The following is a 56,352-nucleotide window of genomic DNA, read 5'->3' on the forward strand; positions in this document are numbered from 1 at the left end:
GGCCGCAGCAACGACTCAGGTGCAAGGTCGTAACCGGATAGCGTTAGGGCTCTTGATTACGCGGGTGCTGTTCCCGGACCTCGGCCGGGTCGGCGGCGGTTGCGCCGCGGTCGGCCTTGTGGGTTCCACGCCGTGGCTCAGAGGCAGCTGGTTGCATGCGCTCAGGACGTCGTACTTGACGCGGATCTGTTCGAGCACATGCCATTGGGGTGGACGGTTTCGCCGCGCTGGACGCGTGCACGTTGTCCCCGCGCCGCGGCAGGTGTGGCAGCCGGGCCAACGCTGACACATCCCTCGGCCCGCGGAAGATCGACGGGCCCCGCCGGTTGGCGGGGCCCGTCTGCGTTCGCGGGGGAGTAGTTAGAACAGTGTCGGAAGGTCGCGGTCTTCGACTTTTCCGACGGCCTCGGCGTAGGCGATGGGGTCCCATCCGTTGCAGATTGCGGCGCGGACGGCGAGTGATCGCTGGGCGCGGGTGCGTCCGTCTCCGGTGGTGCGATTGGCGCCGGCGCGACCGCAGGCCACGGCGTAGCGCAGGTTCGCCGTCTGGGTTGACGGGATGAGATGCCCGTCGTCGACCCGGACGCACAGTGGTTCGTTGCACCGGTGCTCGCCGACGGTGTAGGAATCGTCGTCGCCGTAGGCCAGGAGGAGTGCGAAGCGGTGAGCGCTCATCGTGCGGGAGACGCCGTCGCGTCGCCAGGTGATGACTGGCAGCCGGTAGGTATTCGGCGACTGCGCAACTCTGGCGATGGCAGCTGGAGTGAGAGCGCTCTGTAGGAGCTTGGTGTGTCCCCTCGGGGCCTTGTTCTGGCCAACATCTATCACGGCGAACGGGCACAGTTGCCTACCATACGTATGGTAAGTTCACTTTCGTGACAACCAAATCTGAGATTCTCGACGCCGCGCTTGATGTTCTGCGCCGCGGCGACACGCTCACCATTGATGCCGTCGCGCGTGAGGCGAGGCTGACGAAGCCTGGAGGCGTGCACCATTTCGCAACGAAGGAGGTGCTCACGCTTGCGGTCCTCGATCACCTCCTCGACCACTGGGAACGAGAGCTGCGTGAGAGGGCTGGGGAGGATGCCGAGCCTGGTGAGCGGCTTCGCGCGTATGTTGAGCACACTCTCTTGGGCGAGATGGACGCTGCGGACCTGGCGCTGCTGGCCGATGCGAAGCTGCGCGGCAAGCTCTCTGCGCGGTGGACCGAGCGCATGAGCGTCTGGTTCGGCGATTCTCGTGATCCGCGGTTAGTTGTCGCGCGTCTGGTCGCCGATGGGGCTTGGATCGACCGCTGTCTTGGGTTGTTCGCGCTCGAGGAGTCCGAGCGTGCCGCCACGGCGGCCTTGGTCGTCTCGCTGATCGACCAGGGGGCGGAATCGTGACGAAGTGGTTTTTCCTCGGCGCCGCGATCGTGCTTGAGGTGGCCGGGTCGCTCTCGCTGAAGGCTGCGTTGGTTGCTCCCGCCTTCTACCTGCTTGTGGTTGTTGGTTACGTCGGTGCGTTTCTTGCTCTGTTCATGTCTCTGCGCGGCGGGATGGGGCTAGGAGTGGGCTACGGCATCTGGGGCGCGAGCGGTGTAGCACTCACGGCCGTCATGTCGCTCGTCGTGTTCGGCGAGCCGATCACCCCGCTCATGGTGCTGGGCATTGTGTTCATCATGGGTGGCGTACTGCTCGTTGAACTCGGATCCCAGGCGGCTCAGAAGAAGTCGGATGAGGTCATGGAGGTCGCACGATGACCGCTCTCGCTCTCATCGGCCTCGTCTGCGCGATCATTGGCGAAGTCATCGGCACCGTCTCTCTGCGCATGGCGAGCGCCGGCAAGAAGGTCTGGTGGATTGGTGTCGGCGCGGGCTACGTCTTCGCATTCGTCATGCTCTCCGTTGCACTGGCCCAGGGGCTCCCACTTGGAGTGGCTTACGGAATCTGGGCTGCCGCCGGAGTCGCCATCACCGCTATACTCAGCCGGATCTTCTTCAAGGAGCCCCTGACTAGGGTGATGGGCCTTGGCATCGTCCTCATCGTCGTTGGTGTCCTGCTCATCGAGCTGGGAGCAGCGCACTGATGTCCCCGATGCGGGACAAGACACTGTGGCTGGAGCGAATCGTCGGCACCTGACCGCGACGTGCGACGCCGATCAGTATCGCGCACCAACTGTCGATCGAATTTTAGTGCGGCACTGGTTCTCTCGGTTCAGCTCTCTGCCGGGGCCGCACGTTTCTCTAGGGTCGCCTGCTCACCACAGTGCCCACGGCTGTCCGGCGACGATCGCTTCGTCGAGGCGAGTCTCGATCTCACCTGGCGATGCATTGTCGCTGAGCGCGTCACGGATGGCGTCGGCGATGGCGCGGGAGAGGCCGGCGGTTCCGCGGATGTCGGCCAGGGGGCTGTTTGGGCCGTGTCGTCGTGCGAGGTATTCGGTGCGGTTGTCGGTGGCGGTGCCCAGGCGTAGGTGGTGGGGGTTGGTGCAGCCGGCGTAGTCGCAGCGGTGGCACAGGATGGGGTCGGTCAGTGCGCTCCAGCCGAGGCGGTCGATGATGCCGTGTTCGAGTTGGTAGGCGTAGAGGTGTGCGGGGACGGTGCCGCGGCGGGAGAGTCCGGGCAGGCTGGCGGCGCGGAAGGAGCCGTGTCCGGTGGAGGAGATGGCGCCGATCCAGGGCCAGCACTGATCGGTGCCGCGGCGGTAGCGCTTGATCTCGAACCTCTGCCGGGTGGTGGGGTCGGTGAGCCAGATTCGCCACAGCTTGGCTGGGGTGCGCACCGGTCGCGGGTCGCCGAGCAGGGAGAGCTGCTGGGTGTCGGTTCCTTCGGGTCGTGGGAACAGGGCGGCGGTCATGGTGGCCTCGAGGGGTGTCGGGGAGCTGTTACCGGGTGGGGTGAGGATAGGTGTCGCCTCCGACATCAGTTGCAGTTGTCGAGCCGCGCGGCGAGGTAGACGCTCTGGTCGCGGGCCGCTAGAGCTGTCCAGCGCAGGGCGGCGGTGATAGACAGGCCGAGCGGGTCGGCCAGGACAGAGGCGGGCAGGTCCGCGGCCAGGGCCAGCAGCGCGCCGCCGCGGGCGGCGCGGGCGTCGAGGCCCAGGTCATGGTTGAGAAGCCGGGCCAGGCGGCTGGGGTCGAGATGGGCTGCGTTGCGGCCGGGGAAGAGCCAGATCGGGGTGCCCGGTGGGCGGGGATCGTCGATGGGTGCCGGTTGTGCTGCGAGGTCGGTGATGAGGGTGGCCAGGATGGGTGGCAGCAGGACCGGGTGGTCGCGAAGTGTCAGGTAGGTGTCGTCGCCTGCGGTGGTGATGTCCTCGGCGCGTAGTGCGGCGATGCGGGTGAGGTTCTGCCCGAACAGCAGGACCGATGCGCCGGCGACACGCATGCGCAGGTCGAGGGTGGGGTCGGTGAGGCACCGGCGCAAGAGTTGCCACCGGGTGTCTTCGTCGAGGACGTGCCCGGGAAGTCCCTCGGTGCCTAGCCACGGCACGTGGAGGTCTGTGGTGAGCCCGCGCCCAGCGGTCCAGGTCAGGAAGTCGCGGACCCGGCGCCGGGTGGTGGCGCCTTCATCGAGCCAGGAGTCGACGTCGTACTGGGTTGCTTGGGCGAGGTCGGTGCCGCGGTCTTGGAGCCAGTGCAGGAAGTCGGCGGCGCATCGGATGCGGGTTCGCGCGTATTTGCCTGTGGAGGGGCTGTTACCGCGGGCGCGGCGCAGTCGGTGGGTGACGTGCCAGGTGGCGTAGGGCTGGAGTACGACGGCGATCGGTGGGGGTTGGTCGGCCAGCAGTGCGTCGATCCATAGGTTGAGTGCGTCGACGATGTCCTCTCGTGGGGGCAGAACCTCCAGGGCTATTAGTAGCCGCCGAAGATGGTGGGTGCGGGTGTTCTGAGGCTTGCGGTCCAGGCTCGCGTGGGTCAGGGGTTCATCCTCGGCGATGAGGGTGGTGAGCAGGATGAACCAACTGTGCTGGCTCTCGAGCAGGAACGCGGTGCGCCGCTGTGGGTAGACCTTGAGCAGCAGGTCCCGAATGGAGTCGGTTTGGGCGAGTAGGTGTGGATGGGTGCAATGCAGGGCTTGGTCGACTTGGGCGGTGTTGCGGCAGCCGAGGCAGTCGGTGGCGGTGACCAGGAGGTCGATGGTTCCGCAGGAGCGGCAGTGCCAGTTCCTGTGCTCGTCAGAGCACGGGCCGCAGATCGGGTGGCCGTGTGCGTCGAGTCCGGCCTGGGGGCGCTGGTGACCACAGGAGCTGCAGGTGATGGGGTTCTCGCGCAGCTGGTGGCAGCAGGGATCGCATACTGGCCCGAGCGGCAGGGTGATGCGCACTGATCGGGTGAGACCGCATACCGTGCAGCACTCTTTGGTGGCGGGCCTCGCCTGCCGATGGGGTCGTTGTTTGGATCGGCATGACGAGCAGATCGGTCGCCCGTTGGGCACTCCCCTGTCGCAGGGTTTCGTTTGGCCGCAGACGGTGCATTCGGCGATCGGTGGGGTGTAGCAGCGGTAGCAGATCCACTTGCCTGGGAGGTCGGGGTCGCGGCGGGCGTGAGGCGTAGATCGCGTGCAGTGGTGGCAGGTGTGTGAGCGGCTGCGCTGGTAACAGCGGGGGCAGAGCGGTCCGGTGTCGGTGATGGCGTGGGCCGGTTGATCGGGGCGTCCGCAGTCGCTGCAGGTGTACAGCTTTTTGGGCCCGCAGGCCTGGCAGAGGGGTTTCCCGTCGATGCGGTAGGCCACCGGGCGGGGCCGTTGGCAGCGTGAGCATCGTGGTCGACGATCAGGATCCGCGCGAATACAGCGTGCGCAGAGCACGCCGTCCTCTTCGCGGGCGGCGGGAACCGCGAGGGTTCCGCATCGCCGACAGGTGGTGCGGCGGGAGGCGTTGTAGCAGGAGGCGCACCATGGACCTCCGCTCGGTGCGCGATAGCGCAGGCGACGTTCTTTGCCGCAGCCGGAGCACTGTGGCGGGGTGATCACTTCGGCCGGAAGCGCCGCGACCTGGTCGAGTAGCCGGTGCAGTCCTGGCGGTGCGTCATCTGGGCGGGTGCGCACTGTTGCGAGATTCCGGCGTACGTAATAGAGCACGTGCTGCAGCTCGTCCGGTAACAGTTCCGCGGCGGTGATTGCAGTGCGATGTGCCGCCTTGCTGTGGTCGGAGTAGAGGAGGGCGAGCACCGCCGCCAGGCCGGTCGTGGGGTCAGTCATGTGCCTGTGGGTCGGCGGATCGTGGTGCGTCGTACTGGTGGGGCATGGCCGGCTTCGGCGGTGCCGGTGGGTTTGGTGACCGAGACGTTGGCGGTGGTGATTTCGATGAGGTCGGAGGGGTCGACGTCGAGGATGTCGCACAGTGCGGCGAACACGTCCAAGCTGAGGCGTTGCGGGGTGGTGGTGACCAGGCGGTAAACCTGTTCGCGGGACAGGTGGACGCCGCGTTCGGCCAGGAGCGGTACGAGGTCGCTGGTGGCGAAGTGTCCGCGTTCGGCCATCAGGGTGCGCAGGTGCCAGGTGTAGCTCATCTTCTTGTTCACGGGCTCTCCCATAGGTCGGGGTGGCGGCTCAAGGATCGGCGCAGCAAGCGGTTGCGGTACTCGTCGGACACGCCGGTGTAGATGGCGGTGGTCGCGGCATAGGAGTGCCCGACCTGAGTGGAGACGAACCGTTCGGGGTAGTCGAACTCCACCAAGTGGGTGACATACGAGTGGCGCAGGCAGTGCAGGTCCAGCACCGGGTCCAGACCGGCCGCGTCGCGGGCGGTGGTGAACGCGTCGTTGATGCGGCGCATCGAGATGCGGTCCGAGCGTTCGGTGACCCACAACGCCGGATGAGCACGGCATCCCAGCAGTGGCCGGATTTCGTTTCGCCAATGCTCAAGAACCGGCACGATCCAGTCCATCTCCGGGATGGTCAGCACGGTGCGGCGTTTAGCCGCCCCTCCCCTGCTGGCTTTGCCGAACCTGACGAACAGAGCGCCACAGTTGCGGTAGCTCGGGGTGGTGGGGTTGTACCGCAGGTCGGTTATATCCAGGCCCCACGCTTCCTGGCGACGGAGTCCGAATGCGTAGATCGTCTTCAGAAGCGCGGCGTCGCGTTGCGCGGTCAGCGCGCCCTTGCGTCCGGTTCCCGGGATCGCTTCGGCGCGTCCGTCGGCGGCATCGAACAGTGCCTGCACTTCGTCGTAGGTCAGTGGTCGGCGGCCGGGGGCGCCTTCGTAGTCGGTGGTGTGGACGATGGTGTTCCACTCGTGCAGGATCTGCTGCGGCACCGCGTCGAAGAGTTGCTGGCACGTCGAGGCCCAGCCGTAGCGAGGATCGGTGATGTAGGTCAGAAACATTCGGATGGTGATCTCGTACATCCGCGCGGTAGACATCGCGATCGGATGCTCTGCTTGCCGGCGGTCGGAGATGAATGCTTCGACGTCTGCGCATGTCCACGACCACGGGTAGTCGTTGCTGAAAATGGCGAAGCGTCGAATCAAACCAAGGCGCACGTCGATCGTCTTGGCTTTGAGGAAGCGGGCACGTTGTTGCATCGCCCAGCCGTCGAGCATCGCCTCGAACACGGCGGGTTTGGCGTCGAGGAACGTCACGCCGTCCGGTAGGGCCTGGCGTGCGGAACCGGGGAGTTCACCCCTCACAACCATGTTGCACACGATGCAACATCGAGTCGTTTAATGCAATGGCTAATGTGGAGGTCTAGCGACGCGAGTGCGATTGGGAAGCGCGTTCCAGTGGGCGTCCAGCGGGTTCACAATGAGGTCGAATAGTCGACCAGATGCAACTTCGCTCGGTTGCGGCCGTACCCGTCGCCGCCGCTGATCGCACCGACCCACAGCCAGCACCCGGGCGAGCGGATCACCCGCGACCAGAACCGGTCGATTGTGTGGGCACTCGGCGCGATCGCATTGCTGTACGCGCGGCGCTCGGTGACGACACCTTCGTGCCGGGGCTCAAGCTCGAGCCCCGGCAGCGGGATGTCGTCGAAGAGGGTCACGCCACGTGAGCCTCATCGGAGCGGTGACCGTCGTGCTCGGAGTCCGACGCTGACACCTCCCCGCCCAGCGGCTCGTCGTGCCCGGTGTCGCTGTCGTCGTCGTCCTGGTCGTCGTCGGTGAGCGCATCCAGGGCGGCCTTGATGTCGCGGGTGGTGATGCCGAGGAGTTCGGCGATCTCCGCGCGGGGCTCGCCTTCGGCGATGAGGGCTTGGATCGCCTGACCGGCGTCGCGGCGGGCGCTCTCGATGGCGTCGGCGGCGGCGAAGTAGCGCGTGGCCGCGGCTTCCATGCGTTCGTCGCGTTCGCGCCGGGCCTTCTGCTTCTCGGCGAGTGCCTGTCGGGCGCGATTGCGGGCACTTGTGCGGTCGGACGTCCTGGCCATCTGCGTTGGTCCCCTCACTCTTTCGATCGGTGTCTTCGACTCTATCGCCCGTGAGTTGGCCTGACTAGCGCTGCGCTGCTTGCGTGCACTAGTCCTCACCCGCTTGGAGGTTTGGCCCACGCTCGCTGTGCTCGCTTAGTGCCAAACCAGAACCTACACACCTCTTGCTGAAATTCAGACACGCCCGTGACCGGGCGCGATGCGGCGTCTAAGGTGGGCGTCGTGATGACGCTCCACGTGCTGCACGCCGGGGACGGCTACAGCTACCTGACTCGTCAGGTAGCTGTAGCCGACCGGCTGCGCGAACGCGGCCAGGAGCTCACCGACTACTACACCGCCAACGGCACCCCGCCGGGCCGCTGGCACGGCGCGGGCCTGGAGGCGTTGTCAGAGATCAGCCCGGTGTCCGGCACGGTCTCCGAGGCGCAGATGAAGGCCCTGTTTGGCGAGGGCCGGCACCCGAATACCGACGCCATGCTCGAGGCCGGTGCCGATCTGAAAGACACGGCGCTGGGCCGGAAGTTCCCCGAGTTCCGCAATGAGATCCCCCTCGTGGAGGACTACAACGCCACACTCCGGGAGATGGCAGGCGAGGGCCACACGATCGACAAGGACGTCACGGCGGACCTGTGGCGCACGCTGGCCGATAAGCACTACCGCGACAAGTTCGGTCACCAGCCGGCCACCGAGCGCGAGCTGCTGTCGTGGGCCGCTGCGCAGCGCAGCAACGTCCGTCAGCCGGTCGCCGGTATGGACTTGGTGTTCACTCCGCAGAAGTCGGTCAGCGCACTATGGGCGCTCGCCGACACCGATACTCGGCAGGCGATCGAGCGGATTCACCGCGAGTGCGTGAACGACTCCCTGGCGTGGATTGAACGCGAGGCAGCGTTCACTCGTCGGGGCGATCGCAGTGAGCAGCAGATCGACACCCACGGGCTCATCGTGGCGCAGTTCGACCACTACGACACCCGTGCCGGCGACCCGAATCTGCACACGCATTGCGCGGTGTCGAACAAGGTGCTGGGCGCCGACGGACGGTGGTCAGCGCTCGATGGAGCCTCGCTGCATAAGCACGCGGTGGCGGCCTCGTCGCGGTACAACGCCGCCATCGTGGACCGTCTTCGCCGCGAGCTGGGCGTGCAGTTCGAGGCCCGTTACCCGAGCCGCAACAAGCAGCCGGTGTGGGAGATCGCGGGCGTCGACCAGGCGCTGTGCCGGGCGTTCTCCTCGAGGCGTCAGATGATCGAGGCCCGCCGGGACGAGCTGCTCGCCGAGTACCGCGACAAGCACGGCCGCGCCCCGACACAGGCAGTTCAGTTCGCACTGTTGCAGCAAGCCACCCTCGACACCCGCGAGGGCAAGCAGGAAGCCCGATCGCTGGCCGAGCTTCAGTCGACGTGGCGCCGGCTGGCGGCCCGTCACCTCGGGTCCGAGCAGGCCGTCGATCAGATGATTGCCGCCGCGCTGAACCCCGGCGCACAGGCGGAGAACACCGGCGCCGAAGTCCGTGAGCTCGAGGCCGTCGACGCCGAGGCCGCCCGCGCTATCGAGGCCGTCTCCGATACCCGCGTCACGTGGACCCATGCCCATGTCCGGGCCGCGGTCGAGGCCCAACTGACCGACGTCGAGTTCGACTCCCCCGCCGCCCGGGCGGCCACCGTCGATGAGGTAGTGACTCACGCGATGCGCCGGGACTCGCTCGCCCTGGCCACCCCCGAGATCATCGAGACGCCGACAGAACTGCGCCGGGAATCGGACGGTCTCAGTGTGCTGGACCGTCACGGCGAACTGCTCCACACCTCGGAGGCGATGCTCGCCGCGGAGCGCGATGTCGTCGATGCCGCGCGCACCCCGGTGCCGCTGTTCACCACCGGTGAGCATCTGAACGAGACGATCACCGCGCTCGAGTCGGACAGTGGTCGGACCCTGAACCCCGGGCAGCGGGCCCTGGCCGAGCACTTCTGTCTGTCGGGCCAACTCGTCGCCGCCGGAGTAGGCCCGGCCGGCACCGGCAAGACCACTTCGATGCAGGCCGTGGCGAAGGCGTGGCAAGCCACGGGCCGTCAGGTCATCGCCCTGGCACCGTCGGCGGTGGCTGCCGAAACTCTCGGCGAGGAGATCGGTGTTAAGGCGTACACCGTGGCCTCGCTGACCTATCGGTGGCGCGGAAAGCTGTCCTATATGGGCATCGGGGCCCGCACTGCTGAGGACCTTCCGGTCACCATCAGACCGGGTGCGATGTTGCTGCTCGATGAGGCGGCGATGGCCTCCACCAAGGACGTTGCAGCGCTGGTGGAGATCGCCCGCGACCGGGGTGCCGTGGTGCGGATGATTGGGGATCCCGCGCAGCTCGACGCCGTCGAATCCGGCGGGCTCATGCGGCTGGTCGCCTCCGAGACCAACGCCCCCGAGCTGACCGATGTGGTGCGCTTCGGCGACGACACCGCCCAAGCCGCTGCCTCGATCGCCATCCGCTCAGGCGAGGCGTCCGCACTGGACTTTCACGCGAGCAAGGGCTGGATCCACGGCGGCGGGCGAGACGAGATGATCCCGGCCGTGGTGGACGATCACTTCGCCGATGTCGAGGCCGGCCGCGATGGCATCGTGCTGGCCTCCACCACCGAAATAGTGCGGGAGCTCAACACCCAGATCCAGAATCGTCACCGTGACAGTGGGGCCGCTAAGACCCGGCGCATCGTCGATCTGGCCGACGAACTCGCCGCCGGCCGCGGCGACATCGTTGTGACTCGGTCCAACAATGGCTCGCTGCGCACCAAGGGCGGCACCCGCCCCGGTTCGCGGGTGCAAAACGGTGATCGGTGGCGGGTGGAGAAGGTCGGCAAAGACGGTTCGCTGACCGTGCGTCACCTGCGCCACCGCGGCCGGGTCACGCTCGACGCGCAGTACGTCGCCGAGTGCACCGAGCTGGGTTACGCGAGCACGATTCACCGCGCCCAGGGCATCACCGTCGACGTGGCCCGCACGGTCGTCGACGAGGCGACGAACCGTCGCGGCCTGTACGTCGCCCTGACCCGCGGCCGTCACGAGAACCACGCCTACGCGGTGACCGAGGCGCCGCTGGATCTGGACACCGAGGCCCCGCACCTGGACCCCGAGGTCGACGACCGACTCACTACTTCCCGCGGGGTGCTCGAGGCGGCGCTGGACCGCGACGAGGGCCACACCACCGCCACCGAGCAACTGCGCGAGGCCCTGGCCGCCGCCGACGACCCCGACCGGATGGCCGACCGCTACAACGCCGCCCGCAGCCACCTCATCGGCGACTACTCGCAGCACCTACTCGACGGTCTGCCCGCCGCGCTGACCACGCAGTTGCGCGATGACCCTCAACTCGTCGCCCTGTGGCGCACCACCTGCCAGCGCCACCTCGACGCCGGCCACGATCTCACCGAAGCCATCACCGCCGTTCGTGACCGTCTGCTCGACACGATCGACGCCGAACCAGACCTGCCCGACTACCTACCCGAGAACACCCGCCGAGCCATTGAGCGCGATCCGCAGGCTATGGCGCTGATCCACCAGGCGATGAACGACTACATCGCCGACGGGATCGACCGCACCGACGCACTCGAAGCCGCCGTGGACGACCTCATGGACGGCAGCCTCCACCGCGCCGCCGCCCCCGAAGCCCATTCGCCGACTGAGCCGAGTCCGGAAGACGACCCCCAGCCCGCCCCGGCCGCCGAGAAGCCGAAGGACGCCGCCCTGCCCGCTAACGGCCGCGACCTCATCGCCGCCATCGACGACTACTTCGCCGACCCGGCCGACAAGGAGAACGCCGAGGCCACGGCCAACGCGCAGCCCGCGGCCGACAAGGAGAACGCCGAGGCCACGGCCAACGCGCAGCCCGCGGCCGAGCAAGGCGCCGAGCCTGAACAGGCGGAGGAATCGCCTGCTCCACTCGGCCCGCTCCCGCCGCGCCACCCCGGCATGAACACCGAGCTTGCCGACTATGCCGCCGCCGTCCTGGTCGAGCACGATCGACTCCTCCACGGGTCCGCGGAGGAGCCCGCCGACCCGGACGCGGCGGACCCGTTCACCGCCTCCCCCGCGCACGACGCGGAACAGGCTCGCCGGGGTCTATTCGCTGGCGACCCGTTTGCGGCCCGTGGCTTTGATGTCGCGGACCCGTTCAGTTCGCGTCCGGGCGATGTTGAGGCGGACCGGGACGAGCCCGCTCGGCACGAAACCCCTGCGCCCGGCCATGAGCCGGCGCAGGGGCCCGAGCTGTGATGTCGCCCTACAGGATGGGCGAGAGATCGCATTGCACCTCGCGATCCGCGGGGATCTCCTCGCCCGACCGCGCTATAGCTCGACGTCCGACTCCACCTCGGGGGAAGTCGAGGCGAGTTCGGGGGCGATGCTGGTCTCCGCGGCGGCGGTCGCCGTTGCGTTGGCGAGACTGGCGGCCAGGTCGGCCCCGGTAGTCATGTCCAGCTCGCCACCGATGGCCGGATCGGTCTCGAGTCCTTCCCATACCTGCGACAGCGCGGTGGTCACCCGCTCCATGACTTCGTCGCCGTCGATCAGCTCAGTCACCGTTGCGGCGGTGACCAGCGTCGAGGTCGCCCACAGCACTGTCATCTCCTGCCGGGGATCAGCTTGTGTGGCCTGCTCCGCGGAAGCGCGCTCTGCCTCGAGGCGGCGTTGCTCCTGGAGCAGGGCGTGGCCGTCGTAGTCGGCAGGCTCCCACCGGGGCCAGATGTCGGCAGCGGCGGTGTCGAAGCCCCGGCGGGCGAACTCGTCAGCGACGATTTGGCGCCGTTCGTCTCGCCACTGGTCGGAGGCGTCGGGGCGATCGGCCCAGGCCGTCTCCCGCAGTAGTCGGGCGATAGGTACGGTGCGCAGCTCGGCAGCGGTCAGGTAGTGGGTGCGCTCCCGAAATCTGCCGTTGCGGCCGGCGACGCGGCTGGCCCGGGCGAGCATCGACATGTGCTGCTGGCGGTTGTAGCTGTTCATCGGGGGTTCTCCATCGGATCGGAGCGCAGTAGCTCGGAGGGCTCATGGTGTGTTCGGCAGGACAGCATCGGTGATTCGGGGCCGAGTAGGACCTTCATGTGGTGATCGCCGACCGTGCGCAGGAAAATCTCGTCGGCTCGCATGGGATCGGTCACCGCCAGGTACTCGTAGCTTCGCCACATCGCCCGGACACGGAACAGCACGCCCTCGTGCGCCCACCACCGGCCGCACCAGGCGTTGGCCTGCGAGCGGTCTTGGACCTGGTAGGCCAGGCGCAGGTAGTCGTCGAAGAAGTCGTAGACCGTCGGATGCCGCGGATTCGATGGAACTCCCAGGTCTTCGACGGCGTACCGTTTGGCGGCCCGCTGCGCCGCTCGGCGCAGGGCGGGCCCCAACCCCGGATGCTCGGCGTAGTCGGCGACGGAGGCGGCGGCCAGGCTCTTCATCTGGGACTGCAACGGTTCGGGCGTTGCGGTCCGCACGAGATCAGTCCACAGGGACACTGGTCTCTCCCTTCTCCAGGCGGTCGAGCAGATCGCGGGTGGTGGGTGAAAAGTCCTGCTTGGCGGCGGGGATCATTCGCGCCAGCATCGGCCGACGGCCCTTGGCGATGACAATCATTTGCCACTTCTGCAAGTTCTGGATCTCGTCGACGGACAGGATCGGTTTGTCCGAGCCCACCTGCTGCGAACTCGAACCGCTCCCGTTGGCGGAGTACGACAACGACCGCTCGACTTCGCGGTAGTTGCCGACCTGGGTGGAGACCATCTGCGCGAACTCCGGTTCGGTCTGTCCTGGCCCGATGACCTTGATCGCCACGAGGGCGTACAGCTTGCGCATCCCAACCGGCCCCCACATCTCCTCGCCCTGGGCGTAGGTCTGGAGAAAGATGTCGAACAGAATGCCGCGGGAGCCGTAGGTGGACAGCGCATCCGGCAGGTTTGGCCACCGCACGACGTTGGCGATCTCATCGAGCACCATCAGCACCGGGATCGGGAGCCGGTCTCTCTCGAACTGGGAGGCCCGCTTCTTCAGCGCCTCGCTGATCAGGATGGCCAGCACCGTCGAGATGGGGCGAGCGACCGGATTGTCCTCCTCGGTGAGCATGTACAGCGTCGCGCGATCGTCGTGGGCCAGGTCGGTGACGTCGAGGCGGCGCCGGTGGCCGTGGGGGCGTGAGCCACTCACGTACCTCGGCCAGCCCCAGGCACGCGATGCAGTTCTTCGCGGCCGAGAACACGCCGTCACGTGTGCGCGGGGTCAGGGAGTACTTGGCGTTCAGATCTTCGTGTTGCGCCTCGTAGTTGCTTTCTCGCAGCAGGGTCAGGGGTTCGCCGGCCCCCGGAGCCGATACCCACTTGTACACGTCGGTGATCGGCTTGTTGCCCAGAGCGGCGGCCAGGAACAGTGCGGTCAGTAGGTCGCGGGCCTGCTGGTAGAAGAATGCGTTTTCGCCGGCATCGCCGGAGACCGCGGAGCGGGAAGTGGTGGCGCCCTCGAAGATCTCGGCCAGGCGTAGCGCCGAACCGTCCCAGTATCGAGCGGCCCGGACGAAGTCGAGCGGGTCGAAGTAGAACCCGCCGTCGGAGCCGGCGCCGGGGGCCAGCCCCTGAGGGTCGAATACCCACACCTCGCCGATGTGCTCGCGCAGGCGAATCGTCTCGTCGATGAGGTCACGCTTGCAGCTCGTGGCCACCACCAGCCCCGGCGCGTTCCAGATCTCCGGAATGGCCTTGCTGGTGGTCTTGCCCTCCCGCGGCGCCCACAGGTTCAGCACGTTGTCTTCGGTGCCCGACATCAGCACTTGCCCGGTGGCCCACTCCCGGCCCAGATAGGCGCCGTACCAGCCGCAATCGGGCAGGTTGTTGCTGATGTGCTCGTGTTTGCGTGCTCGCGGCGAGAGCGTCGCGATGTCGCTGGTTGAGGCCATCTGTCGGGTCGCGTGGGCGATCCGTGACTTGGTGCCGCCGGTACGACGCAACTCCCATCGCCTGCGGGCGACGATGATCGTCACGGCGACTGCCACCACGACCACCCATTCGCCCACGAGGATTGCGGTGGCCGCGCCCGTCCACTCCACCGAGTCCCGGGCGAGGACTTCGATTGCACCGACCGTCGGGAACGGGCTCGGTGGCTCGGCTAGGCCGAGTTTGACCGCTGCCCGGTGAGCCGCCCACACCGAGAGGTTGATGGCGACGAAGCCGGCCAGGACGATCAACAGCACGACGTGCTCAGGACGGAACAGTCCGATACGGGTGTTCCTCGGGTTGTCTCTGCCTGCCATGATGTGTCCCTACCTCGCCTGCTCGAACCGGTACTGGGCCGCTTTCCAGGTGGGGCCGTCGCGGACCATGTCCACCTGCACCGTCATCTCCGGAAGCGGGGTCGTGCTGCCGTCGCGGTGCTGGACCACTTGGCGCAGGATCAGCGTCACCGGTCCCTTGTCGTCGTTCGGGCCCATCGGGCTGCCGACGATCTCGACGGCGCCGACTACGACGTCGGCCGAGGCGGCCCACGCTTCCCACTGCCGCGGCAGGGGCTCGTCGGCGGGTCGTTGGGCTGCGGCCTGCGCCAACGGTCCTGTCAGGACATCCGACGCTGCGTGCAGCGCGTCCCAGGGGCCGGACTGTTCGGCAGGTCGCCAGGTGAAGATCTGCCGGATTGCGGCGGTCGCGGCGCCGTCCGCCGACTCGGTCGGTTCGGGGTGGGGGTGATGGGCGTCTGTGCCCGGTTCGTCGGCGCCGCCGCGCAACATGACCACCAGCAGTGCCGCCAGCGCGCACGCCACCACTACGCCTGCGGCGATCACGACGCCGACGATCAGCGATCGTCGTCGCTCTACCCTCATGGCCACTGCTCCTTCACTCTGCTCCGGCGAACTTCGCCGCTTCCTCGGGCACTATCACCACGTACCTCTGTGTTTCGGCGTACGGCGGTACGCCGCCGTATTGCTGCACAGCGCCGGGGCCCGCGTTGTAGCCGGCGAGCATCAACTCCTGCGGGTCACCCTTGAGTGCTCCCGAGGCGATGCCTTCGCGCTGGCCTTCGGCGATCTCGCACAAGTAGCGGGCGGCGGCCATCGTGGCGTCCGCCGGGTCAGACGGGGAGCCCGAACCGGGTGGACCGGCCACTTGCCCGTTCTCGTCGACCTTCGCGCCCTTGGCCGCCCACGTGCCGGGCATGAACTGCCCGTAGCCCTGAGCGCCGGCGGTCGAGACCGCCGTGGCCTGGAAGCCGGCTGATTCGTGGTACAGCAGGCCGGCCAGCAGCGGAGAGTCGACTTCACGGCACACCTGCCCCCCGAGGCTGATCCATTTTCGCAGCTCGTCGGGGATCTGACCGGCGTTGAGTGAGCGCCCGTGGTCGCCGACGCCGGACGGATCGCAGGCACCGGTCGACGGCCCCACGCCGGGACCGGTGCCCTCCGGAGCGGGCCCGTACCGCTGGCCCGGTCCGGCTGCTCCTCCACCGGTCACGGTCACGTGCACGTGGTCGAAGTGGTTCTGGGTAGGGTCGCCCCGATCCTCCATCTGGCTCGGCTGCCCCTCGGAGGGGATGTGCTGCTGCCGCCAGATCAGGTACTCGATGTTGAGCGCGTCCCGGTTGCGGAAGAGGTAGTCGGTGATCTCGTCACCGAGCCGTTTGCCCTCCCCTGTGTCGTAGCCAGGAATCATGATGTCCACCGCGCGGCCCGACGGGTGGTCCGGGAATGCGTCGACCGGGCGCCACCCCCCGATCGCTTCCACTTCCGGGAACTTCTGGGCCACTGCGCGAGCCACCCGCACGGCGTCGACCTGGAGTTTGTCCTCGCTGGCGATGACCGGGGAGGGCGGAAGCTCACTGCCGGCAGCGCGACGGTCCCGGTGCTCGTCTCTGCTCGGAGCCGGAGAGGGCGCGGACTCGCCCGGGTTGGTGGCCTTGTCGATCCACGGACCGGGATCGACGTCGCGGCCTCCGTAGCGGCCCCCCACCCAGATCTCGAAGTGCAGGTGAGCGCCGGTGGACTGGCCCTCGTTACCCACTCCGGCGATATGCTGGCCGGCCTTGACCTGGTCGCCGGCGCGCACCTTGATGTCACCGGCCTGCATGTGTCCGTACACCGTGGAGAACATGCCGTCTGGTCCCTCGTGGTCGATGACCACCCAGTTGCCGAACCCGGACGCGGGCCCGGACTCGGTCACCACGCCGTCTGCGAAGGCGTAGATGGGCGTGTGCAGATCGGCAGCCATGTCCGTGCCCCGGTGGTCGGGGCGATCGGGCGAGCGGTAGCCCGATGAGATCTGGTGCGTGCCGTCCTTCATCGGTTTGGAGTAGTGGCCGTCGGGCACGCCACCGGCGACGCTGCTTCCCCCGCCGACCGGGCGGCAGGCATCGTCCTCGATGAACGAGGACACGATGATGGTCAGCCCGAAGGCGATCGCGAGCAGGATGACCGTCACCGTCGCCAGGCCCTTGATCTTCACGACTCCTCGAGCTCCCGCAGCCGGGCCGTCAGATGGGCGTTCGCCGCCCGAAGACGGCGGATCTCACCCCAGGTGGGGCGGGGCATGCGCTGCTGATCCTCGGCCCAGCTGAGCACCGTCGAGGTCGCCACACCGAAATCGCGGCCAGCGGTCGCGGCCGCGGCCGTCAGGGTCGACGAGGCGTCGAAGTACCCGACGAAGCGGTCCACGACCTCACGCTTGAACTCGGGGCTGTAACCGCCCACCGGGCTAGGCATGAACCATGCCCCCCACCTGCGCCGACGTGCGTTTCCACTCGTCCTCGAACGCGGCGTTGGTGTCGTGCAGTCGCCACTGCTTCTCCAGCGGAGAGATGTCGGTGCGGAACGGGATGCCCGGTGAGGTGCTCTTACTGGCCTTAATCATGAAGCAGCCACGCCCCGGAGGTACCGGAGCCTCTGCCGCCCGGCCCCGGGCAGGGGCCGCGCCCTTGGACCACGAGGTGATCTCGGCGATTTCCCGCTCTGTGAAGGGCAGCTTGCCGCCCAGCAGCCGCAGCTCGTCGGCTGGCAGTCCGCCGCAGATCACCGCACCGGCCCGGTCGATGAACCCCATCGCGCGATTGCGGTCCGCCTCCGTCGGCAGGGTCTCCAGATCCTTCGAGCCGTGCGTGACCAGGTACACCGCCATGCCCAGGGTTCTCAGCAGCCGCATCAGACCGTCTACGTGCTTGGTCAGTCCCGGCGCAGCGGCCAGCGTGCCCCACAGCTCATCGAGGGTGTAGGCGAACAGCTTGCGCTTGCGCAGGCCGGCATCGGCGAGGATTTTCGACGCCGTCACCGCGCCTGCCGCCGAGGACCAACACGCCATGATGACCGCGGCCTTCACTGTCTCGTCGTTGTCGTCGAGCGCGGAGACGTCGATCACCACCGCCGGGGAGTCGACGTCGATCTTGGTCGTGGTCTGCCCTGAGAAGATCTCCCCCGTCACGCCGTGCTGCATCGCGTACAGGCTCCGCAGGAGGGGCCGGACGGTGGCCTGGTACTCCTCGGGCGTCGACGCCACGGTCACTTCGTGGAGTTGCTCGGACCCGGTCTGGAGCGTCTCGATCAGATCCGTCAGTTCCGGCGGATGCACCCAGCGGCTCTGCCCGCTCGGGCCAGGAGAGGCGTAAAGGTCGTCGAGCGCCACGGCCACAGCTGCGGACTCGTAGTCGGCCATCCGGTCCTGCCGCGCGATCGAGACCAGCGTCTCGATCATGCGTCGCTGGCCCGCGGCGACTTCCTTCTTCGCCCGATGGAGCAACTGCTCCAGCGTGCGCAGTCTCTCGTGGTCAGCCGGGGTCTGCTCGGCGTGGGCGTCAATGGCCTCTTGTAGTACCGGCACCACCGACCCCAGAGCGCCGGCATCGAGAGGGTTGATGAGATCCAGCCCGTGCCCGATCCGGATGACCTGGCCGTCGATGGCCCGTGCCAGCGGCACGTACTCACCCTTGAGGTCGTTCGGCACGATCGGCACGTGCCCCTGGGCCGCGTGCCCGAGCAGAATCTGTCGTACTAGCGAGGACTTCCCCAGGCCGGGTACGGACATCAGGAACGCCGATGGGGTCGACAGCAGATTCTGCTCAAGCCAGCTCAGGCAGTCGAAGCCGAGGTCCTTCCCGTCGAGCAGGTTGCGCCCGATCGGCGGGCCGATCATGGGAGAGGGTGACCCTACCGAGTTGGGGTTCCAGCCAGCGGCATAGTTGGTGGCCATCATGAACTCGTTCGGCGGCGTCACAGATCGCACCAGGCCCGAGCCGAGGCCGGCGGCGAAGGGGGCGCGGAATCCCCGGGCTCCGGCCCGAGGCCACGCGTCCTCGCCGACCACCGGGGCCACGCCCTGTCGGGCCAGTGCCTCGTGCTTGATCCGCCTGACTTCGTCCGGGTTGGCCTTTTGCCACCGTGCCAACGCCCGCCCCCGGCGGGTCCACGGCCACGGGTACTTCTCTTGGCCGTCGAGGATTGCCTGAAAAAGGTGTGCGTAGTCCGTGGTGGGGTCTTCTGGTCCGAGCATGCTCATCGCGGCAACTCCGTATCAATCGTCGCGTGCTGGAACCCCGCCACACCCAGGCCCAGGTTGGCGGCCAGCATCACTCCCTGGCGGCCGGACTCGTGGCGCACTCGAAGACGAGTGCGCGGCCGTAGTGCCTGGAGGAACAGGTGGGCGATCTCGTGCCCGCCGGCCACTGTCACCGTCGACCACACCCGCCCCCCATCAGCGGCTTCGATGGCACTGACCGAGTCCGGGTCGACAAACGGGCGCATCCACCGCGTTCTCCAGATGTGGCCTCCGGCGTCCCACTCGGCCAGCACCTCGGACAGGTCTGCGTTGGCTTCGACGCCGCTGGCCGGGTCCGAGCACGACACCGTGAAGCTGATGCACTCCACGCTCCCCACCTGGACACTGCGCGCGGACTCGTGCCAGGTCAGCTCCGTCAGGTCGGGGATCGTTCGCACGGCCGCGGCCAGCAGGTGCCCGCACCGTCCAGCCACGTCACTTTCTCGAGCGGGCCGCGCCGGCAGGCCGGCTAGTGCGGCAGCGTCATATAGGGCCGGTGCGTCGACCGCGACGATGGAGGCCAGTTCCGTGAGGTCTTTGCGTTCGGCCTTGGTCTGCGCCGAGAACAGTCCACCCAGCAGCGGCGGAGCCGACGTCGTGCTGTCGCACGCGAAGCTGACTCGCAGTCGGTCGAGTCCTGCCACCTGGCGAGTCCACGCGCTGATCCGGTCCGGCTCCACCACCCCAGACCCATCGACCAGGTTCGCTACCGTGAGCTGGTGACGCTTGGAGTCGGTGATGTGTGCCTGTGGGAATCCGCGGGCGTCGACGGTCTCGCTGACACTGAGGTCGCGCAGAGGAAGGCTGGTCCCCCGGATCCACCTGATGACGGTCTTGAGATTCAGGCTCAGCATCGAACTAGTCCTTTTTTCCGAACGGAAGTGCCCCGGCGCCGAGGCAGAAGGAGAACGCAGAGTCCTGCATCCCCCGCATCTCGCGCACCCGAATGTTGAGCTGGTTGGCCAGCGCCTCGATGTCGCTGTCGATCGCCCGGTCGTCTTCGCCCGGAAGCCACGTCGCCGCGACGTACATCGACCGCCGCCCGTACCCCGCGCCCTTGGCCAGCGCTTTGCGTGAGGCTGACGTGCCCTCGAGTCGCAGTTCGGCGTCCACCGACTTGATCGTCTTCCCGTCGTTGACGCCGACCATCGCGTCTCGGTGCTCGGCCTCGACCAAGGAGTGCGCCGTGCCCGGAGGAAACGGGCGGTAGACCAGGCAAACGGTCTTGCGAACGATCCGCGAATGCTGCGCCAGCAAGGGGCGCAGATGCTTGTTCTCGAACGTGGCCGGGGGCGCGGCCACCATCTCCCACGTCCGAGACCACGTGCCGTCGTGGAAATAACCGCGATTAGTCGCTTTAGCCACCGCCGGCCCTGCATCCGACCACGGCAACTGATGAGGGGTGCCCTTGATGTGGAGCTCCTCGAAATCCCCCTCCGCGGCAGGGTTGAACGCCTTGTGTGTCGAGGCCACCATTTCGTCTGCGGTCATCGGCCGCGCCTCGATCCCGGCCCACGGCAACGCACCGCTGTAGAACGCGACAATTTCGTACCGGAGCTGCTCGAGGAAACGGCGATCGCGCACGTGCGACAGTTCGGCTTTGAGCGTGAAGGCCAGCTCGAACTCGTAGTCTTGGCCGCCGGATTGCAGCCTCCTGGCGCGGGCGAATTGGATCTTCCGGGCGACCTCAGGTGCTTCCGGAGAGTCGAGCGTGTCGACTTCCCGCAGCGCCAGCATCCCCGTCGACGGCCTCGTGGTGTGCCGGGCCACCACGGCCAGCAGGTTCCGGTTGTGAGCCCACTGGGCCTCACAGGTGCCCCACTGTGCGGTCGTGGCCTCGTCCTCCTGCGCGCTTCGCAGAACGTCGCCCGACAGCTGCCCGGTCAGCTTCACCGTGACCTGCTTGGCTGAGGGATTGACGATCACCCCGTATCGGTAACCGTTCGCATCGACGTCCTCGAGCAGCTCGGTGCCCGCCAACAGTCCCGGGGCCCGACGTTGCCCGCCGGGTACCCGCGACTCCGGCCCCGACAGATACAGATCCTCCCCGGTGACATAACGCCAGAGCCTCGCCGTTGCCAACCGCCCCGATGTGACGAAGGACCGGCCATCGCGGTGAAAATGCACCAGAGCACCTACCAGCACGGCCAGCAGCGCGCACATCAGCGCGAAGCGCACCTGCTGCGCCAGCATCGACACCACGAACGCGAGAAGGCCGACCAGGCCCACGACCGCCGTGCGCGCCGGGATGCGGCCGATGAAGTTGCGCTCCCGCTTCCGGCCCAGGGTGTATGTCGTCGTCTCGTGTTGCGGCGCAACCGTGTCAGTCATCGCACTCCCCTACCGGTACGGCCCCGGGTTCACCGGAGCTCCTACTGAGTCGTCGAGGATGCCGCCGCCCGCACGAAGCGCCGTGCCGGCCATGCCGCCGGCGTTGCGGGCGATCCGTGCGCCGGTCTGCCCCATCCCGGCTATCTGGTGGCCACCGCCAGCGGAGGGGCCTCCGCTCGCAGCGCCGCCGCCAGCGGCCGTGCCAGCGGCAGCGCCGGACGCGCCACGGGCCGATCCACCGCCCGTTGACGGGCCATTGCCGCCCGAGTCAGATCCACCAGACGGACCTCGGCCGCCCGCGCCCCCACCGCCGCCCCCACCGCCGCCTCCCCCGTCGCTGAGTCCGAGGCCGGAGCCGCCGCCGCCCAGGGCTGCGCCGCCCGCAGCCACCGCTCCGGCACCGCCGGTGCTTGCCGCGGCGATCGTCGTGCCCACGACCGCCCCGGTCGCCCCAAGCACTGCACCCCCCAGCGCACCCGCCGACCCGCCGGCCTGGCCCTTCATCTGAGGCAGAACGATCGCCAGCAGAGCGGGTGCGCAGAGCCCGGCGGCCCCGAAGATGACCAGGGAGACCAGCTTGTTCTCCTCGGACCCGTCGAGGTTCAACGCCGCCCATACCGCCGACATGTAGACGAACGCCGCCGCCACCTTCAGCAGCCCGAACGCGACGAGGACGCCCATCGCGTTCTCCACGGTGAATCGCCCCGCTCGACCGATCGCCCACGCCGCGAAGATCGGCATCAGACCGATCAGGACCGGCAGCAAGATGATCCGCATGACCATTGCCAGGCACATCGCCAGCGAGCCGATCAGGGAAATGAGCACGAACACCAGGACCAGGATCGGGTTCATTTCCTCCCCGATCGTCACCGCTTCGGTGATCTTGGTGAAGTCTTCCGCCGGCGCGATATAGGTGTTGACCAGGACGTCAGCGAAGGCGTCGAGCGCCATAATCGCCGGGATCGCCAACGATGGAACCAACGCGCCGTAGAGCAAGTACCGCCCGTATGCCGAGGCCGCATCCTCCATCGCCTCGCCGGAGCCTTGCCGCCGGGTCGAGGCGACTTTCAGCAGCCCGATCGTCAAGCTCAACGCCAGCCCGGCAACGGCGGCCTGCCACACGATGTTGTTGATTCCGCCCGACGACAGCTCCAGGGCCTCCGGACTGAGCTTGAACTTCGTCCACAGCGTCATCGTGTAGCCGATGACGGCGGGGTTTCCGTCCTTGATCTCGCGGACGATCCCGGCCAGTTTGCCGTCCCACACCTCGTCGGCGACGGCTTGGATCGCATCGCCGGGATGCTGCACCGCGCCCGCCGTGATGCATGCCCCGGACACGGCGGCGCGAGGAAGCGCCGTCACCGCCTCTCTCAGGCCGCCGGCGTGGGCGGAATCGCGCAGCCAGTCGCCGACGGCGGTTCCTCCGATCATGCCGCCGTCGAAGAACTCGCCGTCGAGCTCGCCCGAGCGGCAGTCATTGTTGAAGTCTTGGAACTGGTTCTGCGCGTTGTCCTGTGCGTTGGCGGGAGCGGACACGGCCAAGGCCGCGAAGAGCGCCACGACCAGCGTGATGAGGACTTTTGCTGCCGGTTTCAGGTCCACGGTGACCACGTCCCGTCGATCTCGACGACGGGAGGCATGGCGCGGGACGACAGGATCTCCCACTGCTCTCCGGTCCACTCCATCGACACCCGCACCACCTGGTGATCGTGGGGCCCTACGTCGATCGACTCGATCTCCCCGACCGCCTCGGCGATCGAGGGCATGGCCGCTTCGACCGTGCACACCTGCTCGTCGCAGTGCTGGAATCGGAACCAGCGAGGTGCCTGATAGCCCTGCGCCGCAGTCAGAGCCCGCCCATCGGCCGATGCTCCGCGCGAGCGGATCTCGTCTAGAACCGCCGGGTCTTCGGCGACCGCGTCAGGCATGAACTGCTGGAGGAAATCGGCGTACGCCGCTCCCATCTCCATTCCGAGGCCCGCGAAGTTCGCGGCCACGAGCGCTGCGCCACCGGGCGAGTGGGCGTACCCCGTCATCACTTCCCCGTCGAGGTCGGTCGGCCCGTCCGAGCGCGACACCATGACCGTTGCGCCACTGCTTACCCGCTGGAGCTCGAGCCCGGCGGGAGGCCCGACCATCTCCTGCCCTTCGGGGAAAGCACCGGGCTGGCCGGTCTGCTCCCGCGGCGTGCCGCCCGGGGCGTCGACGAGCGTCACCCGGCGCCCGATCAGGTCAACGTCAATGCTCTCCGCATCCTCGTCGGTAGTGGCGGTGGCGGGCGGTTCCGCCGGCCCCGACGACGGCGGTGGAGCGGACTCTCCTGCACTGTCATCGTCACCGTCGACGACCGCCATGATGAGGGCGGCAATGAGGGCCACGGCGACAACAACAGCGGCGACGATCACCGTTGCTGTGAGCTTGCTCCGTCGCTGTGAGTCCATGCTGAGCTCCTAAGAGTTGGGCCGAAATTCGGTGAAGTCGTCCAGGTTGTCGATCTCGGCGGCGTCCACCGCGGTCTGCTGTGTGGGCAGGACGAGCTTCCAGTCACCCGTCTGCCAGGCGAGCTGCGTGGGCTGGGCAGTGAGCGTCCCGTCGGGCCACTCGACAGCGAGCAGCACTTGAGCTCGATCGTCCGAGTAGTCGGTGAACCGGAAGCCTGCGAACGTCGCGGGATTGCGTACCCGTCCCTCCACGGAGACCAAGGCGCGAGCCTGTATCCACTGGTCCTTGCCCGGCCCGGGCGCCAGGATCGTATTGGCCATCCGCGGCCACTCTGCGTCGCCGGTCGTAGCCAGCAGCGTTTGACCGGTGATCGCAGCGATTACCGCGCATTGCGGGGTCCTGGCGTACCCGTGTTCAACGGGCTCGGTTTTTTCCGGGCACTGCTCAGCGCGGGGAACAGCGATACCGGCCATTGGCGACCAGGTCGCCTCCGGCGCTGACGTCAGGTCGGGGCCGGCAACCTCGTCTGTGTTGTCCGAGCCGCAGGCCGTGGCGGTCACGACCACCAGTGCAGCCGCTGCGAATCTCTTGAGCGTGCCCATCGTGCTCTCCTTCGCTGCGATCAGACGGGGGTGTAGATCAGTGAGACGACCATGCCGATGCTCGAACCAAGGACGAGAACGACGGCAATCACCAGCAGGCGCTCCACGCCCTGTTTGGGCTCTCGGCCCATCTCGCGTGCGTTGCTTATCTCCGCGAATGTCCAGCCGAGAAACACCACGGAGGTCACGACGACAAACGCGAGTCCTATCGAGATCCAGTTGGCAAACAGCCCCTGCATCACCGGGGGCAGCGGTATCGGCGATGTGGGAGGTGGTTGCTGCGCGAGCAGGCGGAGCGTCATAAATGCTTCGCCTATCCGAGCAGCCAGCCGACGATCGGCATGAGGACGCCCAGGCCGACCACGCCGCCGCCCCACCACAGCAGGCGGCCGGACACCTGGTCACCGCGTCCGTCCTGGCGGGCGAAGGCGATCCCGGCGAAGACCATGACCCCGCCAATGACTGCGATGACGATGCCGATGGCCAGCGCGACCCCGGCGACGTCGGTCAGACGGGTAGAGAGGAAGTCAGGCAGCCAGGGCGTGATGTTGTTGATGAACGACGTGTCGCCCTGGGCGAGTACTCGGGTGTTCATAGCTAGTTGCCTTCCAGATAGCTCGAGGTGGGGGACGCACTCGTGGAGGGCGCCGAGGTTGCCGTCGACACCGCGGTCGACGAAGTCGTAGTGGTGTAACCGAGGTCATCCAGCGCCGCGCGGGCTGCCTGGTTGTCGAACTCGACGGTCGCCAAAGCGCTCAGCCCATCGACGGACCGCCGAGGTGCGGGGGCCAGGGGTTCATCACTTCCGGCGGTGACGTCCTGCGCGATGGCCTGGACCCAATCCACCGTCGCCGCTGCCGGACTCCGGCCGTCGGGCAACACCGGCCGATCGGCGTAGGCGTTGTGCTCGTTAGTCGACAGCCACGCCGTCAGACTCACCGCCAGCTCGACCTGCTCGGGGACCGGGACACCAGCGTCCTTGAACACCTGCAACGTCTGCCGTGCCAACCCGGAGGCGGAACCAGGCTCGAGCAAGGACATGGCCGATTCGGACAACTTCGCCACGGCCACAGCGCCCGCCGCCGGGGGCCCACCCGTCAGACCGGCAACAGCGATCTGCGCCAAGTTCTCCGGCGTCACGGTCTTGCGAACAACGGTGATTCCCGCGCCCAACGCCATACCTCCGAGGCCGGCAGCAACGTCGACCACGGTCCGGACCACCTGCTCTGGTGTCGGCAACGGCGGTATTCCCGGGAGTCCTGGCCCCGCCGGCATCGGAGGCGCGGGCGGGAGAACCTGGCCCGCCGGCGAGGGCTCAGCGGTCTCGCTGGTCTCTGACGTCGAGCTTGTCGTGCTCGTCGACGTCGTCTGGCTGCTCGTCGATGCGGCCGTGGTTGCTTCTGCCGTGGCCGCTTGGACTCGCTTGCTCAGCACTGGGGTCTTCGCACCCCCATCGGGGCGCGGGGAGAACCCGACACCGCTGAAACCCAGGTCGACCACTTCTGAGAGGTCTCCGATGCTGACCGCGCGGTCGAGGATCCGCGCGAGCCGCTCCAGCGCCGCCACCGGGTCACCGAGCGAGACCTCCTCGAGGAGCGGAACGATGTCGGTCACCAGCTCCGATTCCGCGGGCAGACCGCACACGTAGTCGCCGGGCAGGCACCACGACACCACGCGATCGGCGATCTGTCCGAAGTCACTGAGGCCGGTCTTGTCGGTTCCCAAGCCGCCCGCATTCGCTGTGGCGAGCTGGTCCAGGCCAACCAATGCTCGCTGCACGTTCTCGCCGTCAGTGCCAGGAACGGGGCCAACGGTGGAGGAGCCCTCGGGGTGTAGTGGCGTGCCGCCCGCTCGAGTCGGATCGGCGAACAGTGCAACGCCGCCGATCTGGCTCGGGTCAATAACGCTCAGCCCTGCGCCGGCCCGGCGAGCGACGTTGCTGATGACCTCGGCGCCTTGAGAGAACCCCGCCAGGAAGACCTTCGTATCGGGGCACTTGGTGGCAATCTTGCCCATCAGGTCCTCGGTCATCTCGACCCCGGTGAGCATGGACTCGCCGTACGGAGTTAGATCCCCGACATTCAGCGGGATGCCCTGCATGCCGGGTGGCTGCGCTCCCCCGACCGTGGCCGGGTACGTCACGTACGTACGTGAGACTCGAGGCACCTGCTGCTGGTGGCTGGTCATCGCCGCCCCGAGGGCCTTACCGGCGGTGCCGGCGAGCGACTGCATACCGTCAGGCAGGTCAAGCAGCTCGGCGAAGCCAGACGACAGGTCTCCGATGTTCGGTCCGTTGACTGCGTTCATCACCGGGCGAGCCAGATCGCGCGAGAGGAAGCCGTGGGTGTCCTGGTTGGGTTCGGCGAACCGCGCGGTCTCCGAGGTGCCCGGTGCCAGCAGCATGTGTACCGCCGGGCACTGCGTGGTGCTCGCCGCGACCGGAGTGGTCCGGGAGGTTGCTGTCTGCGCCGCCGCGGGGCCGGTGCCGACCACCACCAACGCCGGCACCATCAACGACGAGAACAGTCCGACTCGAATGCTCATTGCTTACCTTCCGCCCCATGCCGCGACCTGGGTCCGCGCGGCGTCGATGAGTTCGGTGCCGAGTTCGGCGACGGCCGGTGGAACCGCTTCACGCAGCGACGGCCGCTTCTTGGTCGTGGGCGCCTGGCCGAGGGACCAAACGGCCAGCTCGTCCACGGCCACGGTGGTCATTCCGGGAACAAAGGGGACGGCCCACATATGCAGAGCCCCGTTGCTGATCTGGGTGAGCAGACCAGCAAGGACGTCCCGTCGCTGGCGCACTTGCTGCGGTCGACGGCCAGGCACTCGCGCGACCGTGATTACTCCGAGTAGTTGTGCGCTACCAGCTCCGCCGGTGGCGAACTGCCGCACGAGGGCGTGGACCCTGGTCAGCGCTGTAACTGACTCCTCGGCTACCAGCACCACGAAGGGAGACTGCCGGGCGTGGCCTCCGGGCCATCGCCCCTGAGCGTCACCCGCAGGGCCAATCCAGCGACACAACGTTGTGACCCCGGCGCCGCCATGAGCGCCAAGCAGCCAGAGCCCTGGAGCGCCGCTCGTCGGAATGGGCGTGTCCCACACTTGGGCGCACTCGCCCGCCGAAGGTGGCTGGATTGCGGGGCGTACCGGCCCCAGCCCCGAGGCGACGTCGTTACGAGTCTGAGCCAGGATGGGAGTCACTGTTCCTCCTCGGCAATCTCGACAATCTCGACGCGGTCACCGTCGCGGCTCGTCGTGATCTCCTGCACGAACGTCTGGGGAGCCTGCGAGGGTCGGACCTCGGTGATTTCGACCGTCGCGGTGTCACCGTCCGGTGTGATCGACACGCAGTGCTCGGTGCCCTTGGGAACAGAGTCGATGCCTTCTTGGAGAGCATCGACATTGACCAGCGTGGAGTCGTCCGAGGTCAGGTCCAGGGCCTTCTCCGCGTCACGGGCCGAGTAGTAAGCGTGCTCGAAGGCCAGGATCACCCCAGCTACGGACTTGGTGTCACCGGCTCCAGCACCGGTGATCGTTCCGCCGGACTCCGACTCCTCGCACGCGAACTCCTCCGCAGGTGCGCTTTCAACCTGCGCCGCAGCTCCGCTTTCGGCTTGGATCTGGTCCAGGTCAGCGGCGATGTTGTCTGGTTCGTTCTCGCCACCAGACATCTGTGCCAGTGCCAGAAGGCTCACCCCGGCTATGAGCACTCCCAGCCCGGCGATTAGTGCCACCGCAAGCGTTCGTTCCCGGCGACGACCAGGGCCGGGCGACTGAGCCGAGCCCGCCCATTCGTCCTCGTCGGTGGCCAGGTCCAGCGGCGGCTCAGCCCCGCTCCCTCCGAGCTGGGTCATCCAATCCGGGTCGGAAGGAGTCGTCTTCGACTCCGGCGGCGAGGTCCGTGGGGCCTCGCCACCGGGAGGAGGTGCCACGCCGAGAGCATCCATCCAATCCGCGCCAGCAGCGCTGGAGTCCTGCTCAGCGTCCGAGTCGACGCGCCGCAGGGAGGACTCGTCACCATTGTTTTTTTCCGACACTTGTGGCCCTCCTCAATCGGCGGGAATGCTCTCGGCGCGAAAACAGATCAGTTGAAGTGGACCGGGGGCACACCCGGGATGTTGAGGTCGTTGATCGACCCGGCAACGTGGTCCTTGGCCTGGTTGATCGAGTCGTTGATGCCGTTCTGCACGCCCATCGCCGCGTGCGGGTTGGCGTTGACCGCGGCCCCGCCGGCGCCGAGCGAGGCGGCACCACCGGCGGCGCTTCCGGTACCGGCCAGGCCGGCGATCGCGGTACCAGCGGTGGCAATCGGACCGGCGGCGGTGGCCGCTCCAATGACGGGGGCAGCGATCGGGCCAAGGGTCGCTAGCGCGGCGATGATCGCGCCGGAGATGGCAGAAGCGGCGGTGAGCATGGTTGTTCCTCTTTCTCTACGGGTGGGACCGGCGACCGGGCGGTCGTCAGCCGATGTGAAGCTGCTTCGGAAGGATCGGGGCCTGTGGCACGACGGGCGCGCGACCTCCGAGGTCGATCGTGATCCCCTGCGGTGTGGCTGCCGGGGCAGGAGCGGGAGCGGGAGCGGGAGCGGGAGCGGGAGCGGGAGCGGGAGCCTGTCGAACCGGCGCCTGCTGCACCGGGTACGTCGGGGCTTGCTGAACGGGATACGACGGGGACTGCTGCACCGGCGCAGGCTGATGAGAGCGGACCTGCTGCGTGGGAGCCTGCGTCGCCGGAGCGATTTCGACCTTGGGGGCCGACTCTCGGCGCTCGTCGGGCTCGTTCTCCTTCTTCACCTCACGGGTTGGCTGGACCGCCTTCGCTAGGCCGGCCTGTTTGGCCTGGGCCGGACGCTGCGTAGCCGTCCGGGATGAGGTCGCCTGCGCGGCCTTGACTGACCGCTGGGAAGCACTGGGCTTCTGAGCCACATCCACGCCGGCCTGAGCGGTCGACGGCCGAGCTGCGGGCGCAGTCGCCTCCTCGATTCCTGACTGTGTCGCGGCCGATGCCGCGTACACGCCGCCGAAGGCGATCAACGCTGTACAGGCGCCGATGGCTGCTCCGCGAACGGCCGAACGGAGGTCTCCCTGGGTATGGCTCATCGCATCCTCGGATCACTGAGGGCGGCGCTCGGCACGGGGCAGCGCCCCGTGACCAGGGGGGCGCCGACAGTCGGCAGAGCACACGCGTGTGGTGGGAATTGCGCTTCATCGCACCGGGACAGAATCAACCGGTGCGGAGCCGTACCGACGGTACGAGCGCAGAAGGCACGGTATGCGAACGCTGGGTGCTTGCTCAAGGGCTTCCCTCTCAATTCCGGTGAGCCTCTACTTAGTTGATAGACCAGCTTGTCTAGCGAGTCTGCAACGCTAGGCTATAGCGTTAAGTTATACCGGCGCAAGGGCTGAGGGGGCCGAAATGGACTGCGATGATGATGCGAGTTGCACGCCAGATGCAGGAGGTTGCGTGGCTCGCAGGCCCGGCTATGTCAGCCCTTCCGTGGCTCGCGGAGCGATGCTCCGACACGGCCTCACGGGCCTCCAGGTCGCCGCTCGCGTGGGGGTTAACCCCTCGACCGTGCGCAACTGGCTAGCCGGCCGCACGGCGCCAGCCCCAGCGAAACTTGCCGCGCTAGCCCAAGTCCTCGAGCTGAACGTTCGGGACCTCACGGGCGTACTCCCGGGCCGCGAAACCCTCTCGGACATGCGCGTGCACGCAGCGCTCAATCAGTCCGAGGTCGCCGAGCGCGTTGGCCTCAGCCAAAGCGCCTTCTCCACCATCGAGCAGGGGGGCTCGCCACTGTCCGAAGCGCTGTGCGCCAGCCTGGCCGACCTCTACGGGGAGCCCCAGGAGGCCGTGCGCGACGCATGGCAACGCGCCAACGACACGCTCAAGGGTTCCACCCAATAGCGCGCATCTGTATCGTTAAGTAATACCGGCCCGACACGCCGCCCGGCCTAGGAAATAACACACCTGAAACTACACCCGTGATACCACTATTCCCATGGCTCCTCCTCGTACCACTGAAGGTCGCACTCAACTCAATGCGCTCATCGACGAGAAGTTGTTCGCCGACGTGCAGCGCCTCTGGCGGGAATCCGGCAACCCCAAACGCTGGCAGGTTGTCGAAGAGATCGTCCGACTGGGCGTCGAAGCGTACGAAGCCGTACCCAAAGACCACCGGGGCGGGCAGCAGGAGCTGCTCCAAGCCGGTTAAGAACCGACCACGACTGAATAGGAGGACGCCTCTCACCATGCACTGACGCGGGTATCGACTGACCACCGAGTACCTGCGTGACAACTGCACAGCGGAGCGTTCACAAACAAAAAAGAACGCCACCCGACGGGAATCGGGTGACGTCCTTGAAGTTTGAGATCAGGACAGGCGACCAAACCTGCTTCTGATCTGCGCTCCCTCCCAATGGAAGGAACTGTCGTGCGAGACAGCTCCGAGGGTAGCGCACACCCAAATGCGGTGTCCAGCATGTCAATGCTGGGCGAGTCGCAGGGTGCGCCAATAGACCTCGATAACACGCAAGAACCCAACCTCGGCGACGTGATCCGCCAGCGGATCGAGGATGCCGAGAAAGAAAACACGCTGCGCGGCCAACGCGGCCACTCCTGGGCCCTCGACGGCCGACAGCCAGCCTTGGTGTGGCAAAGCCGCACCAAGTGGCTCACGGCCGCCGCGGCGGAGTTGGCGTGCGCTCCAGGCCGGCAGCTGTGCCGGAAGTGGGGCGTGTCCTCGCGGACCGTACTGCTCGTAGCTCGGGCGTGCGCTCACTTTGCAGACTCCAGCACCGGGCGAGGCGTCACCGCTTCCAACGCCACTATCGGCCGGGTCGCCGCTGAACTAGCGGGTCGCGCTCGTCCGTACTGCCACGATGTTGTCCTGAAAGCTCGGGCCGTCCTGGCGGCGCTGGAACTCGCGGTCGAGGTCGCGCGGGGGCGATACCTCACCGCCGAGGAACGATTTCAGGCAGCCGTGCACCACGACGGAGTCCAGATCCGAGCTGCATCCACATGGGCGCTGACGACTCCCCGCAGGTGGTACACAAAATCGTCTCTACCGCGTAGCGGTTCTACGGGGAGTAAAACTCCCCGTAAGAAGCGTTCCCCCACACACGCGCGCAAGCGCGCGCCGGCGCCCTCCGGGCGCTCACCAAGACTCCAGGGGCGAGAGCGGCCTCGCCAGGCACACATTGTCACCGCCCAGCTCGTCGCCTCAGCAAAGAGCCTCGACAACGGCCGTCACCTCGGGTCACTGGTCGACGTCATCGACGAGCTCGTGGATTGCACTCGCTGGACAGGGCGTGATCTGGTGACGATCCTCAACGAGGATGCGCGGAAGAACCCGCGGGACTGGCCCTCGACGATCAAGAATCCGGCCGGTTTCCTGCGGCATCGCCTCTCACGGCTCCGGAACGTGCTCGCCGGCCCCTCACCCAGCGAGGTGGCCGAGGAGCACCGACAGCAAGCCCTCGAAGAGCAGCGCCGACGGGCCGAGGCCGCCGCCGCAGCCGAGGAACGCGCGGCTACTCCTGAGCAGGTGTCACGCCACATGGACGCCATTCGCTCAATCCTGCGGCGACGGCAGCGCAGGTCGGCGGAGAACGACCGTTTCGGCCTCGCCAGGTAGCGACTGAGGGTGGTGATCGGGGGAAGTTGATCGCCCGAGATTGAGCTCGAAACCATAGGCTGTGTCCGTCATTGACCACGTCAGGAGGCTTCACGTGAGGCTTGATCCGAGATGGATCGTCTTCGATCTCGCAGACAGAGGCGATGGAGATCTGATGGTTCACTCCATCGGTGGAATCCCCTGCCAGCGCACGCTCCGACGGGCCGTCAAGAGCAACCTGCTCGACCTCGACCGTGACGGTCTGAGGCTGCTCACGGACTACGCCCGCACCCGAACATGCTCGACTCCCGGCCTGCACGCTGACTACCACCTGGTCGAACACCCCGAGTGCGGTCCGACCGGAATCGCCGTCTGGCTCCACCCCACCCCGCCGGTTGAGCGCTGCGTGCTCAACTCGTGGGTCATGGACCTGGCCGATCTGACCACCGTCACTGCCGGCGACGACGTCTCCCTCATGGCCGACGGCCGTGTCGCCGGCGAACAGCGGCCGATTCAAGATCTGTGGCGATTCCTGACTCCGGCCGACGCCGCCACCCTTGTCACGCGCTACAAAGCGGCGGTGCTCGACCCGGACAACACGTGGGTCGGATACGAGTGGACTCTCAACCTGCCGGACGCTGCCCCGCTGCACATGTTCAGCGGAGGCCGGCTCCGCGTCGAGGGTGAGCAGCGACGGATCATCGGCACCAGCGTCGTCCTCGCCGAGCGCACGCAGGAACCTCCGGACCTCCTCGGGCCGCTCGTCGAGTTCGCCTCCATCACGCTTGCACTGGTCAACCGCCTGGCGCGAAGCGCCGTCACCAGTGTCGGTGCAGACGCGCCGCTGAGCTACGAGGCACTGTGCCGCCTCGTCACCGAGTATGACCTGTATGAAACCGGCGTCTTCCCCGTCGAGTTAGATGGCATCGAGTTCGATGCCAGGGTGGTCCCGATCGCAGACATGGAAGGCGGGGCGGCCACTGTAATGCTGCGTAGAAGAGGAACTGCATGAGCGAAGCACGCGATCGCGGCGCCAGCGGAGGTATCTACAACCCCGTCACTCTCAGGCTCTACGACGCGGGCGTCCTCGGGCTGACCAATCGACTGATCTGGCGATGCCCGACAGCGACGATGGTCGAGCACTACCGCAGCCACGCCGGCCGTAGCCACCTCGATGTCGGCCCCGGGACCGGCTACTTCCTCGAGCGCATCGACTCCCCCTCGCTCACCCTGCTCGACCTCAACGCCTCCTGCCTCGCCGCCGCGTCCGACAGAGTTGGCCACGGCAGATCCGTCGCCTCCCTCCAGCAGTCCTTTTTCGACCCGCTCCCCCGTGAGCACAGCTTCGACTCAATCGGTCTGAACTTCCTGCTTCACTGCATCCCCAGTCAAGAGAAGTGGGACCGCCTCTCCCAGCTCCGCGGCCACCTCCGGCCTGGCGGGACCATTTTCGGCTCCACCCTCATCCCCGATCCCGAGACCGCGACGCTCGCAGCTCGAGCGTTGAATAGCACCTACAACAAGCTCGGCGTGTTCGGTAACGCCGACGACACCATGGACGAACTGGAGAACGCGCTCCGCGGCTACACCGAGGTCAGCACCCGGCGGGTCGGCCAAGTCGCGCTGTTCTCTGCACGACGACCCCAGGAGGATCACACATGACCGACGCACGCGTAGCCCTGGTCACCGGCGCCAACCGAGGCATCGGCGCGGCTATCGCCGCCCGACTCGCCCGCGACGGCTTCACGGTCGTCGGCACCCACCGGGGCAGCGGCGTCGGCGAAGGCATCCACGGCGTCGAATGCGACGTCACCGACCCCGAGTCCGTCGATGCCGCGTTCACATACGCCGAGCAGACCTTCGGCCCGGTCTCCGTCGTCGTGGCCAACGCCGGCATCACCAAGGACACGCTGGTGATGCGGATGAAGGAAGAGCAGTTCCTCGACGTCGTCAACACCAACCTGGCCGGCGCGTTCCGCATCGCCAAACGAGCGACCCGCAACATGCTCAAGCAGAAGTACGGCCGCATCATCTTCATCGGATCCGCATCCGGAATGTCCGGCGTCCCCGGCCAGGTCAACTACACCGCCTCCAAGGCCGGCGTGATCGGTATGGCCCGCTCGTTCGCCCGCGAGCTCGGCATCAAGGGCATCACCTCGAACGTCGTGGCCCCCGGATTCACCGAGACCGATATGTCCGACGCCATGGACGACAAAGCCAAGGAACTCGGTACCTCGATGATCCCGCTCGCCCGATTCGCGCGGCCCGAGGAGATCGCCTCCGCCGTCGCGTTCCTGGCCTCCGAGGAAGCCAGCTACATCACCGGAAACGTGCTCAACGTCGACGGCGGAGTGGGTATGGGGCACTGAACTGCCGAGCTGGCACCGGGACCGGAGGTGACCCCTTCCCGCTATCTCCACAGTCTCCAACCCCTCCCCCAGACGCTGACCCGGCCGAGCTCAGCCCACGGCGCAGCGCTCAGGGCCGACTACGCTGGGCTCTCGACCGCAGTCACCCCGAACCAGAAAGGACCCCACCATGGTCATCGACGGCAACGTGATCGAAATCGGCACGCTGAACCAGCTCAAGTCCGGCTCGAACGTGCTCACGATCAAAGTCCTCCACCGGGCCTACAACCCCACCGCCCGCAAATTCACCGGCCAGGTCGTCTACGACGTCGAGCTACGCAAGCAACTCGCCGAGAACGCCCACGCCAGCCTGACAATCGGTGACGACGTCATCATCGACGCCGACGAACACGACCTCGCCGCCACCATCTACACCGACAGCAACGGCCAGGACCACCCCCTGCTCACCGGAGCCAAAGCACGCAACCTCGGCATCAGCATCCGCTCCGAGGCACTCCCTGTTACGCCTTGACCTGCTCAAACGCATCTTGCGCGCATATAGTCATGTGCGTAGCATCTGAAATGCGGAAGACGCCGGAGCTGCTACTCCGGCGCCTCCCTGGAACTGTCACCTAGCTAGGCGTCGGTTCCAAAGCGGATGAGATCCAAGAGAAGTCGACCGACCTGGGCCGTGGCGCTAACCACAGCGACCCAGAAGGTCGGCTTCTCGTCATTTCGACGGGTTCCCATCACATCACCTCCTTCCATCTAGGCAACGGCCCTGCGGATGATGGGCCGCACCCCTGCCGGAAGGAAGCGAACTCAGTATAAAGAGCCGGTGGGACACCAGAGTTAAGTCGGAAGGCAGCCCTGTGACCAGCATGTGGAGCCTCATGTGACTTGCTGGGGATAACCCATTTGCTCGATGGGTGTGGGTGTTCTGGGGCCAGCTCCCGCGTGCAATACCGTCTGGTGACTCCCGGGGCGTAGTCCCCTGGTGCAGGTGGGTGGCCGACCTTGGGTTGTGGGGCGATCTGGTGGTCAGCCCTCTTTCCCTGCCACCCCGAGTCTTCGTGCTCCGCTACCGGCGTCAAGGTCGGCGCCGGCTCCGCCGTCGCCCGGTCGTCCGCGAACAATCTGGCCCGCGCTTCGCTTATTTCGGGCCAGATTGTTCGCTCCCGTCCGGGTTCCCTTCCTTGACTCCGTTCGCTGCGCACGAGATCGGCAGGTGTCAGGGAAAGGGGGGCCCTGCGCGAACGGCTCTGACCGCGTGGTGTCGGGTGCATCGCCGCAGGTGAGAGGCGATTTAACCGACCCATACTAGTTGCATACTAGTATGATGGGTGTATACTGGAAGCAGAGCGGGCCACAAGGCCCCTCACCCCGAACCCGAAAGGAGCGACCGTGACCACGTCGCCCGCCTACGTCATCCCCGGCGCCGAGGGGATCGCCGCCGCCTACGCCGATATGCGCCGCTACAACGTGGCCCCGCTCGTGGCGAGCGACTGGCTCATTGAGCAGGTGAAGGACGCCGCCCGCGACGACATCGCCCAGCAGCTCGAGCGCAACCACGGCGCGCCCGCCGAGGAGTCCCCCAACGTTGCCGATCTGGTCCTACGCCAGATCTACCGCACCATCGGCGTGGCCCTGGCCGTCTACAACAACCAGCGCAGCCGCGTCACCGCCATGGATCACATCGCCACCCCCCAGGGAGCCGCTGCGATCAACCGCGCCGCCGTCGCCCGCAAGGTCCGCACCAACGACGCCCACCGCGCCATCTTCGAGTACACCCCCGACATCGACACCGTCGAAAACGGCAAAGAGACTATCTACTACGTCTCCGGAGTCATCTACGTCGGCCCCCGCGTCCGAGCCCTCACCGCACGCTTCACCGGCACCGCCAACGCCCTCACGGCCCACAGCGTCACCCTCACCCACTTCGACGTGCTGCTGCCCTAGCCCTCAGCCCCCGGAGGGGACGCCCGAGGGGCGTCCCCTCCGGGCATTTCACAGCCCGCCCGCGCCTCCACAGACCACAACAGGACAGCCCCGCGTCACGGCGAAAGCGCCCCGAGCCGTGCCAGGCTGGCCCGCATGGACACAGCCGAACCCCTGCACTCGACCAGCCTGCGCGACCTCCTGCGCCAAACCGTCGACCTCGCCCGCGCGGGCGACCACCGCGCCCGCCGCATCACCATCGGCCCCCGCAGCGGCATCGTCACCCCCCACACCAAGCCCGACGGCACACTCGACGCAGACGACCTCGCAGCCCAAGTCTGGTCACTCGGCCACGACGAGCCATCCGACACCGGAACCTTCACCGGCGGCTTCTACACCAGCCGCGGAGTCAGCCGCCTCGTATACGCGCCCGAACCCTAAAACCGCAGGTAAACACAGATTAACGCATCATGCACGCCCAATGCGTGCATGATGCGTGTATACTGAAAGCAGAGCGGGCCACAAGGCCCCTCACCCCGAACGAGAAAGGACCACCGTGGACACCACGATGAACCTCATCCACGTCAGCCCCTCGGAGCTGACCATCCTGTCGAACATCCGCGACGCCCAGGTCTCCCCCGACCTGGTCGCCAGCATCCGCGATCACGGCCTACTCGAGCCGATCAACGCCTACTACGCCGACAGCGGCACCCTCGTCGTCAAGCACGGACACCGCCGCACCCTCGCCGCCTGCGAGGCCGGCCTCGAATCGGTGCCCGTCGTCGTCACCGCCGCCCCGGCCAACGACCTCGACGGCAAGGCCGACCTGATCGCGGCCCAATGGGACGAGAACCAGCAGCGCCAGAACCTCACCGCCCGCGAGCAGGCCGACACCATCGCCCAGCTCGCCGCCTTCGGCGTCTCCCCCGCCCAGATCAGCAAGCGCCTCCGGGTCGACCGCTCCACCGTCGACGCCGCCACCACCATGACCAACACCGCGGTGCTCGATGAATACGACCTGACCATCACCCAGGCCGCGATCGTGGCCGAGTTCAGCGACAACCCCCGCGCCGTCGAACGCCTCATCCAAGCCGCACGACACGGACAGTTCGACCACCAGGCCGCACGTCTGCGCCAGGACCGCGAAATCGCCGCCGCCGTCGCCCAGGCCCGCCCAGAGTGGGAGTCCAAAGGGGTCCGCATCATGGACTGCTGGCCCGACTACAACGCCCCCGGCGAATGGGTGTCCAGCCTCGTCGACATCGACACAGGCGAGCACGCCGAGGTCGACCACAACGCCCCCGGCGACCACATCGCCGTCCAGCTGCGCGCCGACTACACCACCGTCCTCACAGCCACCGGCGAGCCCGTCGACCCCTACGAGCTCTACGAGGACGACGACCAGGACATCCCCGAAGGCGGCATCACCCGCAGCCAGGTACACGAAGAACTCGTCGTCACGCACCGCCTGTACTGCGACAACCCGGCGGCACGCGGCTGGAAGCGCCTCGGCGCAACCGCACCAGCACCCGAGGCGACCGAGCAGGACAAAGAGGCCGCCCGCGCCGAACGCCGCGACGTCATCGCCGCGAACAAGGCGTGGCTCGCCGCCGAGCAGGTTCGCCGCGACTGGCTCAAGACCTTCTGCGCCCGCAAGACCGCGCCCAAGAACAGTGCCCCCTTCATCGCGGCAACCATCGCCAACAGCCCACACCTGCTGGCATCTGAGCGCCTGCGCTCCGAGCGCGAGCACTACCTCACGGTCAAAGACGTCGCCGAAATGAGCACCGCAAAGGCCACGATGACAAGCCTGGCCCTGTGCCTGATCGCCCACGAGACCAACACGCACAAGGGATCGTGGCGACACATCGACCCCCGCACCACCGCGTACCTGCGCTTCATCGAGGCCCAGGGCTACGCCCTCTCCCCCGTCGAACGCCGAGCCTGCGGCGAGACCGTGCTCACCGACGAGCTCTAACCCCAAGGCCCGCGGTGGTCGGACCGAAGACCGGTACGGCCACCGCGAGGCCGCCCGCAGGGCGTGAACGAAAACCAGAATGATCATTTGCCCGACCGGTGCGGGTGTTCTGGGGCCAGCTCCCGCGTGCAATACCGTCTGGTGACTCCCGGGGCGTAGTCCCCTGGTGCAGGTGGGTGGCCGACCTTGGGTTGTGGGGCGATCTGGTGGTCAGCCCTCTTTCCCTGCCACCCCGAGTCTTCGTGCTCCGCTACCGGCGTCAAGGTCGGCGCCGGCTCCGCCGTCGCCCGGTCGTCCGCGAACAATCTGGCCCGCGCTTCGCTTATTTCGGGCCAGATTGTTCGCTCCCGTCCGGGTTCCCTTCCTTGACTCCGTTCGCTGCGCACGAGATCGGCAGGTGTCAGGGAAAGGGGGGCCCTGCGCGAACGGCTCTGACCGCGTGGTGTCGGGTGCATCGCCGCAGGTGAGAGGCGATTTAACCGACCCATACTAGTTGCATACTAGCATGATGCGTGTATACTGGAAGCAGAGCGGGCCGCAAGGCCCCTCACCCCGAACCCGAAAGGAGCGAAACAATGGCAAAGCCCGGAACCCTCCTCGAGTCCTTCGACCTCGAGGTCCCCGACGAGTACCGCACCATCGCGGCCGAAATCTGGCTGGTGCTCGCCGACGACGGCACCGAAATGCTGTGGCACTACGAGGACGGGCGGCACGCCTTCACTCATCCCGCCCGCCGCTGCGCCAACTGCGGCGAGGTCATCACCGCCAGCGCCTCCGGGGCGCGGTGCTTCGGCTGCGCCGGAGGGCTGAACCTCTAACCTCACCGCCTGCCCGGCCCGCCACAAGCGAGCCGGGCAGGCGGCCCCGCATTGGACTGGGACACGAGCGCATCATACTAGTTGCATACTCGCATCATGCGTGTATACTGGAAGCAGAGCGGGCCACAGAGCCCCTCACCCCGAACCCGAAAGGAGCCAAACAATGGCCCGCAAGACCTACACCCCGCAGCAGCGCGAAGCTGCCCGCGAGGCCCGCGCCGCCAAGGTCGAGCAGATGCACAACGAGCTGACCGCCGCCGTCAACGCCCTCGCCGAGTCCGGCCAGTGGCAGCGCTGGCTCGATTTCCTGGGCAGCTTCCACCAGTACAGCCTCAACAACACGCTGCTGATTCAGGTGCAGTGCCCCCACGCGAGCAAGGTCGCCGGATTCAAGGCATGGCAGGCCAAGGGCCGCCAGGTCCGTAAGGGTGAGACCGCGATCCGCATTTTCGGCAAGCCCTTCCGCATCGTGTCCGAGACCGACGAGGCCACCGGCGAGAAGACCCGCCGCGCCGTTAAGTGCCCGCCGCCCGTGGTGTCGGTGTTCGACATCTCCCAGACCGACCCCATCGAAGGCGTCGAGCAGCCCACCGCCCCCGTGGCCCAGCTCCAGGGCGACGACCCCGCCGACCTGTTCGAGCGCATCGCCGCATGGATGACCGGCCAGGGCTGGACCGTCACCCGCGAGCAGATCCCCGGCGAGGTCAACGGCTTTTGCACCATCGACGGCAGCCGCAGAATCGTCGTGGACGCCGACCTGTCCGACGCCCACGCCGCCAAGACCGCCATCCACGAGGCCGCGCACGCGATCCTGCACACCGACGAGGGCGGCAAGGGCACCACCGAGCCCGACCAGGCCACCTGCGAGCTCGAAGCCGAGTCCGTGGCCTACGTCGTGGCCGGACTGCATGGCCTCGACACCAGCGACTACAGCGTGGGCTACGTCGCCAGCTGGAGCGGCGGCGAGGCGGAGAGGATCAAGGCCACCGCCATCCGGGTCCAGGAAGCCGTTCACCTCATCGCCGAAGCCCTCACCGACGAGACCGAGGAGGACGCCGGCTAGGCCGGCGGGGGCGGTCGGGCGTGGCGCCGCTCCGCTAGGCGCCACGCCCGACCGCCGGCCACCCGCCCCAGTGGCCGGCCACGACACGCCCCTCCCCCGAGCATCACACTTGCGACATGCCCGCACCATGCACGGATATACTCGCACCATGCACGCATAAAGAAGGGATAGTGCCCATGACCACGGTCATCGCGATCGCCAACCACAAGGGCGGCGTCGGCAAGACCACCAGCGCCCTCATGCTCGCCCATGCCGCCGTCGCCGACGGACGCCGCGTCCTGGTCATCGACCACGACGCCCAAGGGGGAGTGGCCCTGCGCATCCTCGGCGACCGCGACCCCGACGGCCACACCCTCGCCGACATCTACGCCCGCACCCCAGGCGTCACCCTCGATCGGGCCACCCACACCACCCGCCGGGACGGACTCGACATCGTCCCGTCCGGACGCGGCGCACTGGCCGCAGCTCTGCAATCACTTGGGGGAGTAGCCCCCGGCAAAGTCCTACACAAAGCCCTAGACGCCGTCCGCAACGACTACGACCTCATCGTCATCGACTGCGACCGCGGCCTGTCACTGGGCACCATCAACGCCCTCTACGCCGCCGACCGGGTCCTGCTCGTCACCGAACCCGAAAACGACTCGTTCAACGGCATCAGCGACACCGGGGAGCTCGTCGACGAAATCAACGAAGACCTCCGCCCCGCCCGGCCGCTGCCCGATCCGGACATCCTCATCAACCTGCGCGACACAACCCGCACCGCCACCCACGGCCGCGTCGCCACCGAGATCCGCGAATGGGCCGACGCCTCCGGCTACCGCGTCCACCCCCACGACATCCCACGCCGCGCCTTCATCGCCGAAGCCGCCGCCAACGGCCAAGGCCTGGACGAGCTCAAAGAAATCGCCGCCGTCACCGTCCGCGACAGCTTCCACGAGCTGCTAACCACCCTGACCGCCGAGAGGAACTGATACCCATGGCCGCCAAGCCGCCCGTTCGCCAGCGCAAGACCACCGACAGCCTCGTCGCCCAGGCCGCGGCAGGGGAGGAGGCCACCCGCCCAGCCGACGCCCCCGAATACCGCAACTGGAACGTGCGCCTGCCCGCCGACCTCGTCGAACGAGTCTGGGGCACATGCCAGGCCCTCGAGGACGCCGAAGACCTCCCCAGCGCCGTCGCATTCACCGTCCGCGCCTTCGAGGAGCTGCTCGACCGCCTCGACACCGAACACAACGACGGCCAGTCCTTCCACGCGGACGCCAGCCCGTTCCGCGCCGGCGGACGCACCACCTACAAGAGGTAAACCCCATGCACATCATCACCATCACCACGACCGCCCCGACCGGCGAGCTACTGGCACAACAGACCCTCACCACCGCCGGCGACCTCACCGAAGCGCTCGACCTGGCCGCCCACCACGCCTCGGCCAGCACCATCGACATCCACGCCCACGATCCGTACCAGCACCACGCCCACCTCATCGCGCTCGGCGACGAACCCCACGCCGTCATCGCGCCCCGCATCACACCCAGCGGACGCACCGACCTCATCGCCACACTCCGAGCAGCAAACAGCCTCGCAAGCTAACCAAAGCCGCGTCGAGAGCGCCGTATAATAAAGTACGTAAGAGCCGAACGGAAGCCTAACGTGACTAGTCTCACGCTTGCGAAGAGGCGATTCGGCCCATAGGTTCTCTGCCATGACACGCCCTCAAGCATTTCAAGTGTTCCCATGGCTCATCACCGACGAGACCCTGTACGTCCGCCTGACCCCACAGAACGGACTGAGGAGAATCCGCAACGGTGAGCCCGAGCTCCAGGTCATCAGGGGCGGATGGGTCGTAAAGCTCGCCCGCGCAAAGAAAGTTCGCCGCCTCATTGTCCTCAACCCTGACGGCACAATCCGGCGCGTCCTGCGCGTCAGCCTCGCGCACCACGCATACGAGTCCAGCAGTCCAGAAAAGCGGCCCCAGCCCAGGGCCTGGTTCGACATCCGCGACGATCACCAGGCCGCCAGCCTGATCGGCACGCGCTCGCCGGTCATCCCGGCTCGGAACCCCGTCAAGTACGGCTAAAAGCCAAGGCAAAGGGATTATTTGCTCGATGGGTGTGGGTGTTCTGGGGCCAGCTCCCGCGTGCAATACCGTCTGGTGACTCCCGGGGCGTAGTCCCCTGGTGCAGGTGGGTGGCCGACCTTGGGTTGTGGGGCGATCTGGTGGTCAGCCCTCTTTCCCTGCCACCCCGAGTCTTCGTGCTCCGCTACCGGCGTCAAGGTCGGCGCCGGCTCCGCCGTCGCCCGGTCGTCCGCGAACAATCTGGCCCGCGCTTCGCTTATTTCGGGCCAGATTGTTCGCTCCCGTCCGGGTTCCCTTCCTTGACTCCGTTCGCTGCGCACGAGATCGGCAGGTGTCAGGGAAAGGGGGGCCCTGCGCGAACGGCTCTGACCGCGTGGTGTCGGGTTCATCGCCGCAGGTGAGAGGCGATTTAACCGACCCATACTAGTTGCATACTAGTATGATGCGTGTATACTGGAAGCAGAGCGGGCCACAAGGCCCCTCACCCCGAACCCGAAAGGAGCCAACATGGACCACCTGGTCTGCACTATCTGCCTCGACGGCCTGGTCAACGACGACTGGACCGCGATCGAGGAGAACCACTCCGCAATCTCCACCGCCGAAGCGCTCGGCATGGTCACCCACACCGGCAGCGAGAACCACGGCGTCTACCGCTGCACCGTCTGCGGCGACGACCACTACGGCCGCGCCGAGATCGTCACCGCCGCCTGACCTCCGCCGCCCCCGCCACCCGGCGGGGGCGGCCCACGGGCGCACGCCCCCTCACCAGCCAGGAGAACGCCATGAACACCAGCCCGAAGAAGACCCGCACCGGCTACTACGAGCCCACCGCAGCCAACGCCACCCACCTGCTCGACAACCGCGAGCTCGTCACCCAGGTGCGGCCGGCACTTCACATCACCCACGAGATCGAACGCCACGACGCCGCCGCCCTACTCAACGGCCACAAGAGATTCCTCTACCCCCAGATCAGCCGAGTCGCCATGCGAACCCACGGCCTCTACCTCGCCCACAACATCCCCCAACACCGGGACGACTACAACGGCGACCTGCTCGTCACCGGAGACCGACTCGCCCCCATCCCCAGCCAGGGCTAGTCCACAACCGCCCATCGCCGAGAGGCAGACGGGAAAACCGCAGGCGAGAACCAAAAAAAGCCCCGGAACTACTTGCATACTCGCATCATACGTGTATGATAGAAGTAAGCAAGAGCCGGAGAGGGAGGAAGAGCAATGGACAATCAGAACTACGAAGTGGAGGACTCCCGCCTCTACAACGGCGACCACATCGCAGGGGTCGCCATGCTGGCAGCGAAGCTCGTCGACGAGCGGCTGCACCCGGGCAGGGAAGAGGACATCTACAGCATCGCCTACATCACCGCGATGACGTTCCGCTACCTCATCAGCGACCCCCGCACCCAGGGCCTCCCCGCCGAGAAGGCCCTCGCCGAGGGTGTCACCGTCGACGACATCATCCGCGAGACCATCGCCTCTACCCCGGGCATGGCCGAGGCGATCATCGCGACCCACTCGACCTCCCCCGTCGTCGATCTCGACGAGTTCGACTACTGACGAGCCGCAGCCCATCGCCGAGAGGCAGACGGGCACCACCCGAAAGGGATCTCCCGATGAGCATCACGGTCTACACCAAGCCGCAGTGCGTGCAGTGCGGCGCCACCATCAAGGCCCTCGATAAGGCCGGCATCAGTTACGAACTCGTCGACATCACCGCCGATGCCGCCGCACGCGACTACGTCATGGCCCTCGGCCACCTCCAGGCCCCCGTCGTCGTCACCGACACCGACCACTGGGCCGGCTTCCGCCCCGACCGCATCAAGAACCTCGCGGCCCACGCCGCCTAAGCCACCCACCAGCAGGGGAGGGGACATCACAATGCAGACCATGACCGAGGACCCGCAGGCCACCGCCGACCCGGTCGACGTCGACGACCTCGCCGCCACCGACGACGCACCCACCGTCCCCGAACTCGACCCCGAAGCAGCACTCCTCTGCGCCCTCCTGCACACCACCGACACCACCGAAGCTCGCCACATCACCGCCCACCTCGAGGCAAGCGACTTCCTCAACCCCCGATACGGCGACCTGTACAGCGTGATCGCCGACCTCATCGCGGCAAGCGAACCCCACCACGCCCCGCGGGTGCTCGCCGCACTCACCAACGCCGGCCGCATGGCCGGCCACCAAGGACGGCTCCTCGCCGACGCCCTCCAGGTCGTCGCACTACTCGGAACCCCCGCCATCGGAGTGCGCACCCTCGCCACCGACGTCCTCGACGCCGCCTACCGCCGCCGATTCGCCCGCACCGCCGCTGAGCTGACCCGTGCCAGCACCGAAGCGTCCACCGACGACCTCTTCGAGATCCTCCTTGACCAAGGCCGCGCCATGCGCCGCGAAACCACGCGCCGCGCCGACCTCACCGACGGACCGACCAGTGGGGGAGAGGGGCAGGAATGACGTTCATTGTCGGGACAGGCCCCACCGAGCTGCACGCCCACATCGACCTCGACCACCGCATCACCGCCACCATCCAGCCTGGGACGCTTCCGGCCGTCACCGTCCTCGACGTCACCTGCAGCGACGGGCACTGGGCCGTCCTGGCCACCCTCAACACCGACACCAAAGGCAAGGAGCCCCGGTGACCCCAGACGAAGCCCGATCGCTCGGCCGCGCCATCCGCGCCGCACGCATGGAGGCCGGACTCACCCAACTCAAACTGGCAGTGGCCATCGGAGTGAAATCCCCCTGGATCAGCGCCTGGGAACGCGGACAATCCCAACCCACCGCCTACAGACAGGCCACGCCGCCCGCCGTCATCAGCCAGGACCAGCTCACCGCGATCGCCGAAGCGCTGGACTGCACCATCGAATCCATCGCCAACCGAGCTGCTCTATCAGCCGCCACCCGAGTCCTCTACGGGCTCGAACCACTCGGCCCCGCCCGCACCCTCGTCGGAGGCCAACGCTTCGACCTCACCGACGCCGAAGCCGACCGCGTCACCGACTTCATCACCGGACTCATCGCCGCAAGGGACCTGCACTAACCGACCCTTGTCGGAGGCGACACCTAGGGTGCGCCACATGGACGAGCTGCTGGGCCCACTGCGCCGAGCAGCCGAGCAAGCAGGCGAAGATCAGTTCCTCGAACTTCTGCGGTGGCACCTCGTCGTGGCCGACCTCCCAGATGTCGACCCCACCAAGCAGGGCGCCTACCGAGACGCCATCGCCGAGCTGGGGGAGGAGCGCACACTCGAGCTACTGCGCGACCTGCGCAGACTCGCCCGCAACCCCCGCCGCTATCGCCACGGCGCCGACGGCAAACCTCGCTACCGCCAGGGGCGAACCGTCAGCGATCACCACCACCGCGAGTAACCGCCTCGATCAGGCCGGCATCGCGGCGGTCCAAGGTACGGACGTTGTTGACCGCCCGCGACACCGGACGGGTTCGAAGAGTCGACGCCACCACCCGCGACTCGACGTCCAGTAGATCCAGCACGTCTCCGACCTGGTCCTTCTCAAGCTTTTCCGGGTCCAGCCAGGTATTCCACGAGGCAGGGGTCACAAAGACCGGCATGCGGTCGTGCACCTCGCCAGCTGCATCCTCACCCGTCCGCGTGATGATCGTGAACGTCGTCCGCCACTGCTCGTCACCGTCCTGGCGGTGGAAGGCCAACAGCCCCGCAGCGAGCAGCAGCTCGTCACCCGGGGCATGCACATAGCTGGGGTACTTGACCTTCTTCCCGGCCTCGAGAGCTTCCTGCCACTCGTAGTACCCGGTCATCGGAACCAGGGCCCGCGCAGAGGCGAACGCCGAACGAAACATGCCATTGGTCGCAGCAGTCTCCAGCCGGGCATTGATCGGCCGCGGACCCTTCTCCTTCGCCCACGACGGACGCAACCCCCACGTAGGCATAAACGCCTCACTCACCCGCTGATCGCCGATCAGACGATCCCGGATTACCGGCGCCCGCGTGCGAGGAGCAACCGAGTAGGCCGGCTCCCACTCGAACCCCGGTTCCGTCCCGTCCAGGCCAAGAACATCGACCAAGGCGGCGCCAGACACCGCTACCGAGTACCGACCACACATGCTGCGACGCTACCAGCGATCGCAAGAGAGACCGCTCTGACCAGCACCTACGTCAGAACACACATTATCGGCACATGTCGGCTCATGCGCTGTCTAGCGGCCACGGATGTATTTAGAGGTACACCGATAGTCCATCAGTGTGAGTGCTGGCCTCTTGGTGTCTCACCGAAGCGGTTCGGCGGCCTGTCAGAACCTCGTTTTGGGAGCAGTGCTTCGAATTCCGGGGTTCCATAGGTTAGTAGCGTGACCTCGTCGGCGCTGTGGTCGCTCACCTCTCGGATGAAAGTGACCAGTTGCGGCGCCGAATCTGTGGGCGGCCGTCGGTAGTCGGCCGCCGACTTGGTGCCGGCCGAGTTGGCGAAGGAGTGCGCAGCCGGCTGTGACGGCGCCGTGAGCTGATATACCCCGGGGGTCCCTTCGACCAGGGCCAGGCGCTGCGCAGTGAGCGGATTCCGGATCAGGACCTGTTCCAGGTCTGCCAATCCGAGGTCACCGCGGAGGACCGGAGGTAGTACAACTTCGTCGGCCGATGTGGGTGCCGCACCAAAGTCGGTGGCTTGCACAGCGCGGCCGGTGAGTTGTTTGACCTCCCCCTTGAGGGCCCCGAGCTGGTCATCGATTGCTTTGTCGCTGGCCTCGCCCAACGCGAGTTGTTCGATCGCCTTCTCAAGACTTCCTAGGACTGGGGCTGAGTCGCCGACGATGTCGGTAAAGTCGCCGTAGTCCTCGGCGATGCCTTCGTAGACGCGTTGTTCGACCGTGTTGGCGTAGAAGTAGTTGGTAACTTGGATCTGCTCGTAGCTGGCGCCGATGCGGTCGACTCGGCCGATGCGCTGTTCGACGCGCATGAGGTTCCAGGGCATGTCGTAGTTGATCAGCCGCCCGGAAGTTTGCAGGTTCAGACCCTCGCTCATCGAGTCGGTGCCAATGAGCACGGTCAGATGCCGTTTTCGGAACTGTTCCTTGATCTGCGCCTTGGTGACTTCGCGCCAGGTTCCGGTATCCGGCTGGTAAATCTGGCCGCCGCGTCCGGAGTAGCAGCCGATCTTCGTGATGCCGGCGGCGATGAGGCGCTCGCGGACGTAGTCCATCGTGTCGGTGTACTGGGTGAAGACCACGACGCTGTCGTAAGTTAGCAGGGACTCGTTCACGTCCGTGACCAGCCGGGTTGCCTTGGTGTCCTCACCGGTGATTTTGTCCAGATCCCCGAGGAACAATCTCAGTTCGTGCAGCTCGTCTTGCAGAAGCGAGGAAGAGGCGTCGAAAGTCTCCGGTTCGAATAACGCATTTTCGATGTCTGATTTGTCGTCCTCTGCGAGCAGGTCGGCCAGGCTCCGGCCTTCTTCGAGGACGATGAGGCGGCGAGTGAGGGACTTCTTGATTGCTTCGAACGACGAAGTGAGCCGGCGGCGGTAGACAGTCATGATGAAGCCGAGAGCCTGGCCGGACTGATCACTTTTGTATGCGTTGTAGTGACGGCGGATGTACTCCTCGATGCGGTCATAGAGTCGGCGTTCGGCAGGCGCTAGGTGAATGAACACATCGGAGACGTGCCGATGCGGGATAGTGACGTCGTCGCCGATGATCCCGGCGTTCTGGTATTCACGCAGTGTCGAACGGGTGTTCCGAAAGACCCGGTCCCGCATCGGGGTGTGCCTGCGCAGCCACTTGTCCATCCACTCGGATATTTCATTCGGCATCTGCGACCGTGCCTCCGCGGACGGCGGGTTCTCTGCCATCGCGGTGACGGCGTACGAATCAACCCACCCGAGATCATCACCGATCTGGGATTCGAGCCGCGCATCACGGTCGGCGTCAGGATCAGCGAAGTAGTCGGTCAGCATCGCGCACAACAGCCTCCAGTTGCGGTGCTTCGGGCTGGCGCGGAGATGCTCGTAGTACTTCAGAAAGTTGTCGACCGAGTCCGCCCACCTGCCGGAGAGACCGAGCAGGGAAATCAGATCCCACGCTTCGTGGGGGTTCATCTGCATTGGAGTAGCGGATGCGAGGTAGAGCGCCTTCCACATCTGCTTTTCGCGCATCTCTATTAAAAGCCCTAAAAGCGAGTTCGGGGTGTCGGTCGGTTTCGCTCCGCGACGGCGGGCGTGGTGGGCCTCGTCAACCAGCACCACATCCCACGGGCCGGCTGCGAGGAGGTCGCGGCGACGGTCGCGGCGCCGCGCGAGGTGACTTGAGGCGAGCACGATAGGAAACGCCGACCACGGATTGGCCCCAGTCGGTACGGGGATAGGCTGGTCGCGGCGGTCGACAAATCCGCCCTTGTCGAACCGAGGTACGTCGAGGTTCATCTTCTCGTGGAGCTCTTCTTGCCACTGCCGTATCACTGAAGCTGGAACCAACAGCAGCGCTGACCGCGCGCGGTGGGATAAGAACAGCTCCCTCAGCACTAGACCGGCCTCGACTGTCTTGCCGAGACCAACTTCGTCGGCGAAAAGGTAACCGCGAGGGTAGGTACTTACGACACGGTCAATGAGATTCGCTTGGTGCGGAAGCGGCTCAACTTGGGCGGTACCAACCCCGGTGTAAGGGGATTGGGTGGGTTGCGTGCCGAGGTCGACGAGCTGGGCCCACGCTTCCTCGTCACCGGGCAGGGTGGCTGGTGGGTCGATAGCCGCGTCTTCGCTGTCGAGATGCTTTTCGTGTTGGTGCTCTCCATCTGGGAGTGGAGGTGCGTCTGGCGCGTGCTCTATTAACTTCTCACGGACCGCCCGCGGAAGCGGAACCACTGCCCACCCCGCATCCGGGTGGGCCGTCCAGTGCTTCTCGAAGTCTTCGGACGCGGCCCGCCCGTTCCACTCCCAGACTTCCGTGTGCCACGAAGGAAACACGTCGAAGGTCTCATGATTCGACACCCACGCACGAACAGACGCATTGTTCGATCCGGTGAACGCCACTTTGTTCCCGTACCTGTCGGTGAAGACGCCGTACTTGGTGTGAAAGTAGCGGCCCGACTCGGCGTGAGTCAGCAATTTGTCGCCTTCACATGGCACCCCCACTCGAATCTCGAGGCGATCGTTCGCGACCATCCACGCCAGAACACTCAGGTGTGAGTCCTCGACGATTCTGGCACCTTCGAGGTCGGGGTCCGCGAGCATCCGAGCAGCCAGCACCTCGTCAAGGGGTGTACCAGCGAGCGCGGCGTCAACGTCGGAGCGGGTCAACTGCGCTCCGACGATCAACCGCATCCGGCCCCCATTGGCTAGGAAGTGGGCGGTCCCCTGGGCGGCGAACTGTAGCTCCGCGGCCGACCAATAGCCTACTGCCCGGTCATAGGACAGTGACCGGCTGAGCATCGGCACGTAGAACGTCGTCAACGGTCGGTCATCCGGCGTATACCGAGGCCGGATTACGATGGCCCGAAACGTATCTTCCACGGGGCTGTCTGGAACGGCCGCGCCTGGACGGATCTGCTCGGGCACATAAAATTCTCCCAGCGGCGACTCCTGCGCAGGCTGCATCAGCGGTTCATTTCTCGAACAGGGTTTCCTGGACCGCAACGTCCGCCAGATCGTCGGCGTCTGGGAGCGCGACTGTCGGGAGATACAGAGTGCACAAGGTGTCTAGCAGTCCGGCTTCTGGTACCATCCACGCCCCCTTCGCTCTCGTCCGTGGGATTGCGTTAACCAAGCCCTGCATGGTGGCGAGGAAACCGGCATCTGTGGTGTAGCCGTGACGGTCGAGGAACCGTTTCGCCTCTGCCATACCGTCGATATCCGCGATGTATAGCGCGGTGTCTACCGCGTCGATCACAAACTCGAACGAGGATGCTTCAGGACGTACACCGGGCAAGGCGCTGTCGGCACCACGGCGCAAGCGCTCCGCCGGGGCGAGCAACGAAACCTTCCCGGAGGACTTGCTGACGAACTTCGCCCGTACCAGCGCGTCGACGTCCAGCCCTCCGACAGCTAGTGCAAGCAGGCGCGCGGTATCGAAAGGGAACTCTCGGGCCCCGAAGATGTCCCAGGCCATCAAAACAAAGTCGGTCATGTCGTCGACGCTGGCGGATGTGCCGACGAGCCGGGCGCGACGCAACTGCACGACCTCCTCGCGAGCGAGATCAAGGGCGTCCTCGGGACGCAGCAGCTGATCGCGGCCGTCCGCATCCGGGACGGACGAGTACACCGGCCAATTCTGCGAGATTACCGACAAAGTGGGGCCGTAGGTCGACAGCAGAAGATCGACACCGTCGATGCCGTCGTGCTGGAAACGTGTGACAGCTATTCGGGCGGCCTCGCGAATCTCGTTCTCGATGTCGTCGAGATACACTCGGGCATTGCCGTCAACCAAGTCGCGTTTGCGGCACACAAGCATGATCGTCGATGCAGCGGAGTTCATATTCGCCTGGTGTAGCGACTGCTCGGGCTCTGTATTGACCGGCCAAGAGGTTTCTATCGTGAACCCGGCCTGCAGCAGACCCATGCCCAGGGTGTCCCATGCCTCGGCACGTTTGTGGGTGAACATCACGGAGAGCACACCGTCGTCCCGGAGCACGCGGCGTGCCTCCGCGAAGATTGCTGTCATTTTCGCTTGGTAGTCCAGATCGGCGAGCGCGCTCTTTCTTCTGCCCATCGTCGCGAACCGCGAGGGATTGGCGACTGCTTCGTTTTCCTTATCGGTTAGGTCGTCGTGGAAGTACTCGGGGACCAGTCGGCCGAGGGTGTGCTTCTCCCACACGTAGAAGTAGTCGGCCAACTCCGCGTACATGACGTTGTCGTAGTAGGGCGGGTCCATGCAGATGTGGGCAACCGATTTGTCCTCGATGCCACCCAGGTCGGCACCGCTGCCCTGGTAGACCGCCACCCGTCGGTCCAGCTCGGCTTCGCCTGCCATGCCGGGAGCACCGGTTTCGTGGATGAGACGGGCAATTCCTCCGTACGCATCCGTCAGCTGGTCGAGACACCACGAAAAAAGGGCTGTCGCACCCTCGAACTCGGCGAACGTCCATTTGAATGCAAAGTTGTGCTTGTCGAAGGTGCTTCGCATGCCTTGTGCATTGATGTTCCAAGTCGAAGACCTTGAGTTCCAATTCAGAGCTTTGCCCTGCATCAAGGCCAGTTCGAACAGAACATCATGTGCCTGGTTCCCAAGATCTTCCTCGACCTCTGGGATCAGCTTGGCGAACTCCTCCGCGAATGTTCCATGCACTAGAGCTTGGCGGGGGGTGAACATGTCCAGCCACGTGTTACGGCCGTACATCCGGTGACCACGCTCATAGTTTGACTCGTCGGGAATGTCCTCCGACGGTAGATTGCCCTGCGATTGCCAAGCGTCCATGAGTTCAAGGACGCGCTTCTCCGAACTTTGAATCGCAGCGAGATCGGCCTCAGAAGGGGCGCGGAAGGTACGTTCTCCAGATGCGGTGCGGATAGCTACCGCGTAGAGGACGGACGACATGCGGCCTGCCTTGGCTTCGGTCTTAATGTAGTCGCCGTCGATCACCAGATCGTCGTATGGCGAGATTCCCTTGCCTCCCTTGATAGTCCCTGCTGATGCCTCGGTTACGTCGACATCGCGGCCACGGACTACCTCGAATCTCGGCGCATCCAGCTCGACACCGTTGACCTCGGTGAGCATCCGAATGGCCGCCTCCTGGCCCTTCTTCTTGCATAGCCATTTGTCGGGCATGAGCGGTACGAGCCGGCCGGTCCGCTGGCAGCCCACTGCGTTCGCCCAGATGTAGGCAATAACACTCTCGCCTGCGTTCAGAGGGAAGTAGGGTTTCAGCGAGCCTTCCACGCGGTTGACTAGAACGCCGCCCCATTTGTTGAGGTCTTCTACGAGATGGGAGCCGCGTTCGGCCGGGATCTTCACCCCTGCACGTAGCGTGGATGCAGCTACGCTATTGAGATCGTTCGCAATTGCGGGGATGCCCAGTCGGACAGCGGTCCATGGGATGCTGCCGCCACCGGCTGTCGGGTCGGCAACGATCGGCATTGCGCCCCATGTATGAATGAGAACCTGATGGAGCAAATCAATATCGGTTCGGGGAATTGCGTTTCGAAATGCCTGTTTGTAGCCGTAGCCGTTGTCTTGAAGCTTTATTCCGGCGGCTTTGGCGGCATCAATCTTCCGCCGACCCAATACCGGGTCTCCCCAGATTCCGACGAGGTGTAGCAGCCAACGCCGGTAGGCGGCTTCGTCGCGGAGCTCGGACGATTCGGGGAACGCGTCAGCGAGTTCTTTCGACCAGGCTGGGAGGAGTCCACCGAGGACGACCGCGGCGGACGCGACTAGTGGCCGACGGGCCCACCAGACGTGCAGGAACGACAGCGGTGGCAGCGCGGACGGGGCGCCACGTTCGCGGCGAGATTCGATCCCTAGTTCAGCGACGGGCAGCCAGTCTTCGATAAGGACCCTGGGTTCGGTCATGGTCATTCTCGTCTTTCAGTCTCGGTCGCCGGCGAGGAGTACGCGGAGCGCCTTGCGTGCGCGGGATGCGTCAACTCCGATGCACTTTGAGTACCAGTAGTAGGTTTCCTCGACACTCATGGCATTCACGCCAGCGACGATCGCGCGGACCCGAGCGTGTTTGACGATGGGTCCAGTGGTGAGCAGGATCAGGGCGAGGCGGACACCCTCGACTTCGTCTATTCGGATCGGTTCCTTGCGGGTGAATGCGAGAACGCTCGGAGGGTGCCCAGAGCCGCGAATTGCAGCGAACACGGCATCAGTGATCCGCCCGATCTGCTGGGGTGTATTGGACGTGACGCGGGTGGTGAGGCCGTTTCCGCCGTCGCCGTAAGTTTCTTCAAGAACAAGGCCGTAAGTGTCGGCACGGCCGGGAACCACAGCGATCCGAAAGGCGCGGACCGCAGGGACCGCCGTCAGGTGGCGACTGCGGGGAGCTCGTTGTGGTCCCGTGTTCATCGGGCTGCCTCTGCAGTCATCTGTGTATGCTGAATCTGCAAGTTCTTGATGACGGTACGTATCTGATCGATCTCGGGGCTCTCCACATCGGCGGGCGGGGCGAACGCGATCTCGAGGGTCAGGTCGCCGGCTATCTTCGTAGCGGCACCGAGCGCCTTCTTCACGTGCCCGTAGGCGCTCTGGAAGTCCATGCGTTCGGCAGTTCCGGAGAACTGCAGCCCCCCGGTGACGTTCTTGTACTCGGCGCGGACGGTGCTCTTGATTGTGATGGCATATTTCGGGAGCATCCCGAGCGCCGCGACGGCGAGATCGAGGTCGCTGGTGCCTTTGTCGCCGTCGGCGGTGACCTTCACCGTCAGCCGACGGACCGTCGTAACGGTGAAGTCGGAGACCTGATCGACGAGGTTCTGGATCGCGGCACCGCCGGCGCCGGTAGCGGTAAAGGTCTTGGTGTTGACGGTGCGGGTTGGCACCTCGACGCCGGCCTGGTCTGCATCCTCACGAGTAAGGATGTGCAAAGAGTCGAGTCCCCTGTCCTTGATCGCGCTCGGTGACAGAGCTCGGGACCCTTCTGCTGGTTCGGTGTCGAGGACGATCAGCGACTTATAGTCACCCGCCTGCACGGCGGTCGCGAGGACGTCGAGAACGTCGCTCTTCGAAGGTTCCCCTCCGCACTCCGACTCCAGGCGGGTGCGGAGTTCCGCGCCGGTCGTCGGTTTGCCGGTGAACACGGCCCGCAAATCTGCCTGGGTGGGCTTGCGGACCAGCAGTCCCCGTTTCTGCGCTTCCGCGGTGGTCATGATCTCGGCGTCGCTGCGGAAGGCGATGTTCATTCCGGCCATGCTGTGCGCGTTAAAAGCCTTGCCGGTGCTGCCGTCGAAGTAGATCCAGCCCTCGTTCTTGACACCGTTGACGAGCGCTTCTCGCAACAGGGCAGCGTTCTGGACGATCGGGAGGCTGTGGTCGATCCAGAAGTGGTCGACAAGGTCGGCGGTCGTAACAGAATTCGACTTTGGCCAGGTCTTAGACCGCAGGTAAGAAGCGGTGAACGAATCGGAGCGGATCTTGCCTTCGTCCTTCAGAAGCGTGATCACCGCGGTAGTGGCGTTTTTCACCTCACCCTGCGCCTGCGGCGGCAATTCCTTATGCCGTAGGTGGTTATTTGTTCGGTCATGGACCGGGTAGAAGACATGCTTGTAGCAGCGATTGACTGCGATCCGCGCCTCAAGAGATGCCTGCTTCTGATAGGCCTCTATCTTCTTGCGGATCTCGGCACTGAACTGGCTGAGCCGAGCGGTGTCCGTCCCGAGACTGTCTGCGGCGACGAGGGCTCGGGCCCGGTCTTTAAGCGTGTTGATCTGGTCGGTGTCTGCGATTGCGAAGACCACGCTATTGCGGTACTTGCGGGGTGAACCAACCGAACCGTATTTATCGAACATCTCCACCACCAGCGCAGGGACGACGTTAGTAGTTTTGGTGTCGACTGAGAGGACCCGGTAGTCGAGAACCGCAACTCGCAACTTCGCCTCGTCGGCGATGTCGACGGCACCAGCTGGGAAGTGGACGGCACTAACGCCCCCATCGTTGGCGAACGCCCGCTGCACGAGGTCGTCGACGACCGCCGCGACCCGGGTGTTGGCGACGTTCCGCTTTTCTGCCTCGATGATTGCGTTGACGTTCGGTTCGACGTTGAACCGCCAGCGAGCGCCGTCGAATCCTAAGTGCCAGAACACCTTCTCCGACTCGGTCAACGCCTTTTCGAACAGCGCCGCATCCTCGCCCGGTCGGAGGGTGCCGATGAGCCAGTCGTTGCGGCCAGCTCCGGCGTTCGCTTTCATCTCCAATGAATGCGTGAAGACTGTTCGGGCGACGCGGGTTGCGACTTGCTGCTTGCCCGGAAACACGTCGGCATCGACGGCGGCGGCATGAGACTTTGGTCCGGCAAAGTCGCCGGCTGCGACCGAAGAGAACTCTCCGCGACCGAGGCCGTCGGTGAGATGGTTGAGGACTGGTGCATCGGAATAGTCGAGGTCGCCGACGTTGATGATCGCGGTCTCGTCGCCGTCGCGGTAAATGCCCGAGACGACCTCGGCCAGCAATTTCAGCGCGCCGCGGGCCCGCTGGAACTGGGGGATGTCGCCGAGTCGCTTGTCGAGGACTCGCACCAACTCCGGATGGAATGGGTACGTCTCCGCAACCTGGTCGCCGTAGGTGACCGGTTGCTCTGGGCCGCCGGCGAGGGTCTCTACAGTGCCGATTGTCTCGTAAAGGTCACGGTACGCGTCGCCTGCGGCTCGGGCCGCGGACTGGTCGACGCTCGCGAACAGTCGGGTCTTGAGAATCTCACCGATTTCGTTGTCCGCAGCGGGTCTGATGACGGCAGCCGGCTGAATGGCGCGGGCAAGGACGTCAGCAGTCTCGGCCACGGCGGCACTGGCGGCGGAGGACACGTCACCGAGCAGTTCGGATATCTCCGTGGTTTCCTCGCCGAACGCATTGGTTGCGGCGGCGAGGGTAATTACAACCGACACCTGATTGGTCGGATCCGAGGCGACCTCGAAAAGATTACCTAGGAACACGGGCAACGCCTTGGCCATACGACGGACGTCGTCGCTACCGGACGAGGTGACCTGACGGATGTACTTGGCGATCTCGTCGATGATCACGACTGTGGGCTGGTTGCCGAACGATGTCTTAATCGTCTCGGTGCCGGGTGCGGTGCGCTGGTGGTCGCTGGCTTCCATCGCTGCAAACGCGGCGTCGCCAATCTGGGCAGCCATTTCACCCCATAGGGTATAGGTGCGGTGACCGGCAGTCGCCACACCGGCAACGGGGTCGAGCGCGTCCCCAACGAGTGCAGCAACTTGGACGGGGCCGTCGGGCAGGACCGCCAGGTCGACGAACTCGGCCAGGTTCGCCGGACGAGCGCCGTTTGCGACGTGGTAAACAGCGGTCAGGCCGTGGGTCTTACCGCCACCGAACGAGGTCGTCGGGCGTAGAACTCCGTTCTCGCCGGCGACACCTTTCGCGCCGCTCACCCGACCGAAAACCTTGGTGAGCAGGGAGCGAAGGCCACTGGTGGCGTAGGTCTGCGCGAAGAAGGCGTCTGGGTCGCCGTAAACCGGGTAGTGCTCCGAGTCTCGGACGACCTTGTCCAGTTGGGCCGCGAAGTGGTTGTCGGCCAGACCCCCAGACAGCACGTCCTCACGGGGTACGCATACCGACCGGAGTGCAGGCAACCCTGAAATGTCGGAAACGATCATATTCTGCATTACC

General features: G+C 66.2%; 59 protein-coding genes and 2 pseudogenes. 29 read left to right on the top strand and 32 right to left on the bottom strand.

Going from position 1 to position 56,352, the window contains the following annotated elements; all coding sequences use genetic code 11:
- Positions 1-360: 360 nt before the first annotated feature.
- Positions 361-675, bottom strand: a complete 315-nt coding sequence (locus tag OVA21_RS00280; RefSeq protein WP_268091520.1) for a hypothetical protein — start codon at positions 673-675, stop codon at positions 361-363.
- A gap of 200 nt (positions 676-875) precedes the next feature.
- Between OVA21_RS00280 and OVA21_RS00285 the strand changes: the two genes are divergently transcribed.
- From OVA21_RS00285 to OVA21_RS00295, 3 genes are read left to right on the top strand one after another with little or no spacing between them, the layout of a single operon-like run.
- Positions 876-1,385, top strand: a complete 510-nt coding sequence (locus OVA21_RS00285; RefSeq protein WP_119192509.1) for a TetR/AcrR family transcriptional regulator — start codon at positions 876-878, stop codon at positions 1,383-1,385.
- Entirely contained in the window at positions 1,382-1,741 is a 360-nt protein-coding gene (locus OVA21_RS00290) for a DMT family transporter (RefSeq protein ID WP_119192508.1), read from the top strand. Before OVA21_RS00285 ends, OVA21_RS00290 begins: the two co-directional genes overlap by 4 nt.
- Positions 1,738-2,067 carry a DMT family transporter gene (locus tag OVA21_RS00295; protein WP_259822152.1) on the top strand — a complete coding sequence of 110 codons (330 nt, stop codon included), beginning with the start codon at positions 1,738-1,740 and terminating at the stop codon, positions 2,065-2,067. The genes OVA21_RS00290 and OVA21_RS00295 overlap by 4 nt, the downstream gene beginning before the upstream one ends.
- Before the next feature lie 171 nt (positions 2,068-2,238).
- Here the strand turns inward: OVA21_RS00295 and OVA21_RS00300 are convergent, their stop codons facing one another.
- The 6 genes from OVA21_RS00300 to OVA21_RS00325 all read right to left on the bottom strand — a co-directional run bounded on the left by OVA21_RS00300 (position 2,239) and on the right by OVA21_RS00325 (position 7,351).
- Complete coding sequence (locus OVA21_RS00300; protein ID WP_119192507.1) at positions 2,239-2,838, bottom strand: hypothetical protein; 600 nt, start codon at positions 2,836-2,838, stop codon at positions 2,239-2,241.
- Between the two features lie 65 nt (positions 2,839-2,903).
- Positions 2,904-4,307 carry a hypothetical protein gene (locus OVA21_RS00305; protein WP_119192506.1) on the bottom strand — a complete coding sequence of 468 codons (1,404 nt, stop codon included), beginning with the start codon at positions 4,305-4,307 and terminating at the stop codon, positions 2,904-2,906.
- Positions 4,308-5,179: 872 nt separating this feature from the next.
- A complete protein-coding gene (locus tag OVA21_RS00310) occupies positions 5,180-5,506 on the bottom strand; it encodes a helix-turn-helix domain-containing protein (protein WP_119192505.1) in 327 nt (108 codons plus the stop codon).
- Positions 5,503-6,618, bottom strand: a complete 1,116-nt coding sequence (locus OVA21_RS00315; RefSeq protein WP_119192537.1) for a tyrosine-type recombinase/integrase — start codon at positions 6,616-6,618, stop codon at positions 5,503-5,505. The genes OVA21_RS00310 and OVA21_RS00315 overlap by 4 nt, the downstream gene beginning before the upstream one ends.
- 104 nt (positions 6,619-6,722) lie before the next feature.
- The gene (locus OVA21_RS00320; RefSeq protein WP_268091521.1) at positions 6,723-6,968 is read right to left on the bottom strand and encodes a hypothetical protein; all 246 of its coding nucleotides are present in this window, start codon (positions 6,966-6,968) and stop codon (positions 6,723-6,725) included.
- Positions 6,965-7,351: a hypothetical protein gene (locus tag OVA21_RS00325; protein ID WP_268091522.1), complete on the bottom strand. Its 387-nt coding sequence runs from the start codon at positions 7,349-7,351 to the stop codon at positions 6,965-6,967. The genes OVA21_RS00320 and OVA21_RS00325 overlap by 4 nt, the downstream gene beginning before the upstream one ends.
- Positions 7,352-7,576: 225 nt before the next feature.
- On the opposite strand from OVA21_RS00325, the gene mobF reads away from it, so the two are divergent.
- On the top strand, positions 7,577-11,605 hold the full coding sequence (gene mobF, locus OVA21_RS00330; protein ID WP_268091558.1) for a MobF family relaxase: 4,029 nt from the start codon (positions 7,577-7,579) through the stop codon (positions 11,603-11,605).
- A gap of 72 nt (positions 11,606-11,677) precedes the next feature.
- Here the strand turns inward: mobF and OVA21_RS00335 are convergent, their stop codons facing one another.
- From OVA21_RS00335 to OVA21_RS00425, 19 genes and pseudogenes are all read right to left on the bottom strand, one after another.
- The gene (locus tag OVA21_RS00335; RefSeq protein ID WP_268091523.1) at positions 11,678-12,331 is read right to left on the bottom strand and encodes a hypothetical protein; all 654 of its coding nucleotides are present in this window, start codon (positions 12,329-12,331) and stop codon (positions 11,678-11,680) included.
- Entirely contained in the window at positions 12,328-12,813 is a 486-nt protein-coding gene (locus OVA21_RS00340; RefSeq protein ID WP_268091524.1) for a DUF4913 domain-containing protein, read from the bottom strand. The genes OVA21_RS00335 and OVA21_RS00340 overlap by 4 nt, the downstream gene beginning before the upstream one ends.
- 4 nt (positions 12,814-12,817) lie before the next feature.
- Entirely contained in the window at positions 12,818-13,438 is a 621-nt protein-coding gene (locus tag OVA21_RS00345; protein ID WP_268091525.1) for a type IV secretory system conjugative DNA transfer family protein, read from the bottom strand.
- A gap of 235 nt (positions 13,439-13,673) precedes the next feature.
- Positions 13,674-14,615: pseudogene (locus OVA21_RS19210) on the bottom strand (type IV secretory system conjugative DNA transfer family protein); the annotation flags it as partial.
- Positions 14,616-14,624: 9 nt separating this feature from the next.
- Positions 14,625-15,179: a hypothetical protein gene (locus OVA21_RS00355; protein ID WP_268091526.1), complete on the bottom strand. Its 555-nt coding sequence runs from the start codon at positions 15,177-15,179 to the stop codon at positions 14,625-14,627.
- Positions 15,180-15,192: 13 nt separating this feature from the next.
- Positions 15,193-16,794: a peptidoglycan DD-metalloendopeptidase family protein gene (locus OVA21_RS00360; protein WP_268091527.1), complete on the bottom strand. Its 1,602-nt coding sequence runs from the start codon at positions 16,792-16,794 to the stop codon at positions 15,193-15,195.
- Complete coding sequence (locus OVA21_RS00365; protein ID WP_268091528.1) at positions 16,791-17,051, bottom strand: hypothetical protein; 261 nt, start codon at positions 17,049-17,051, stop codon at positions 16,791-16,793. The genes OVA21_RS00360 and OVA21_RS00365 overlap by 4 nt, the downstream gene beginning before the upstream one ends.
- Entirely contained in the window at positions 17,044-18,834 is a 1,791-nt protein-coding gene (locus tag OVA21_RS00370) for an ATP-binding protein (RefSeq protein ID WP_259894688.1), read from the bottom strand. The genes OVA21_RS00365 and OVA21_RS00370 overlap by 8 nt, the downstream gene beginning before the upstream one ends.
- A complete protein-coding gene (locus tag OVA21_RS00375; protein WP_268091529.1) occupies positions 18,831-19,727 on the bottom strand; it encodes a hypothetical protein in 897 nt (298 codons plus the stop codon). The genes OVA21_RS00370 and OVA21_RS00375 overlap by 4 nt, the downstream gene beginning before the upstream one ends.
- Positions 19,728-19,731: 4 nt before the next feature.
- Complete coding sequence (locus tag OVA21_RS00380) at positions 19,732-21,204, bottom strand: SCO6880 family protein (protein ID WP_119192495.1); 1,473 nt, start codon at positions 21,202-21,204, stop codon at positions 19,732-19,734.
- Positions 21,205-21,213: 9 nt separating this feature from the next.
- Positions 21,214-22,815, bottom strand: coding sequence for a hypothetical protein (locus OVA21_RS00385; RefSeq protein ID WP_268091530.1), 1,602 nt, complete (start codon positions 22,813-22,815; stop codon positions 21,214-21,216).
- Positions 22,797-23,645, bottom strand: coding sequence for a hypothetical protein (locus OVA21_RS00390; RefSeq protein WP_264888398.1), 849 nt, complete (start codon positions 23,643-23,645; stop codon positions 22,797-22,799). The genes OVA21_RS00385 and OVA21_RS00390 overlap by 19 nt, the downstream gene beginning before the upstream one ends.
- Before the next feature lie 9 nt (positions 23,646-23,654).
- Complete coding sequence (locus OVA21_RS00395) at positions 23,655-24,248, bottom strand: hypothetical protein (RefSeq protein WP_264888396.1); 594 nt, start codon at positions 24,246-24,248, stop codon at positions 23,655-23,657.
- 20 nt (positions 24,249-24,268) lie between these two features.
- Positions 24,269-24,550 carry a hypothetical protein gene (locus OVA21_RS00400; RefSeq protein ID WP_264888395.1) on the bottom strand — a complete coding sequence of 94 codons (282 nt, stop codon included), beginning with the start codon at positions 24,548-24,550 and terminating at the stop codon, positions 24,269-24,271.
- Positions 24,551-24,561: 11 nt separating this feature from the next.
- The gene (locus tag OVA21_RS00405; protein ID WP_119192490.1) at positions 24,562-24,843 is read right to left on the bottom strand and encodes a hypothetical protein; all 282 of its coding nucleotides are present in this window, start codon (positions 24,841-24,843) and stop codon (positions 24,562-24,564) included.
- 2 nt (positions 24,844-24,845) lie between these two features.
- Positions 24,846-26,744 carry a cutinase family protein gene (locus tag OVA21_RS00410; protein WP_268091531.1) on the bottom strand — a complete coding sequence of 633 codons (1,899 nt, stop codon included), beginning with the start codon at positions 26,742-26,744 and terminating at the stop codon, positions 24,846-24,848.
- Between the two features lie 51 nt (positions 26,745-26,795).
- The gene (locus tag OVA21_RS00415; protein WP_268091532.1) at positions 26,796-26,963 is read right to left on the bottom strand and encodes a hypothetical protein; all 168 of its coding nucleotides are present in this window, start codon (positions 26,961-26,963) and stop codon (positions 26,796-26,798) included.
- A 485-nt stretch (positions 26,964-27,448) separates the two neighbouring features.
- Positions 27,449-28,105 carry a hypothetical protein gene (locus tag OVA21_RS00420; RefSeq protein WP_146776268.1) on the bottom strand — a complete coding sequence of 219 codons (657 nt, stop codon included), beginning with the start codon at positions 28,103-28,105 and terminating at the stop codon, positions 27,449-27,451.
- Between the two features lie 230 nt (positions 28,106-28,335).
- Positions 28,336-28,665 carry a hypothetical protein gene (locus tag OVA21_RS00425; protein WP_063935009.1) on the bottom strand — a complete coding sequence of 110 codons (330 nt, stop codon included), beginning with the start codon at positions 28,663-28,665 and terminating at the stop codon, positions 28,336-28,338.
- A 1,097-nt stretch (positions 28,666-29,762) separates the two neighbouring features.
- Here OVA21_RS00425 and OVA21_RS19285 point away from each other — a divergent pair.
- The 3 genes and pseudogenes from OVA21_RS19285 to OVA21_RS00435 all read left to right on the top strand — a co-directional run.
- Positions 29,763-29,900 (top strand): annotated as a pseudogene (locus tag OVA21_RS19285) (helix-turn-helix domain-containing protein); the annotation flags it as partial.
- Between the two features lie 51 nt (positions 29,901-29,951).
- Positions 29,952-30,158 carry a helix-turn-helix domain-containing protein gene (locus OVA21_RS00430; protein ID WP_241504510.1) on the top strand — a complete coding sequence of 69 codons (207 nt, stop codon included), beginning with the start codon at positions 29,952-29,954 and terminating at the stop codon, positions 30,156-30,158.
- Positions 30,159-30,252: 94 nt separating this feature from the next.
- Positions 30,253-30,465, top strand: a complete 213-nt coding sequence (locus OVA21_RS00435) for a hypothetical protein (RefSeq protein WP_132064161.1) — start codon at positions 30,253-30,255, stop codon at positions 30,463-30,465.
- Between the two features lie 270 nt (positions 30,466-30,735).
- Here the strand turns inward: OVA21_RS00435 and OVA21_RS00440 are convergent, their stop codons facing one another.
- Positions 30,736-30,867: a hypothetical protein gene (locus OVA21_RS00440; protein ID WP_264888391.1), complete on the bottom strand. Its 132-nt coding sequence runs from the start codon at positions 30,865-30,867 to the stop codon at positions 30,736-30,738.
- A gap of 702 nt (positions 30,868-31,569) precedes the next feature.
- Here OVA21_RS00440 and OVA21_RS00445 point away from each other — a divergent pair.
- The 22 genes from OVA21_RS00445 to OVA21_RS00550 all read left to right on the top strand — a co-directional run bounded on the left by OVA21_RS00445 (position 31,570) and on the right by OVA21_RS00550 (position 45,473).
- Complete coding sequence (locus tag OVA21_RS00445; protein WP_119192486.1) at positions 31,570-31,887, top strand: hypothetical protein; 318 nt, start codon at positions 31,570-31,572, stop codon at positions 31,885-31,887.
- A gap of 61 nt (positions 31,888-31,948) precedes the next feature.
- On the top strand, positions 31,949-32,878 hold the full coding sequence (locus tag OVA21_RS00450) for a hypothetical protein (protein WP_268091533.1): 930 nt from the start codon (positions 31,949-31,951) through the stop codon (positions 32,876-32,878).
- A complete protein-coding gene (locus OVA21_RS00455) occupies positions 32,875-33,528 on the top strand; it encodes a class I SAM-dependent methyltransferase (RefSeq protein ID WP_063972548.1) in 654 nt (217 codons plus the stop codon). The genes OVA21_RS00450 and OVA21_RS00455 overlap by 4 nt, the downstream gene beginning before the upstream one ends.
- Positions 33,525-34,235 carry a 3-oxoacyl-ACP reductase FabG gene (fabG, locus tag OVA21_RS00460; protein WP_070720967.1) on the top strand — a complete coding sequence of 237 codons (711 nt, stop codon included), beginning with the start codon at positions 33,525-33,527 and terminating at the stop codon, positions 34,233-34,235. The genes OVA21_RS00455 and fabG overlap by 4 nt, the downstream gene beginning before the upstream one ends.
- A 169-nt stretch (positions 34,236-34,404) precedes the next feature.
- Positions 34,405-34,746, top strand: a complete 342-nt coding sequence (locus OVA21_RS00465) for a hypothetical protein (protein WP_119192483.1) — start codon at positions 34,405-34,407, stop codon at positions 34,744-34,746.
- A gap of 872 nt (positions 34,747-35,618) precedes the next feature.
- Entirely contained in the window at positions 35,619-36,173 is a 555-nt protein-coding gene (locus OVA21_RS00470; protein ID WP_119192482.1) for a hypothetical protein, read from the top strand.
- Between the two features lie 135 nt (positions 36,174-36,308).
- Positions 36,309-36,593, top strand: coding sequence for a hypothetical protein (locus tag OVA21_RS00475; RefSeq protein WP_119192481.1), 285 nt, complete (start codon positions 36,309-36,311; stop codon positions 36,591-36,593).
- A 115-nt stretch (positions 36,594-36,708) separates the two neighbouring features.
- Entirely contained in the window at positions 36,709-38,130 is a 1,422-nt protein-coding gene (locus tag OVA21_RS00480) for a ParB/RepB/Spo0J family partition protein (protein ID WP_268091534.1), read from the top strand.
- A gap of 575 nt (positions 38,131-38,705) precedes the next feature.
- On the top strand, positions 38,706-38,948 hold the full coding sequence (locus tag OVA21_RS00485; RefSeq protein ID WP_119192479.1) for a hypothetical protein: 243 nt from the start codon (positions 38,706-38,708) through the stop codon (positions 38,946-38,948).
- Between the two features lie 163 nt (positions 38,949-39,111).
- On the top strand, positions 39,112-40,011 hold the full coding sequence (locus OVA21_RS00490) for an ArdC-like ssDNA-binding domain-containing protein (protein WP_268091535.1): 900 nt from the start codon (positions 39,112-39,114) through the stop codon (positions 40,009-40,011).
- A 176-nt stretch (positions 40,012-40,187) separates the two neighbouring features.
- Positions 40,188-40,982: a ParA family protein gene (locus OVA21_RS00495; protein WP_268091536.1), complete on the top strand. Its 795-nt coding sequence runs from the start codon at positions 40,188-40,190 to the stop codon at positions 40,980-40,982.
- A gap of 5 nt (positions 40,983-40,987) precedes the next feature.
- Positions 40,988-41,314, top strand: coding sequence for a hypothetical protein (locus OVA21_RS00500; RefSeq protein ID WP_268091537.1), 327 nt, complete (start codon positions 40,988-40,990; stop codon positions 41,312-41,314).
- Positions 41,315-41,319: 5 nt separating this feature from the next.
- The gene (locus OVA21_RS00505; protein WP_119192476.1) at positions 41,320-41,598 is read left to right on the top strand and encodes a hypothetical protein; all 279 of its coding nucleotides are present in this window, start codon (positions 41,320-41,322) and stop codon (positions 41,596-41,598) included.
- A 112-nt stretch (positions 41,599-41,710) separates the two neighbouring features.
- Positions 41,711-42,085: a hypothetical protein gene (locus OVA21_RS00510; RefSeq protein ID WP_146776267.1), complete on the top strand. Its 375-nt coding sequence runs from the start codon at positions 41,711-41,713 to the stop codon at positions 42,083-42,085.
- Between the two features lie 507 nt (positions 42,086-42,592).
- Complete coding sequence (locus OVA21_RS00515) at positions 42,593-42,796, top strand: hypothetical protein (protein WP_268091538.1); 204 nt, start codon at positions 42,593-42,595, stop codon at positions 42,794-42,796.
- Between the two features lie 71 nt (positions 42,797-42,867).
- Positions 42,868-43,182 carry a hypothetical protein gene (locus tag OVA21_RS00520; RefSeq protein ID WP_070721492.1) on the top strand — a complete coding sequence of 105 codons (315 nt, stop codon included), beginning with the start codon at positions 42,868-42,870 and terminating at the stop codon, positions 43,180-43,182.
- Between the two features lie 135 nt (positions 43,183-43,317).
- Positions 43,318-43,656, top strand: a complete 339-nt coding sequence (locus OVA21_RS00525) for a hypothetical protein (protein WP_268091539.1) — start codon at positions 43,318-43,320, stop codon at positions 43,654-43,656.
- A gap of 56 nt (positions 43,657-43,712) precedes the next feature.
- Positions 43,713-43,946, top strand: a complete 234-nt coding sequence (nrdH, locus tag OVA21_RS00530) for a glutaredoxin-like protein NrdH (RefSeq protein WP_061230154.1) — start codon at positions 43,713-43,715, stop codon at positions 43,944-43,946.
- A gap of 40 nt (positions 43,947-43,986) precedes the next feature.
- Positions 43,987-44,559, top strand: a complete 573-nt coding sequence (locus OVA21_RS00535) for a DnaB-like helicase N-terminal domain-containing protein (protein WP_268091540.1) — start codon at positions 43,987-43,989, stop codon at positions 44,557-44,559.
- On the top strand, positions 44,556-44,744 hold the full coding sequence (locus OVA21_RS00540) for a hypothetical protein (protein WP_268091541.1): 189 nt from the start codon (positions 44,556-44,558) through the stop codon (positions 44,742-44,744). The genes OVA21_RS00535 and OVA21_RS00540 overlap by 4 nt, the downstream gene beginning before the upstream one ends.
- Positions 44,741-45,145 (top strand): helix-turn-helix transcriptional regulator, encoded by a 405-nt coding sequence (locus OVA21_RS00545; RefSeq protein WP_067715313.1) that lies wholly within the window; start codon positions 44,741-44,743, stop codon positions 45,143-45,145. Before OVA21_RS00540 ends, OVA21_RS00545 begins: the two co-directional genes overlap by 4 nt.
- A gap of 37 nt (positions 45,146-45,182) precedes the next feature.
- Positions 45,183-45,473: a hypothetical protein gene (locus tag OVA21_RS00550; protein ID WP_268091542.1), complete on the top strand. Its 291-nt coding sequence runs from the start codon at positions 45,183-45,185 to the stop codon at positions 45,471-45,473.
- Here the strand turns inward: OVA21_RS00550 and OVA21_RS00555 are convergent.
- The 5 genes from OVA21_RS00555 to OVA21_RS00575 all read right to left on the bottom strand — a co-directional run bounded on the left by OVA21_RS00555 (position 45,448) and on the right by OVA21_RS00575 (position 56,348).
- The gene (locus OVA21_RS00555) at positions 45,448-46,188 is read right to left on the bottom strand and encodes an SOS response-associated peptidase (RefSeq protein ID WP_268091543.1); all 741 of its coding nucleotides are present in this window, start codon (positions 46,186-46,188) and stop codon (positions 45,448-45,450) included. The two genes, OVA21_RS00550 and OVA21_RS00555, sit on opposite strands and share 26 nt — an antisense overlap.
- Positions 46,189-46,322: 134 nt before the next feature.
- On the bottom strand, positions 46,323-49,667 hold the full coding sequence (locus tag OVA21_RS00560; protein ID WP_268091544.1) for an SNF2-related protein: 3,345 nt from the start codon (positions 49,665-49,667) through the stop codon (positions 46,323-46,325).
- A 7-nt stretch (positions 49,668-49,674) separates the two neighbouring features.
- Positions 49,675-52,578 (bottom strand): DUF1156 domain-containing protein, encoded by a 2,904-nt coding sequence (locus OVA21_RS00565; protein ID WP_268091545.1) that lies wholly within the window; start codon positions 52,576-52,578, stop codon positions 49,675-49,677.
- A 15-nt stretch (positions 52,579-52,593) separates the two neighbouring features.
- Entirely contained in the window at positions 52,594-53,076 is a 483-nt protein-coding gene (locus tag OVA21_RS00570; protein WP_268091546.1) for a DUF7680 family protein, read from the bottom strand.
- A complete protein-coding gene (locus OVA21_RS00575; protein WP_268091547.1) occupies positions 53,073-56,348 on the bottom strand; it encodes an ATP-binding protein in 3,276 nt (1,091 codons plus the stop codon). The genes OVA21_RS00570 and OVA21_RS00575 overlap by 4 nt, the downstream gene beginning before the upstream one ends.
- Positions 56,349-56,352: the final 4 nt, after the last annotated feature.

The sequence above is a fragment of the Dietzia sp. SL131 genome (genome assembly GCF_026672565.1).
GTDB lineage: Bacteria > Actinomycetota > Actinomycetes > Mycobacteriales > Mycobacteriaceae > Dietzia > Dietzia kunjamensis.

Coding starts and splice junctions, on each gene's coding strand:
- OVA21_RS00515 (WP_268091538.1), top strand. CDS start 42,593: ATGGACCACCTGGTCTGCACTATCTGCCTCGACGGCCTGGTCAACGAC.
- OVA21_RS00415 (WP_268091532.1), bottom strand. CDS start 26,963: ATGACCACCGTGGCCGTGGACGAGCTGGCCGTTTGGTCCCTCGGCCAG.
- OVA21_RS00315 (WP_119192537.1), bottom strand. CDS start 6,618: ATGGTTGTGAGGGGTGAACTCCCCGGTTCCGCACGCCAGGCCCTACCG.
- OVA21_RS00505 (WP_119192476.1), top strand. CDS start 41,320: ATGCACATCATCACCATCACCACGACCGCCCCGACCGGCGAGCTACTG.
- OVA21_RS00500 (WP_268091537.1), top strand. CDS start 40,988: ATGGCCGCCAAGCCGCCCGTTCGCCAGCGCAAGACCACCGACAGCCTC.
- OVA21_RS00280 (WP_268091520.1), bottom strand. CDS start 675: ATGAGCGCTCACCGCTTCGCACTCCTCCTGGCCTACGGCGACGACGAT.
- OVA21_RS00570 (WP_268091546.1), bottom strand. CDS start 53,076: ATGAACACGGGACCACAACGAGCTCCCCGCAGTCGCCACCTGACGGCG.
- OVA21_RS00325 (WP_268091522.1), bottom strand. CDS start 7,351: ATGGCCAGGACGTCCGACCGCACAAGTGCCCGCAATCGCGCCCGACAG.
- OVA21_RS00560 (WP_268091544.1), bottom strand. CDS start 49,667: ATGCAGCCTGCGCAGGAGTCGCCGCTGGGAGAATTTTATGTGCCCGAG.
- OVA21_RS00565 (WP_268091545.1), bottom strand. CDS start 52,578: ATGACCGAACCCAGGGTCCTTATCGAAGACTGGCTGCCCGTCGCTGAA.
- OVA21_RS00465 (WP_119192483.1), top strand. CDS start 34,405: ATGGTCATCGACGGCAACGTGATCGAAATCGGCACGCTGAACCAGCTC.
- OVA21_RS00540 (WP_268091541.1), top strand. CDS start 44,556: ATGACGTTCATTGTCGGGACAGGCCCCACCGAGCTGCACGCCCACATC.
- OVA21_RS00435 (WP_132064161.1), top strand. CDS start 30,253: ATGGCTCCTCCTCGTACCACTGAAGGTCGCACTCAACTCAATGCGCTC.
- OVA21_RS00555 (WP_268091543.1), bottom strand. CDS start 46,188: ATGTGTGGTCGGTACTCGGTAGCGGTGTCTGGCGCCGCCTTGGTCGAT.
- OVA21_RS00485 (WP_119192479.1), top strand. CDS start 38,706: ATGGCAAAGCCCGGAACCCTCCTCGAGTCCTTCGACCTCGAGGTCCCC.
- OVA21_RS00380 (WP_119192495.1), bottom strand. CDS start 21,204: ATGACTGACACGGTTGCGCCGCAACACGAGACGACGACATACACCCTG.
- OVA21_RS00405 (WP_119192490.1), bottom strand. CDS start 24,843: ATGAACACCCGAGTACTCGCCCAGGGCGACACGTCGTTCATCAACAAC.
- OVA21_RS00520 (WP_070721492.1), top strand. CDS start 42,868: ATGAACACCAGCCCGAAGAAGACCCGCACCGGCTACTACGAGCCCACC.
- OVA21_RS00295 (WP_259822152.1), top strand. CDS start 1,738: ATGACCGCTCTCGCTCTCATCGGCCTCGTCTGCGCGATCATTGGCGAA.
- OVA21_RS00370 (WP_259894688.1), bottom strand. CDS start 18,834: ATGAGCATGCTCGGACCAGAAGACCCCACCACGGACTACGCACACCTT.
- OVA21_RS00365 (WP_268091528.1), bottom strand. CDS start 17,051: ATGCCTAGCCCGGTGGGCGGTTACAGCCCCGAGTTCAAGCGTGAGGTC.
- OVA21_RS00425 (WP_063935009.1), bottom strand. CDS start 28,665: ATGCTCACCGCCGCTTCTGCCATCTCCGGCGCGATCATCGCCGCGCTA.
- mobF (WP_268091558.1), top strand. CDS start 7,577: ATGACGCTCCACGTGCTGCACGCCGGGGACGGCTACAGCTACCTGACT.
- OVA21_RS00430 (WP_241504510.1), top strand. CDS start 29,952: ATGCGCGTGCACGCAGCGCTCAATCAGTCCGAGGTCGCCGAGCGCGTT.
- OVA21_RS00495 (WP_268091536.1), top strand. CDS start 40,188: ATGACCACGGTCATCGCGATCGCCAACCACAAGGGCGGCGTCGGCAAG.
- OVA21_RS00400 (WP_264888395.1), bottom strand. CDS start 24,550: ATGACGCTCCGCCTGCTCGCGCAGCAACCACCTCCCACATCGCCGATA.
- OVA21_RS00525 (WP_268091539.1), top strand. CDS start 43,318: ATGGACAATCAGAACTACGAAGTGGAGGACTCCCGCCTCTACAACGGC.
- OVA21_RS00550 (WP_268091542.1), top strand. CDS start 45,183: ATGGACGAGCTGCTGGGCCCACTGCGCCGAGCAGCCGAGCAAGCAGGC.
- OVA21_RS00535 (WP_268091540.1), top strand. CDS start 43,987: ATGACCGAGGACCCGCAGGCCACCGCCGACCCGGTCGACGTCGACGAC.
- OVA21_RS00300 (WP_119192507.1), bottom strand. CDS start 2,838: ATGACCGCCGCCCTGTTCCCACGACCCGAAGGAACCGACACCCAGCAG.
- OVA21_RS00390 (WP_264888398.1), bottom strand. CDS start 23,645: ATGGACTCACAGCGACGGAGCAAGCTCACAGCAACGGTGATCGTCGCC.
- OVA21_RS00345 (WP_268091525.1), bottom strand. CDS start 13,438: ATGCTCACCGAGGAGGACAATCCGGTCGCTCGCCCCATCTCGACGGTG.
- OVA21_RS00510 (WP_146776267.1), top strand. CDS start 41,711: ATGACACGCCCTCAAGCATTTCAAGTGTTCCCATGGCTCATCACCGAC.
- OVA21_RS00355 (WP_268091526.1), bottom strand. CDS start 15,179: ATGAGGGTAGAGCGACGACGATCGCTGATCGTCGGCGTCGTGATCGCC.
- OVA21_RS00490 (WP_268091535.1), top strand. CDS start 39,112: ATGGCCCGCAAGACCTACACCCCGCAGCAGCGCGAAGCTGCCCGCGAG.
- fabG (WP_070720967.1), top strand. CDS start 33,525: ATGACCGACGCACGCGTAGCCCTGGTCACCGGCGCCAACCGAGGCATC.
- OVA21_RS00395 (WP_264888396.1), bottom strand. CDS start 24,248: ATGGGCACGCTCAAGAGATTCGCAGCGGCTGCACTGGTGGTCGTGACC.
- OVA21_RS00375 (WP_268091529.1), bottom strand. CDS start 19,727: ATGCTGAGCCTGAATCTCAAGACCGTCATCAGGTGGATCCGGGGGACC.
- OVA21_RS00420 (WP_146776268.1), bottom strand. CDS start 28,105: ATGACCCAGCTCGGAGGGAGCGGGGCTGAGCCGCCGCTGGACCTGGCC.
- OVA21_RS00335 (WP_268091523.1), bottom strand. CDS start 12,331: ATGAACAGCTACAACCGCCAGCAGCACATGTCGATGCTCGCCCGGGCC.
- OVA21_RS00575 (WP_268091547.1), bottom strand. CDS start 56,348: ATGCAGAATATGATCGTTTCCGACATTTCAGGGTTGCCTGCACTCCGG.
- OVA21_RS00455 (WP_063972548.1), top strand. CDS start 32,875: ATGAGCGAAGCACGCGATCGCGGCGCCAGCGGAGGTATCTACAACCCC.
- OVA21_RS00475 (WP_119192481.1), top strand. CDS start 36,309: ATGGACACAGCCGAACCCCTGCACTCGACCAGCCTGCGCGACCTCCTG.
- nrdH (WP_061230154.1), top strand. CDS start 43,713: ATGAGCATCACGGTCTACACCAAGCCGCAGTGCGTGCAGTGCGGCGCC.